Consider the following 55538-nt stretch of genomic DNA (forward strand, 5'->3'; position numbering starts at 1 on the left):
GGCATAGCGCTGGGGCAGGTGCTCCAGCCAGAAGCGGTTGTCGTAATGCAGGTCGAGCAGGGTGCCGTCCATGTCCAGCAGGACGGTATCGATGGCAGACCAGGGAATAACAGGCATGGGAAACTCTCGATCAGTCGGCAAGCCACGGTATAGTAACCCGTTCACGCCAAGGAGCCGCCCCATGCGCCAGAAACCCACCGTCCTCAGCCGCGAAATCGTCGCCAGCAGCCGTCTGTTTCGCGTCGAAGCCGTGCAATTGCGCTTCAGCAATGGCACTGAGCGTACCTACGAGCGCCTGGTGGGCCGGGGTAACGGCTACGGCGCAGTGATGATCGTGGCCATGCTCGACGCCGAGCACGCCGTGCTGGTGGAGGAATACTGTGGTGGCACCGACGAATACGAGCTGTCGTTGCCCAAGGGCCTGATCGAGCCGGGCGAAGACGTGCTGGCGGCAGCCGACCGGGAGCTCAAGGAAGAAGCCGGTTTTGGCGCACGCCAGCTGGAGCACCTGACCGAGCTGTCGCTGTCGCCGGGCTACATGAGCCAGAAGATCCAGGTGGTACTGGCTACCGACTTGTACGAAGAGCGCCTGGAAGGCGATGAGCCAGAACCGATGCGGGTCGACAAGGTCAACCTGCGCGAGCTGTCGGCATTGGCCATGCATCCGCAGTTCACCGAGGGACGTGCCCTGGCGGCGCTTTACCTGACACGTGACTTGCTGATTCAGCGGGGGCTGCTGGAGCTATGAACGACCTGCAACTGATGCACGAAGTGGTCAAGCTGGCGTTGTCGGCGGGTGAGGCGATCCTGCCGTTCTGGCGTGCCGATGTGGCCGTGACCAACAAGGCCGACGACTCGCCGGTTACCGCCGCCGACCTGGCGGCGCACCGGGTGATTGCCGATGGCCTGCTGGCGCTGGCGCCGCATATTCCGGTGCTGTCCGAGGAGGACTGCAACATTGCGCTGGCCGAGCGTCAGGGTTGGAGCCGCTGGTGGCTGGTCGACCCGCTGGACGGCACCAAGGAGTTCATTGCCGGCAGCGAAGAGTTCACGGTCAACATCGCCCTGGTCGAAAACGGCGAGGTGGTGTTTGGCGTGGTGTCGATGCCCACCAATGGGCGCTGCTATTTTGGTGGGCGCGGCATGGGGGCCTGGCGTGCAGATGCCGGTGAGGCAGCCCAGCTGATTCAGGTACGCAACGCACCTGCACAGGGCGAGCGTTTTACCGTGGTGGCCAGCCGTCGACACTCCAGCCCGGAGCAGGAAGCGTTGTTGGCCGGCCTTGGGGCCGCTGTGGGAGAGCTGGAGCTGGCCAATATTGGCAGCTCGTTGAAGTTCTGCCTGTTGGCTGAGGGCAGTGCCGATTGTTATCCGCGCCTGGCGCCGACTTCGCAGTGGGACACTGCAGCGGCGCAGGGTGTGGTGGAAGGGGCCGGCGGCGAGGTGATCGGGCTGGATGGCTTGCCGTTCCGGTATCCGCCGCGCGAGTCGCTGCTTAACCCGTATTTTTTGGCATTGCCGGCCAATGCTGCATGGCGCCAGGCCTTCCTGAACCTGATCTGACGGATTTCACCGCTCCCACAGGGATTGCGCCAGTCTTTGGGTTGTGTGCCAGGCAGTTGCTTCAAGCGGCTGTCGGGCTAGCGGTGCAGAACGTACTGGCCGCTGAATTTCACGGCAGGCTCGTCACGCCCGGCATTGCTCACGGTGGTTTCCAACGTCAACCGCGCCCGCCCACGGCGCTGGTACATGGCTATGAATCGTTCCCAGGTTTTTTCGTCGGGCGCTGCACAACGCGCCACCGCCGCTCCGGTAACCGGCAACGGATAACTGATCTGCCCTTCCTGGATGACGATATGCCCGTCATCGATCCCCAGCTCACGCAGTCGCAGGTGCAGCCAGCCCCAGCCCACCAGCACGGCCGCGCAGTACAGGCTGCCGCCGAACATGGTGCTCTTGTGGTTGACGTTGGCCGCCAGCGGCAGTTGCAGGCGCAGGGTGTGCTGTTGCCAATCGACTACTTCCAGGCCCATTTCCCGGGTCAGGGGGATATCGCTGTGCAGTACGGATTGCAGGTACTGGCTATCGGTGTTCATCAACGGTGATCCTCTTGATCGTCGTGCCCGCCGCCGGCGCCGTCAAAGCTCAAACCGTGCTTGCGTAGCTTGTCGTGCAGGGTCTTGCGGGGGATGCCCAGGGCCTCGGCCAGGCTGCGCATGGAGCCATGTGGCTGGGCCAGTTCGGCAGCGATCAGCGAGCGTTCGAAGTGCTCGACCTGTTCGCTGAGGTTGCCACTCGGCATTGGCGCTGCAAGTGCCGTCGCCGGCGGCGTCTGGCCGTCCAGGGCCAGTTCCAGGCCAAGGGCGAAACGCTCGGCGGCGTTCTGCAACTCGCGCACATTGCCTGGCCAGGCGTGACGTAGCAGCACGGCGCGCTGGTGTGGCTGCAGGGTGTGTGGCGGCAGGCCATGGCGCTGGCTGGCGGCGTCGGCGAAGTGCTGGAACAGCACCAGGATGTCATCGCCGCGCTCGCGCAGCGGTGGGATACGCAACGGCGCCACGTTAAGCCGGTAATACAGGTCGGCACGAAAGCGCCCCTGGTCGGCGGACTGGCGCAGGTCTTCCTTGGTTGCGGCAATGATGCGGATATCCAGTGGGATCAGCTGGTTGCCGCCGAGTCGCTCGACCACCCGCTCCTGCAACATGCGTAGCAGTTTTACCTGTACATCCAGGCTCATGCTCTCGATCTCGTCGAGGAATAGCGTGCCGCCATTGGCGAACTCGAATTTGCCGATGCGGCGCTTCTGCGCGCCGGTAAACGCGCCGGGCTCATGGCCGAACAGCTCGCTCTCGACCACCGACTCGGCCAGCGCACCGGCGTTGATCGCCACGAACGGGCCGTCGCGGCGGCTGGACAGGTCGTGCAGGGCGCGCGCCACCACCTCTTTGCCAGCGCCGGTTTCACCCAGGATCAGCACATCGGCGCGGGTGCCGGCCAGGGCGCCAATCTGCTCGCGCAGGCGCAGCATGGATGGCGCATGGCCGACCAGGCGGGTGGCCAGTTGCTGGCGGTCGCTCAGTGCCAGGCGCAGGCTGCGGTTGTCCAGCACCAGGCGGCGCAGGGCCAGGGCGCGGCGCACGCTGTCGAGCAGCGCGTCGGTGGCGAAGGGTTTTTCCAGAAAATCATAAGCCCCGGCGCGCATCGCCTGCACCGCCAGCGGCACATCGCCATGGCCGGTGATCAGCAGCACCGGCAGCTCGCTGTCGCGGCCGTGCAGTTGCTCCAGCAGTTGCAGGCCATCGATGCCGGGCATGCGGATGTCGCTGACCACCACACCGGGCCAGTCGGCCTCGATACGGTCAGCCAGGCCTTGGGCATCGGCCAGGGCGACCACCTTGAGCCCTGCCAGGTCCAGGGTCTGGCTCAGGGCCTGGCGCAGGTGCGGGTCATCGTCGACCAGGATGACCTGGGCTTGGCTGTCGATCAATGTCTCGGTGGTCATGCCGAGGGGTCCTCCGAATTGGGCAAAGTAGCGCCAGGCGCGGCCACACGCAGCTGCAGGGTCAGCAGTGCGCCACCTTCCGGATGGTTGGCCAGCAGCAGCTCACCGCCCAAGGCGCGCATCAGGCTTTCACAGATAGCCAGGCCCAGGCCCAGGCCCTGGGTGCGGGTCTTGGTGGTAAAGAACGGCTCCTTGGCGTGCTCCAGGGCCTGGCGGCTGAAACCTGGGCCGTTGTCGCGGATGTACAGGTAGACGCAGTCATCGCGCTGCTCGGCACTTAGCCACAAGCGGCGTGGGTTGGCCTTTTCGGTCAGGGCGTCGAGGGCATTGGCCAGCAGGTTGCCGAGCACCTGGCGCAGGCGGGTTTCACCGGCCTGTACCCACAAGGTCGCCTCCGGCAGGTCGCGGATCAGCTCCACGGCCATTGCACGGCGGCGTTTGGCAAGCAGTGCCAGGGCATCGTCCAGGGCGGGCTGCAGGGCCACGCTTTCCGGAGCATGCCGGTCGCGGCGGGCGAAGGCGCGCAGGTGGGCGATGATCGAGGCCATGCGCCCGGTCAGCTCGCCGATCAGCTTGAGGTTGCCGCGGGCGTCATCGGTGCGTTGGTGGTCCAGCAGGATCTCGGCGTTTTCCGCGTAACTGCGGATGGCGGCCAGCGGCTGGTTGAGCTCGTGGCTGATGCTGGCCGACATGGTGCCCAATACCGATAGCTTGCCGGCCTGCACCAGTTCATCCTGGGCGCGCACCGCCTCCTGCTGGGCGTTCTCACGTTCCAGCACGGCATTTTTCAGCCGGGTGTTCAGGCCTTCAAGGTCGGCGGTACGTTCGGCCACGCGCTTTTCCAGCTCCTGACGGCCACGGGCTTCGAAGTCGATGCGGTCGATGTAGTGGCGCCGCCGTTGCATGACCAGGCCGGCCAGCAGCATCAGTACCAGCAGGGTGCCGGCACCGATGGCCATCACCGTTTGCACCGAGCGATCGACCAGCATGCGCGGGGCGAGGATGCTGACCTGCCAGCCGGTTTCCTTGATGTCGCGGGTCTGGGTGATCCAGGCGTCCGGGTTGAGCATCAGCGGTTGTGGGGCCTGGGTGGGGTAGGGCTGGATGGCGATGATGGCCTGGCGCTCGGCCTCGGTCAGCGTGCGGGTAGCACGGAAGCGCCAGTCGGGTCGCGACGTCAGGATGACCACGCCATTGTGATCGGTCAGCAACAGCTGCTCGGGGGTGCGGCCCCAAAGGGTCTCGGTGTGGTCGAGGTCGACCTTGACCACCAGCACGCCAACGATCCGCTCGCGGTCCCGTACGGCGGCGGCAAAGAAATAGCCGCGCTTGGCCGAGGTGGTGCCCTGGCCGAAGAAGCGGCCCAGGTGGCCGGCCATAGCTTCGTTGAAGTACGGGCGGAAGGCGAAGTTGCGGCCGACGAAGCTGTCGCGTTTGTCCCAGTTGGACGCGGCCAAGGTGTTGCCGCTGACGTCCATCAGGTACATCACCTCGGCACCGGTCTGCTGCACGATGTCCTTGAGCAGGCGGTTGGCGTTGGTCACCGCTTCCAGGCGGAACGGGTCGGCCAGCACGCCACGCAGCGCCGGCAGGTCGCCGAGGATTTGCGGCAAGGTTTCGTAGCGGTGCAGGGTGCCGAGCAGGTTGGCGACGTACAGGTCGAGGGTCTGGCGGTTCTGCGAGGCCAGCTCTTCCTGGTAATAGCGTTCGGCCAAGTGATGCAGGGGCCACAGCAACGGGGCCAGGCACAGGGCCAGCAAGGCCAGGCTGCGCCAGCGCGGACGGCGTGGGGGCGTGGGTTTTGCAATCATCACGTAAATGCGCCAGAAAAGTCTGGCGCAATTATGCGCTAGTTATGGCAGCAGTTCCGCCTCTGCCAGTGGCAGGCCGACTTTGTCCTTGTCCGACAGCACCGGTGGCTGCTGCAGCCCCCAGTCGATGGCCAGTTGCGGGTCGTCCCAACGGATGCAGCGGTCAGCGCCGGGGTTGTAGTAGTCGGTGGTCTTGTAGAGGAACTCGACCGACTCGCTCACCACCGCAAAACCATGGGCGAAGCCGGGTGGAATCCAGAGTTGGCGGTGGTTGTCGGCCGACAGATGCACGGCGACCCATTGGCCGAAGGTTGGCGAGCTTTTGCGCACGTCCACGGCGACATCGCGGATTTCCCCGTGCACCACCCTTACCAGCTTGCCTTGGGTGTTTTCTACCTGATAGTGCAGGCCGCGCAGCACGCCCTTGTTGGAGCGCGAGTGGTTGTCCTGCACGAACTCGGTGCGCACGCCGGTTTGCCGTGCGAACTCACGTGCGTTGAATGCCTCGAAGAAAAAACCACGGCTGTCACCGTGAACCTTCGGCTCGATGATCAGTACTTCAGGGATTGCGGTAGGGATGATGTTCATAGCGGCTCGCTGGCCCGTTGCTCACGTAATGACCCTAGTCGGCCTTGTCGGAAATTTCCGCGCGTACCTGTAAAAGGATGCATAAGGTGTGGCTTTGGTAGACGGCAGCCCGTTCCATTACCCACACCATTCCACTTATTTACCGATTGTTATCGATTTGAAAGCGCCGAATGGTGTGATTTTATGCATATATTGGGCTTCAAATATCGATATGTATCGGTTATAAATTGCCAAACGCCCCAGCACACTCCGGCTCAGGGCCATCACAGAGGTCACCCATGAAAACCCTCAACTCCACGCCCCGTGCCGATGGTTTCCACATGCCCGCCGAGTGGGCCCCACAAACCCAGGTGTGGATGGTGTGGCCGGAGCGCCCGGACAACTGGCGCCTGGGCGGCAAGCCGGCGCAGGCCGCGCATGTCACCCTGGCCAAGGCCATTGCCCGCTTCGAACCCGTCACCGTCGCCGCCTCCGCTGGCCAGTACGAAAATGCCCGTCGCCAGCTCGACCAGCCAAATATTCGTGTGGTCGAAATCAGCAACGATGACGCTTGGGTGCGTGATACCGGCCCGACCTTCGTCATCAATGACCAGGGTGAAGTACGCGGTGTGGATTGGGGCTTCAATGCCTGGGGCGGCTTCGATGGGGGCCTGTACGCACCCTGGAACCGCGACGAGGAACTGGCCGCCAAGGTGCTGGAAATGGAGCGCTGCCAGCGCTACCAGACCGAAGGCTTTGTGCTTGAGGGTGGTTCGATCCACGTGGACGGTGAAGGCACCGTGATCACCACCGAGGAATGCCTGCTCAACCGTAACCGCAACCCGCACTTGAGCCGCGAGCAGATCGAAGCAGTGCTGCGCGATCAGCTTGCGGTCGACACCGTGGTGTGGCTGCCGGACGGCCTGTACAACGACGAAACCGACGGCCACGTCGACAACTTCTGCTGTTACGTGCGCCCCGGTGAAGTGTTACTGGCCTGGACCGATGATTCCAACGACCCCAATTATGCGCGCTGCCACGCCGCCATGGAGGTATTGAAAAACACCCGCGATGCCAAGGGCCGTGAGTTCATCGTGCACAAGATGCCGATTCCTGGGCCGCTGTTTGCCACCGCTGAAGAGTGCGCCGGTGTCGATCAGGTTGCCGGCAGCCAGGCGCGTGACCCGTCGGTACGCCTGGCCGGTTCGTACGTGAACTTCCTGATCGTCAACGGTGGCATCATTGCGCCGAGCTTTGACGACCCGGCAGATGCTGAAGCCAGAGCGATTCTGGCAAAGATCTTCCCTGACCACGAAGTAGTGATGATCCCTGGCCGCGAGTTGTTGCTGGGTGGCGGCAACATCCACTGCCTGACTCAGCAGCAGCCGGCGCCGGTCAAGCGTTGAACGCGGCTTGAATTAAAAAGGCCCGTCATTTGACGGGCCTTTTTTTCGGGCGACACCCGGCGCCCAGGCTGGCATACGTTTTGTATTGTTTTTCAATTAGATAGCTCGGCCGGGCCGCGCTCTCGGATCTGTAACATTACTTACGTAAATTAGCCGCTCACGGGCCAGGGAGTACGTGTAGACATGAATGCAGCAAGTGAGTCGGCTTTGCGCCCATCGGCAGTGAATCACCAGTCGCTCAAGGTGTTGGCGAAGTGGTTGAAACACCATGGAAGCATCAGGGTCAGGACGACCGACCCACGACGTCTGCTTGCCGGGCGGTACCCTCAAGGGCTGATCAGCGAAGCAGAGATGCAGGCGCTGATGGCGGTGTGGCACTGATCGGATCGGTATTACTTGTACCGGCCTCTTCGCGGGCATGCCCGCGAAGAGGCCAGTACAGTCAACAACGATCAGAAGCTGTAGCTACCCGTAACCACCAGGCTACGCGGGTCCCCCACCTGAATCTGCGCCGCACTGGTCGCCGAGCTGTAGTAGGTCTTGTCGGCAATGTTGCTCAACGCCGCCCGCACATCCCAGTCATGGGTGCGATACCCCGCCAGTGCATCCCAACGGCCATACCCTGGCAATACCGTGGTGTTCTGGTTGTCCGCATAACGCTCGCCCACCAGCGTCAGGCCGGTTTCGGCGTACCAGCCCAGCTCTGGTTTCCAGGTCACGAACAGGCTGGCGTTGCGCTTGGCCACATCATTGATGCGGTTGCCTTCCTGGCCATTGTTGTCCTTGACGATGATCGCATCCTGCAGGCCGATGCCGCCGCGTACATACCAGTTGCCGACGATGTTGCCAGTGGCGGTCAGTTCGATGCCGCGCGAACGCTGCAAGCCACTGAGCAAGATGTTTTCCGGGATGAGCGGGTCGCGGGTACGGCGGTTGTACAGCTCCAGCTCGTAGATGGCCACCGTGGTGCTCAGGCGCTGGTCCAGCCAGTCGCTCTTCACCCCGATTTCCTTCTGGCGCGTTTCCTCCGGCTTGGTGTCGTTGGTGTTGCCCTGCGAACCCGGAGTAATGCCGATGAGGCCGCCGCCCACCGGCGAGAAGGTCTTGCTCCACGAGGCGTAGAACGAATGGTCACGCCACGGTGTGTACACCACGCCCAGGCGTGGGCTGGTGCTGTTGCTGTCCTGCGACTCGGACAGGTTGCGCATGTTGGTGGTTTCAACCTCGAATTGGTCGAAGCGCACCCCGGCAAGGATCTGCCATTGATCGTTCAGGCGGATCTGGTCCTGCAGATAAATGCCGCGGCTATCGACCACCGTGTGGTTGTCACTCGACAGCACCAGGCGGCCGTTGTGCTGCTGGCTACGGTTGGGTTGGCCCAAGCCCGGCAGCGTCTGGCTACCAGCGGTATACAGCACGGGGTCACGCTTCTGGTTGCCAATCTCCAGGCCCAGCAGCAGCTTGTGCTCCAGGCCCAGGGTGTCGAAGTCGCCCTCGGCCTCCAGGTTGTTGAACAGGTTGCGGGTGTTCAGGTCCTGCTGCCAGCGCTGGCGGGTCAAGGTATTGGTGCCGGCGTTGTAGCCCGTGACATAGGTGTTGTCGAACGCGCTGTCGAGCTTGATCAGGCCCAGGGTATGGCGCAGTTGCCAGGTTTCGTTCAGCTGGTAGTTCAGGCGCGAGCGCAGGGACTGCGCGCGATCATCGATGTAGTCGCGCTGGTCGCCGTAGGTGGTGCTGCGGCTGACGTCGGCCGGGCGGCCATTCACCCCGGGGATACCCCGGTCAGGCGTGCGGTTGTAGCGGCTGTATTCGTACTGCACCAGCCAGTTGAGGTCGGGGGTGATCTGCCAGCTGATCGACGGCGCGAACAGCTGGCGGCTGCCGTCGATGCCATCGCGCAAGCTGTTGTTGTCCTGGTTGCCCATGTTCAGGCGCAGGCTGACTGTGTCGCTGGGGTCGGCACTGAGGTCGGCATACAGGCTGCGCAGGTCTTCGCTGCCGGCCTGCGCTTCGAGGGTGGAGCGGCGGCCAGGCTCCGGTGCCTTGCTGACCCTGTTGACAATGCCGCCCTGGCTGCCGCGGCCATACAGCACCGCCGCCGGCCCCTTCAGCACCTCGACCCGCTCGATGTTGTGCAGGTCGCGGATGTACTGGCTGTCGTCGCGAATGCCGTCCAGGTAGAAGTCGTTGCTGGCCTCGAAGCCGCGGATGCGCACGCTGTCGAAGCGGGTGTCGGCGCCGCTGCTGACGTTGGGGATTCCCTCCAGCGCCTTGCCCAAGGTGTTGCTGCCGTAGTCCAGCACATTGGCGGTTTTTACCGTGTCGATGGCCTGCGGCACATAACGCACCGGCGTCGAGGTGCGGGTGGCGGTGCTCACCTCCTTGACGCGCGGGTTGTCCTTTTCGCGCTCGCTGTCGGCGGTAACCGACGACTCTGGCAGCGTGGTGGTGGCAGCAGTGGCCAGGCTGGCGCTGAACAAGAGCGACAGGCCAAGCGTAAAGGGGGAAAGGCGGCAGGGTACAAGCATGGACACATCCGGACCGGGCAGGTGAAAAATAAGGCGCGAATGGTAATGCTTGCTATTTGCCTTTGCTTGGGTATTTGTAAAGCCTTGTCTTTACATATGTGTCTGTTTGTAACAACCTCTGCGGCCGCGTGTTTGGCTGCTCAGGGGAACCTGTCCGTTCGATCAAAGGCAATTTCCTACACAAGATAAATTGCCCGCTGATAGCCCAACACTGCATGGAAATGCACTAGAGCTGCTGATAATTTTGGTTATATCAACCTGCATTTCACGACTTTTTGACATTTGTAATCGCACACGGCTAGGATTCGGCCAACGCCTGCTGGCCATGATCTTGGCCATGCTGCTGCCGAGGGCTGCCGTGCACTTACCGGCTGGCCCACCAGGCTGGATCCGCATAGCGTCGAACCTACGAAGGGGCGTTGGTTCCTGGCGTCATAGTGCAGAGCGTTTTTGATTAAGAAATAAGGAAAACAACATGTTGAAAACCAGGATCAGCCTGGTCGCCTTGGCGATGATCGCCGCGACCCAGGCACAGGCCAATGACCAGGCCGACAGCAAGGGCTTCATCGAGGACAGCCACGCCAACGTCCTTCTGCGCAACGCCTACATCAACCGTGACAAGAAGCACGGCACCGACGACCAGATTGAATGGGGCCAGGCGTTCATCGCCAACTTCTCCTCCGGCTTCACCCAAGGCACCGTCGGCGTTGGCGTCGACGCATTCGGCCTGTACGCCGTGCGCCTTGATGGCGGCAAAGGCCACAACGGTGGCGGCGGCGTCGACTTCTTCAAGCCGCACGAAACCACCAATGCCGAAGGCAACGCCAGCTCGCCGCACAACCTGGCCCGTGGTGGCGCTGCTGTGAAATTCCGCATCTCCAACACCGTGCTGAAGTACGGTGACCAGATGCCAGCACTGCCAGTGCTGCAGTACGACGACGCGCGTCTGCTGCCAGAAAGCTTCACCGGTACCCTGATCACCTCGAAAGAGATCGAGGGCCTGGAACTGAACGCCGGCCGCTTCACCCAGGAAGCGCGCAAAAGCGCCGAGCGCCGCGACGGTGGTGGCCTGAAGTCGATCAACGTCTTCGGTGGCAGCTACAAGTTCACCGACAATTTCACCGCTTCGCTGTACACCGCCGACAACGAAGACGTGATGAAAAAGCACTACCTGGGCTTGAACTACGTCTTCCCGATCGCCAGCGACCAGTCCCTGACCCTGGACTTCAACGGCTACAAGTCGGACATCGACAACAAGTACGTACAAGCCGCTGGCCTGAACGGTGACTCCAACACCATCTGGAGCCTGGCAGCCACTTACGCGTACGGTGCGCACTCGTTCACCATCGCCCACCAGCGCAGCACCGGCAGCACTGGCTACAACTACGGCTTCTACCAGAACGCCGGTGGCGTGGGTGACGGTGGTTCGACCATCTACCTGGCCAACTCGTACTGGTCCGACTTCAATGCCGAAGACGAGCGCTCCTGGCAGCTGGGCTACGGCCTGGACTTCGGTGCCTACGGCATTCCGGGCCTGACCTACAAGCTGGCCTACGTGGTGGGTGACAACATCAACACCCGTAACGTCGCCAACCCACAGGGCTTTGGCGAAGGTAAAGAGCGCGAGATCTTCAACCAGATCCGTTACGTGGTGCAGGACGGCCCGGCCAAGGACCTGTCCATCAAACTGCGTAGCTCGTTCCTGCGTACCAACAATGCCGTGCAGCAGAACGGTTACAACGACGACGGCAACGAAGTCCGCGTATTCGTCGAGTACCCGATCAGCATCTTCTGATCCTGATCTGAAGCATCGAACAGCCCTGGCTTATGCCGGGGCTGTTTCTTTTCGGCGCACGGTTTTTGCTGCAACGGGCATCAGTTCTCCTGTCTCCGGCGCAAAACTGTCGCTACGTGCCATCTGCCACATCCGCGCATAAAACTCGCTTTCAATCGAGCCACTGAGCAATTCGCCTGGCTTGAGGAACGTGTGCAGGTCCGAAAACAACCCGATTTCGCTGGGGCTGACGCGCCGGGCCAGGTGCTTGGGCTTAAGCTCCGAAGGGTGCTCCAGGCCTGCCGCCGCCAGCATTTCGGCCAGTGCGTGCAGCGTGTTGCGATGGAAGCTGGCCACCCGTTCGGCTTTGTCTGGCACCACCAGGGCGCGCTGGCGCAGTGGGTCTTGCGTGGCCACGCCGGTCGGGCATTTGTTGGTGTGGCAGCTTTGCGACTGGATGCAGCCAATGGCAAACATGAACCCGCGTGCCGAGTTGACCCAGTCAGCGCCGATGGCCAGCACGCTGGCAATGTCGAAAGCACTGACGATCTTGCCCGCAGCGCCAATGCGAATGCTGGAGCGCAGGTTCAGGCCAACCAACGTGTTATGCACGAACATCAGGCCTTCGCGCATGGGCACGCCCATGTTGTCGCTGAATTCGCGTGGTGCCGCGCCGGTACCGCCTTCCTTGCCATCCACAACGATGAAGTCCGGCGTGATGCCGGTGGCCAGCATGGCTTTGGCAATGCCCATGAACTCCCACGGGTGGCCCAGGCAGAACTTGAAACCCACAGGCTTGCCGCCCGACAGCTCGCGCAGGCTGGCCACAAATTGCAGTAACTCGACCGGTGTGCGGAAGGCGCTGTGCGCCGCCGGTGAGATGCAGTCCTCACCTACGCGCACGCCACGGGTTTCGGCGATTTCAGGGCTGACCTTGTGCCCCGGCAAGATGCCGCCGTGGCCCGGCTTGGCGCCCTGGCTGAGTTTGATCTCGATCATCTTCACCTGTGGCGAGCGGGCCTGTTCGGCAAAACGGTGCGGGTCGAAACGACCGTCCGCCGTACGGCAGCCGAAGTAGCCGCTGCCGATTTCCCAGATCAGGTCGCCGCCGTGCTCACGGTGGTACGGGCTGATGCTGCCTTCGCCCGTGTCGTGGGCAAACCGGCCCATGCGCGCGCCGCGGTTGAGGGCCGCGATAGCGTTGGCGCTGAGCGCGCCAAAGCTCATGGCCGATATATTGAAGATCGAGGCCGAGTAGGGTTGGCGGCATTGTGGCCCGCCAATGGCGATGCGAAACGATGCCGGGTCAGGCGTGGCCACTGGCAGCATCGAATGGCTAATGAATTCGAACCCGGGCTTGTAGGCATCGTTGAGCGTGCCGAAGGCTTTCTCGGCGCTTTCGTTCTTGGCGCGGGCATAGACCAGCGAGCGCTGCGAACGGGAGAACGGCAGCTTGTCGTCGTCACCCTCGATCAGGTACTGGCGGATTTCCGGGCGGATGGTTTCGATCAGGTAGCGGATATTGCCGAGGATCGGGTAGTTGCGGCGCACCGCATGGTGGCTCTGGCGCAGGTCGTTGAGCCCGACCAGGCTGAGCAGGGCAGTAATCAGTGTGATTGGCCAGAGCCAGGCATGTTGGGGCAGCAGCGGCAGGCTGGCGAAGGTGAGCAACAGGCAGATGGCGAGGCAGGCGTAGCGGCTGGGCAGAGAGTGATTCATGGGTCCATCGCAGGCAGGATGACCGGGCATAGGATAGGCAAAGGCGGGGGAGGGAAAACCTGGGTAATCGGTAAAAGACTGTTACCTGATTGCGCAGTCCCATGTTGTGGGAGCGGCCTTGTGTCGCGATGGGCTGCGCAGCAGCCCCAGGTATTGGTGTCACGGCACAAACCGCCGGGGCTGCTGCGCAGCCCATCGCGACACAAGGCCGCTCCCACAGAAAAATAGCGTTAGCCAGGCAGCAGTATGCTGACCCGCAACCCACCGCCCTCGCGGTTCGACACCCTCAGCTCACCACCATGGCTGGCGGCAATCCGCTGGGCAATGCTCAACCCCAGCCCATACCCGCCGGATGCCTGGTTGCGCGACCCTTCACCACGCACGAACGGATCGGTAATGGTTGCCAGTAGCTCCGGCGCGACCCCGGCCCCGCGGTCGTCGATATGGATGAACACTCCACTTACCGCCCGTTCCAGCGTGACCGAAACATGCTTGGCGTAGCGCAACGCATTCACCAGCAAGTTTTGCAGGCAGCGCTGCAACAGCGAGGCATCTACCCGCAAACTGCCCACCTGGCCGTGCACCGGAAGGGGTTCTTCGGCAGTGGCCAGGTCCGCACACTGGCGCGCAACCAAGCGGTCCAGGTCCACCTGCTGCAAATTCTGCTGCTCCCCCGCGCGCAGGTAGTCCAGAACCTGGCCGATCATGTCGTCCATCTGCGTGATGTTCTGCCGCAGGCGCTGGCGGTGTTCGTCGTCTGGCAGCCGCTCCAGGCGCAGGCGCATGCGGGTCAGCGGGGTGCGCAGGTCATGAGACACGGCGGCCAGGAAGTAGGCCTTGTCATTGACCATGGCAATCAGCCGCTGCTGCATGGCGTTGAACGCCTGCGCCGCCTGGCGCACTTCTTCCGGGCCATCCAGCGCCAGGGGAGGCTGCTCGAGGTTGCCGCCCAGGCCGCGCGCTGCGTCGGCCAGGCGTCGCAACGGGCGCAGGCACAGGCGCACGGCAATCAGGCACACCAGCAATACCGCGACAATCCGCAGCGCATACACCCGCAACAGGTAGTCGCTGATCAGCACCCAGGCCGATTCGCCACTCCAGCCCTGCAGTTCCTGGCCCTCAATGGTCAGCCAGTGGCCATCGGCCAACGGCACTGCAAACTGGATATGCGCCTGGGCCGTGCGCAGGCCGAACAGGCTGCGCCAGACAATCGGCTGACCGAGTTCATCGGTCAGCCGCACCTTCAGCAGGCGCACGTCCTGGGCATGCCCCAGTTCGTACCTGAGGGCCTGCTGCAGCAACAGCTCGATGCGCCTGCGCCCGCGACGCTCGTCATGCTCCGCCGTGGGCAGGTGCTCGGCGCAGCGCAGCTGGTAATGGGCTGGCGCCTGCAACGTGCCACCGTGGCAGTCGGCCTGGGCAATCAGCGGTGCACTGCGTGCAGCGATCAGCCTCACCGGGGCTTCGAGCACCTGGGCAAAGCGCACATCAAACCAGATGCTGCTCGACATCAACTGGATCAACAGCGTGCCGCTGACCATGATCAGCAGCAACTGGCCAAACAAGGTGCGCGGCCACAGCCGGCGAAGCCAGCGCATGTCAGGCATCGGCCGCGAGGTTGGCGATACTCAGCAGATAGCCTTCATTGCGGATGGTGAGAATTTGCGCGGCCCCCGCCGGCGCGCGGCGCAGTTGCTGGCGCAGGCGGCTGACGCACATGTCCACCGAACGGTCGTCGGGCAGGTGGTCGCGGCCAAACGCGCTGCGGGTCAGCTGGTCGCGGGACACTACCCGGTTGTTGGCGTCCAGCAGTTCGCGCAGCACGCGGTAGTCGGAGCGCGGCAGGGTAAGGGTTTCGCCATCCGGGCGGGTGAGCAGACGCTTGACGTGTTCAAGGCGAAAGCCTGCGAACTGCTGGGCATCCACCACGGCGGGCTCGTCGGCGGGGGGATCCAGGCGTTGCGGGCGACGCAGCACGGCCTTGATCCGGGCGATCAGCTCGCGTGGCTCGAAAGGCTTGGCCAGGTAGTCGTCGGCACCCACTTCCAGGCCGATGATGCGGTCCAGCGTGCTGCCCTTGGCCGACAGCATGATTACGGCCAGACCACGCGTGGCTTGCAACTGGCGGCACAGGCTAAGGCCATCTTCACCCGGCAGCATCAGGTCGAGCACCACCAGGTCCACCTTGTGCCGGGCCAGCTGTTCGCGCATCTGTTCACCCTCGGCTGCCGCTAGCACGTTGTAGCCGGCATCGGTCAGGTAATCACAAAGAAGTTCGCGGATCTCGTCGTCATCGTCGACAACCAGCAAGGTCGTGCTCATGCGGAAAAACACCTGTTCGGTGAGGGCCGGTGGCGCTCGTTACGTTCAATTACATCCCCGTACATGTCGGGTCTGGAGCCGGGAGGGCCGATCCCTAGAATCCTAACAAAAAATCATCTGCAAATACGAAGCCTTCCCAAATGAATCCCAAGCGCATCCCGAAAGTGTTCACCCCCATCAGCCAAAGTGGCAGTCGCCTCAAGCCGCTGGCGTTCTTCGTGGCCGTCGCCATCAGTGGCGGGGCCGCAGCTGCCGACGGCAAACCCCTGGAGCTGGACGCCACGCAGATCGAAGACAGCGCTCTGCTGCCGGCCGACGATGCTGGCCAGCTAGGCTATACGGTCGAGAGCACCCGCAGCTCCACAGGCCTGGCGCTGACGCCACGCCAGACGCCGCAATCGGTCACCACCATTACCCGCCAGCAGATGGATGACCGCGACATCCACACCATCGAGCAGGCGCTGGAAACCACGCCGGGGGTAACGGCCAACAAATCCGAGGTGGGTGGGCGTACCGACTACCGTGCCCGTGGTTACTCGATCAGCAACTGGAAGGTCGACGGCCTGCAGACCCAGGGCGGGTCCGATTTCAGTGGCAGCGGCAATGCGTTGAACATGGACCTGTACGAACGCATCGACATCGTGCGCGGCGCCAACGGCCTGCTGGGCGGCACCGGCGACCCCTCTGCCACCGTCAACCTGATCCGCAAGGCACCGACCAAGACGTTCGGCGGCAGCGCCTACGCCACTTACGGCAGCTGGGACAAACGTCGCCTGGGTGCTGACCTGAATCTGCCCCTGTCCGCGGATGGCCGCCTGCGTTCGCGCTTCGTGATGACCCAGCAGGACGCCAACTCGTTCCGCGACAACCAGTCCGAGCGCTCCCGCGCCGCGTTGGCCAATTTCGCGTTCGACCTGGACGACGCCACCACACTGGGCGCCGGTTACCAGTATGAATACAACAAGGTTGTCGGCGGCGGCTGGGGTGCGAACATCCCGATCTGGTACCGCGACGGCAGCAAGACCGACTTGCCGCGCAGCACCAACGTGGTGCCCAGCTGGAGCTTTGGCGAGTACACCACCCGTACGGCGTTCGGCTCGCTCGAGCACCGCTTCGACAACGACTGGACGTTGGACCTGAAAGCCGCCCAGGCGACTACCGAAGCCTTGAACCACCGGGGCCTTGCCAAGGTGAACTCGGCTGGGCGCGGCAGCTACGGCGGCTATTGGGACCAGGACGGCAGCGGCGCGGTGCTGAACGGTTTGCACAGCTCCAGCGACACCACCCAGCAGTCGGCGCAGATCGACCTGTCCGGCCCGTTCCAGCTGTTCGGCCGCACGCACCAGGCCATGGTCGGCTACAACGACAGCCGCACCGTCGGCTGGTCGCCCCAGTACACCTGCACCATGGTCGGCGATGGCATGGCCAGCGCGCCTGCACTGGGTTGCCAGTTCCGCGCCAACAACGGCTTCCCGGTCACCGACTGGCGCAATGGCGTGGATGACGACTACGACATCATCGCCTCGCGCACCGGCCTTCACAGCAAGACCACCACTCGCCTGCAGGGCATGTACGCCGCCACCCGCCTGAGCATCACCGACCCGCTGTCGGTGATCGTTGGCGTGCGCACCAGCAACTATTCCTCTGTGACCCGCAGCGTGGCTGGCGAGCGCAGCAGCCAGGAAGAAAACGGCATCGTCACCCCCTACCTGGGCGCGGTGTACGACCTCAACGACAACTACTCGGTATACGCCAGCTACACCGACATCTTTACCCCGCAAACCTCTGAAACCAGCAGTGGCAGCAAGGTCGAGCCGATTCGTGGGCAAAGCTACGAAACAGGTATCAAGGGTGAGTGGTTCGATGGCCGTCTGAACGCCTCGGCGGCGTACTTCCGCACCAAGCAGGAAAACAAAGCCGTGCTCGACGGCGACCTGACCACACCGACCGGGGCCAGCGCCTACAAGGCGGGCTCTGGCGTGGAAACCGACGGTATCGACCTGGAAGTGGCAGGCGCGCTGACGCCCAATTGGAACGTGTATGCCGGCTACACCTACCTGCACTTCCGTCGCGTCGACAGCGACGGCCGCAGCGACCCGTCGCACTTGTTCAAGGCTTCGACCACCTACCGCCTCAGCGGCCCGCTCGACCGCCTGACCGTGGGTGCCGGCGTGACCGCGCAAACCAACATCCGCGCCATTTCCAGCCCGGCTGGCCAGCCCACCAATGGTGTGAGCAATGGTGCCACTGATGTGAACTGGTCCGGTTATGCCATCTGGAATGCCATGGCCAAGTACCAGCTGACCGATGAGACCAGCGTCAGCCTCAACGCCAACAACCTGTTCGACAAGCATTACTACACCCAGTACGGGTTCTATGCCGGGGCCATCTACGGCGACCCGCGTAACTTGTCGGTGACGGTAAGCACCGCGTTCTGACCAACCGTTCCCACAGGTCTGCGCGCGGTCCCTGTGGGAGCGGGCTTGCCCCGCGAACACGGGCGAAGCCCGTGCCATCCAACACGGTGTCGGTTTGGGGGGAAGCCCGCTCCCAACCGGCCCTCTCTCAGCTGGGCTTTGCCGCGTGCCCTGTATCAACCGGCTTCTCCAAATGGCCCTCGAAGCTATCCCAATCTTCGCCAAACAGCTCCACCGGATGCATGGTCCGGTCTGCGCCATTGCCACAGGCTAGCGCCTTGGCAGGGCAGTACAGGTCGCAACCCCAGCAGATACGCTCGGGGTGGCGAGGGTTTGTGGGGAATCTCTTGGCCATGCTCATCCTCCCTCAGGGCTACCTGGTTTGAACGTAAACCCCTGGCCAAGCTTATGGCTTGATCGGCATCAATCTCGCCCCATGCAATGGCCCCATGTGCTTGCTGATGGTGGCACGCGCAGCGACCTCAATCCGTTCGATGGCATCAATGATCAGCAGCAACAAGCGCCGGTCACAATCGTATAGCGTTGTGAGCTCACGCAACCGCATGCCAGGCCTGAAGGTTTGGCTGGCATCATTCGGTATCTGAAATGGGCGCATGTGGGGTGTCGGCAGAAGAAGCTGATTGCTTCAAGAAAAAAGTCAGTCGCTGGTGAGTAGACGTTCTGCCAATACACTGAGGTGAATGTTTTACAATCTTGCGAGCCCCGCCGTGGTGGGCTATCGCAGGGTCGATGATGCACCTTGCTGTATCGCAAAGGGAGTTGCTTTGGAGCACCATTCAACCGGCAAGCGCGGCGTGAGCTACGATCCACCGCAGCGGCGGCAACGCACGCACATCCCTTCCATCATGCGCCGGGTGACGCTGGGCGTTGTGGTCGTCTGGTTGGCACTCGTGGCAAGCCTGGGCGGGTGGATAGCGCAGCGCCTTACAGCACAAGAGCTCGACAACCTGTCGGCAGGCGCCGAATACGAGGCCCAGATTACGGGGCGTGTGGTAGACCGCCTGTTCACCGAGATGGCCAGCGTGGCCAACATGGTGGCCCGTCAAAGCGAGGTGATCCAACTCGCCGCCCGATACCGCCATGACCCACCCGGCTTCGCGGCCCTCACGCGGGAGGAGCGCGCTGCGAATTTCACCCGTGACCCGCTGGTGCGAAGCGTCGGTGATTTCATGGATAGATTGGCCAGCGATCTGCACTATGCCCGTATCTACATGAACAACCTCTCAGACGATACGGTGACGGCCAGCAACTGGGCGGAGTCATTCAGCATCGTTGGCCAGATCTATACGGGCAGGGCCTACCTGCTCGATGCATTGCGCACCGGCAGTGGTGAAATGTTCGGCATCGCCCGCCTGAACAAAACCCCCTCCTATTTCGTTGCCAGCCGCATCGACGATGCCGACGGCAAGCCACTTGGCTCTGTCACGGTCAAGTTCGATGCCCCGGACATAGCCCTGTACCTGACAGGGCGTCACATAGCCTTGATAGTGAACCGTCAGGGGCGCGTGACCACCGCGTCCAGCGATCCTTTCATGCTGCGTAACGTGGCGGCACTGCTGCCGCCCGATATTCGCCGGCCTCTGGATGGCGACGAAGAGCTGGGCGAGCCCATGGATATCCGCGCTGTGGCAGACGCGGGTCAGGCCAATCAATGGCTCATTGACGGGCACCCTTATCTGGTGCATCGCCAGCCTCTGAACGACGCGCAATATCAGCTGCTGACGCTGGCAAAGCTTGATCACCTGCAGCCGATGCGTCAGCAGTATTACTGGACCGGTGCCTCTGTAGCAGCGCTCGGGTTGATCTTGATCTTGCTCTCCAGCCGTGTGGCCGGGCAGATGCTGTTGCGCCGCCAGGAAGAACGCTATGCGGCAAACTATGACGCGCTGACCGGGTTGAAGAATCGGCGTGCAATCCTGGCTGCCTTGCATCGGCATTTCGCGTTGGCGAAGCGAACGGGGCAGGGGGTGCTGGTGGCGTTTATCGACCTCGATGAATTCAAGGCGATCAACGACACGTACGGGCACGAGGTGGGGGACAAGTTCCTGATCGAAAGCAGCCGGCGCCTGCAGGGTGGATTGCGGGCGTCGGATGAACTTGGGCGCTGGGGCGGCGACGAGTTCGTTGTGATCGGCTTGACCGCTTCTGTCCACCCGGACGAAATGGCCAAAACTGCAGCAGCGATGCGCAGACGGCTGGTGCCGCTGCTGATTGGTAGCTACGAGTTTGACGACTGCCGGTTCGATTATGCGGGTGCGAGTTTTGGTATTACGAGTGTTGATCCCGCTGCGACTTCGCTGCAGGCCGCGCTTAAAGCGGCGGATCAGTTGATGTATGCCGATAAAGAGGTGCGGCGAGGGTTGCGGAGGGTTTGAGAGGGGTGAGGGTGAGGGGGCATAACGACACTGAAAACAAAAAAGGCCCACCTTTCGGTGAGCCTTTTTTGATACTGCGTATGGTGCCGGCACCAGGAATCGAACCCGGGACCTACTGATTACAAGTCAGTTGCTCTACCATCTGAGCTATACCGGCAATGGGGCGTCATTATAACGATCGTTTGGCGCCTGTAAACCACTTCCTTGCGAATGTTCGCAAAAGACCTAAGTCACCGGCCTAAAAGGAGAATTTTCCTACCAGCCGCGGTGGATGGTGTTGACGCTTGGCTCGCTTTTGCCGGGGTTGAAGAACAGCTTGTCGTTGTCGCAGCCGCGCTTGCGGCAGGGGCTTTCGGTGCGCAGGGGCAGGCCGTTGTCGCCGCCCAGTTGCATGCCGGGGTGGTTCCAGCCCAAGTTGCTGTTGTGGTGAGGCGAGGGGCCGCTGGCGCAGCCGGTGATGGCCAGGGCAAGGGTCAACAAAGCGAAGGATTTGGCTCGGGTCACGATGGTCGGGTCCGTTGGTCCATTGTCGGTTCTGGCGCAACGCCAGACGGCCGCGGGGCTGGCGGGCAGCGCGCGACGTCACTTTTTAATGATTTGGGGGCGGATGATACACCGTTACGGCGGGTGAGCATTAGCCTTGTGTTGCCTGGTATGGCCTCTTCGCGGGTGAACCCGCTCCCACAGGGGGCCGTGTAAGCGCGGCTATCTGTGTAAGGCAATTCTGAACCATGGGGCTAAAAGCTTCAGAATCTGGATGCTTCGGAAGTATCCTACGCGCGCCGCCGAAGTATCGCTGTTGTCGGGGAAGTGGCTCACAGATACCGTTTTCGGGTCGCTCAGGCGACCGGGTGTGAGAGCCCGACTTTGAATAAGCGCTACCTGTCATGGTGGCCGTACGTGGGCAGACCTCGGTCTGGCCGGGCTTCCTTATTCACTCGGTTTCTCACCCCGCGTACGGCTGCCGCCCCAAATCCGTGAGAAAGATTTTTGGCAGCCTCCTTTTTCGTGAATGAGGATTTGCCATGAAACAAGATGAGCCAGTCACCACCGCAGGCGTGGAAACCTTCCTTGCAGCCGGTAACCCATCCCTAAATCTGCTTCGCGTTCAACCCGGCGTTCCGGTGGACGCTGCCTACGAGCATGTCTCGATCCTGATGGGCTACATCAAGCACCTAGTGCGCGAGGGGGATATGGAGGACGACCATAAATTCCTGGGGGCTGCCGATTACCTGTGCGACATGGCCAAGGCGCTGATAAACGATATCGAGATCGCCAAAGGTAAGGCGCACTGAGACTTTGAGAGGAGCTGCTTTGCAGCCCTTTCGCGGCACAAGGCCGCTTCCACAAAAGCCGCTTGCGCCAACCATAAGAAATGTTTATGCACAAGTGGCATTGGCGGCTTGCGCGAAAGGCATGCCGCATCGCTACGCCGCTGGTCTTTGCGCAAATGCCTGTTTTTACTGGCCTGCAGCTGCGACCAGGAATAAGCCAAACCCTTGAAATAGCGCTTGGATCCAACAGGTAATCAAAAGCTTGTTCACAGACTTATCCACAGGTTGTGCTGCGGCTAAAGGTCACGTTCCGCGAGTATCAGCAGGTTGCGCGGGGTCAGCGGGTAATCGCAGAACAGGCCCAGGCGTACCTCATAGCCTTGTTCTTCGAGGAACAGGGCGCGATCAAGCACCAGCCACAATTCCAGCGGCCGGCGGAACAGGTTACGTACGCGCTCCAGGTTGCGTACCTCGGCCAGTCGTTGCCACCCGGCTGCTTCCAGGGCGGCCCAGTCCGGGTTGCCGTTCAAGGGCAGTTGTTTGAGATCGGCCAGGTCGCGGCAGTACTGCTCGTAGGGCTTTTCCAGCCAGGCGACCGGCAGCGACGGCGTTGGCAGGTATTCGCCGGTCTGGCGCTGCTGGCGTTGCAGCAGGTCGAAGCCCAGGCGGCGGGCCATCGAGGTGTCGCGCTGGCGCCGCACGCGGGCGCCGGCAGTGACGGTTTCGCTCAGGGGCAGGCCCAGGTCGTCCACCGACAGCTGCAGGCTCGATGCTTTCGCGGCTGTGGATAACGCCTGGTAGTGCGGCGCCGCGATGCGGTTGTAGCAGCAGGGGGCTACGGCGAGTTGCCGGCAGCCTTGCTGGCTGGCCAGTTGCATCAGGCGGACGTGCAGGTCGCCACAGGCATGCAGGGCGACCACGCTTTTGTCGCCAGCGAGGTGGCGGTTGCTGTCGCTGGCCATCACATCCTGTTGTACGTGCTGCGCTGGCAAGTGATGGTGGGCGCTCAGTACCTGGCCGGCGGCGACCAGTTCGGCGTCGTATTCCAGGCAGGTCAACTGCTGGCCGGGTTGCAGCAGGCGACGGCCGAGGTGGCCTTTGCCGGAGCACCAGTCCAGCCAGTGGTGGGGTGGGTCGCGGAAGGCCAGGTGGCTGGCGAAGGCTTCGATCTGCTGCCATTTGCGGCCGGGGACGGCGACGTCCAGGCGGTGAGCGGCAGGTGGCAAGTCGGTTTGCGGGAGGCTGCCGAGGGCGGCGAGCTGTCGGGCCTGCTCGGACAGTTGCGGGAATGGGGCTGGCAAGCGGTCAGCGGCGCTGTCGGCTTCGGCGTCTGCCAGGGAACATTGGCGCAGGTGTGCGGCAAGCTGGGGGTGGGTGGTTTCCCAGGCCAGTTGCAGGGTGGTGAAGGGGCGGGGTTTCCACAGCTGTTGGTGCTCGATCAGGAACTGGTCGAGGGCCTTGAAGCGGGTGCTTAGGTGGTGGCTATGGAGGTGGCTGGGCATGGGTAGATGTGTGTTGGGTTTGAAGGCCTCTTCGCGGGTGAACCCGCTCCCACAGGATTAGCACAGGTTTCAAGGCCTGTGATGTACCTGTGGGAGCGGGTTCACCCGCGAAATGGCCAGTAAGGTCTCAGCGACCCTGGCAGGCATCCACGCGCAGCCAGCGCTCCAGCAGCTTGAAGCCCTGCACCAGCAAGAACGAGATCACCAGGTAGAACACGCCTGCGGCAAAGAAGATTTCTACCGGCAGGTAGGTACGGGCAATGATGGTACGGGCCATGCCGGTCAGTTCCAGCAGGGTCACGGTACTGGCCAGGGCACTGGCCTTGAGCATCAGGATCACTTCGTTGCTGTACGCCGGCAGGCCGATGCGCGCAGCACGGGGCAGCATGATGTAGAACAGCGCCTTGCCCCGCGACATGCCCAGCGCCCGCGCCGCTTCGATCTCACCTTTGGGGATCGATTGCAGCGCGCCACGCAGGATCTCGGCAATGTACGCGGCGGTGTGCAGGGTCATGGTCAGCACCGTGCACCAGAACGGATCGCGCAGGTACGGCCACAGCGAGCTCGAGCGCACTGCATCGAACTGCGCCAGGCCGTAATAGACCAGAAACAACTGCACCAGCAGCGGCGTACCACGGAAGAAGAAGATGTAGCTGAACGGCACGGCGCGCACGTACCAGTGGCGCGAGGAGCGGGCGATGCCCAGCGGGATGGCCAGGATCAAACCGGCAACCACGGCAATGGCTACCAGCTCCAGGGTCAGGACCGCACCCTCGGCCAGGCGCGGCAGCCATTTGAAGATGACTTCCCAATTCATTATTCAGCCCTCGCAAAGCCGCGAGCGGCGCGTTTTTCCATGAAGTACATGCCGGTCATGGCAATGACGGTCAGGCCCAGGTAGATGCAGGCTGCGACCATGTAGAAAGTGAACGGCTCCTTGGTCACGGTCACGCCGATTTGCGAGTGACGCATGATTTCTTCCAGGCCGATCACCGACACCAGGGCGGTGTCCTTCATCAGGATCATGAACAGGTTGCCAAGGCCGGGCAGGGCGATGCGCCACATCTGCGGCAGGATGATCCGCGACAGGATGCGGCCCTTGGACAGGCCCAGCGCCAGGCCCGCTTCACGGTGGCCCTTGGGGATCGCCAGGATGGCGCCACGGAACACTTCGGTGGCGTAGGCGCCAAAGCACAGGCCCAGGGCGATTACACCCGCCGCGAAGGCGCTAAGCTCCAGGCCCGGCATGTTCAGGGCTTCGCCGAGGCTGTTCATCAGCCCGACGGTACCGAAATAGATAAGCAGTACCCACAGCAGTTCGGGCACGCCGCGAACCAGGGTCGAGTAGAAGCCGCCAAGCCATTGCAGGGGCTTGAGTGGTGAGGTTTTGGCCAGGGCGCCGAGCAGGCCCAGCACCAGCCCCAGCAGCAAGGCGCAAAGCGCCAGTTTTACGGTCATCAAGGTGCCGGCCATCATGGCCGGACCGAATCCGTGCAGGTCGATATTCATGGGCAGGTCATTTTAGGGACTGGCGCGCCACGGGGGCGCGCCGGTCAGGGCGGGTCATTCGATGCTGAACGGGAAGTACTTGTCGTTGATTTTCTTGTACGTGCCGTCGGCCTTGATTTCGGCCAGGGCTTTGTTCAGGTCGTCGCGCAGCTTGGTGTCACCTTTGCGCACGGCAATGCCGATCTTGTCGCTGTCCATCACCGGCTCGCCCTTGAACTCGAAGTTGGAGCCGTCTTTGCTTTTCAGCCACTCGTACTGCACGTACTTGTCGGCCAGGATGCCGTCGATGCGGCCGGACACCAGGTCCAGGTAGGCGTTTTCCTGGGTGTCGTACAGCTTCACGTCCACGCCCTTGAAGTTGTCTTCAAGGTAGGTGCCGGCCAGGGTTGCACGCTGGGTGCCGATGACCTTGCCCTTCAGCGACTCTTTGTCAGTCTTGAAGTCGACGTTTTTCGGCGCGATGAACTGCAGCTTGTTGGAGTAGTACGGCTCGGTGAAGTCCACAGCCTGCTTGCGCTCGTCGGTGATCGACAGCGAAGACACCAGGAAGTCGAACTTCTTGGCGTTCAGGGCCGGGATGATGCCGTCCCAGTCGGAGGTAACGACCGAGCACTCGACTTTCATCTTGGCGCACAGGGCATCGCCGATGTCTTTATCGAAGCCAACCACGTTACCGCTGGCATCCTTGTTGTTGAACGGTGGGTAGGCGGCTTCGATGCCCATGCGCAGTTTTTCTGCGGCCATGGCGTTTGCCGACATCACCAGCGTGGCAGCAGCTGCCAGGAGAAACTTCTTGTAGGTGTGCATGTATTGCTCCGTTAGCGGTGGCTTGACATGAATTGCTTGCAACGCGCCGAGTTCGGGTTCTCGAAGACCTGCTGCGGCGATCCCTGCTCTTCGACCAAGCCCTGGTGCAGGAAGACGACTTCACTGGACACATGGCGGGCAAAGCTCATCTCGTGCGTTACCAACAGCATGGTACGGCCTTCTTCGGCCAATGCGCGGATAACGTTAAGCACTTCCTGGACCATTTCCGGATCGAGGGCCGAAGTGGGCTCGTCGAACAGGATCACTTTAGGCTTCATGGCCAGGGTACGGGCAATGGCGGCACGCTGTTGCTGGCCACCGGAAAGCTGGGCGGGGTAGCTGTGGCGTTTGTCGTAGATGCCCACCTTGTTCAGCAGCGCTTCGGCGGCTTCGATGGCCTCGGCCTTGCTTTGGCCGAGCACGCGGCGTGGCGCCTCGATGATGTTGTCGAGGATCGACATGTGCGGCCACAGGTTGAAGTTCTGGAAGACAAAGCCGATTTCGCTGCGCAGGCGGTTGATCTGGCGGTTGTCGGCAGCGACCAGGTCGCCGTTTTTGGCTGCCTTGAGCTTGAGGGCTTCGCCAGCAACCAGGATTTCGCCCTGGTGCGGGTTCTCGAGCAGGTTGATGCAACGCAGCAGGGTGGACTTGCCGGAGCCGGACGACCCCAGGATGGAGATCACGTCACCGTCGCGCGCGGTCAGCGAAATGCCCTTGAGAATTTCCTGCTCGCCGTAGCGTTTATGCAGATTGCGGATTTCCAGCGCGGGCGTGGCCTGAGCCATGTGCGGTCCTCATGTGTTCGGGTGCGTTCCCAGCTATTGGCGGCCTTCCTGGCGTGCGCCAAGCTAGCATAGCGGCATTATGGCGGCCAACAGGGTTGCCAGGGACTGTGGGCACTGGTGGGGCAGTTTGTCGCATCGCTACAGCGTAACGTCGCGCAGATGTCCGCGAAGGTGTCGCCCAGCACCAGAGCCTTGATGAAAAAAGGCGCGATGGTGCCAGCTTTAGCTCGCTCATGGAAGCGGTTTTGGCCCATTCGAGGGGTAAATCCGACCTTTAGGTCAAAGGTGTTCTCAGGGGGCAGCGTTATCTGTGGACGCGCCAACAGGCTAAAAGGTTGTACCTCAGGGTTGCACTTTCTGGCATTGCGGTGGTGCACGGGTGTTACCGAGGAGCACCTTTGGTGCGTTTGTAAGTGGGTATTTCAGTAATCCGATGATTTGGCGTCCTTTCGGTCAAGCAGTGGCCGAAAGCCCTCCAAACCGCGTGCTAAAAGGCCCGTGAAATTTTCTGACGAATGCATTCAGCAGATGGCGCGCTTATTGCCAGTAGGAAACCGCCGATTGCAGCGACGCCTAGGTCAACCCTGGGCGCGCTCCGTACCCGCAGTCGGAGTGGTCCACTCCTTACAAAGGTAGTTTTATGAGCGGTAACAATTCCAATGACCTCGCTCAGGGGCTCAAACAACGGCATGTGACCATGCTGTCCATCGCTGGTGTCATCGGTGCCGGCCTGTTCGTAGGCTCCGGCCACGCCATCGCAGCTGCCGGCCCGGCCGTGCTGCTGGCATACGCCGCCGCCGGTACGCTGGTCGTGCTGGTGATGCGCATGTTGGGTGAAATGGCGGTCGCCTCGCCTGACACCGGTTCGTTCTCTACCTATGCCGACCGCGCCATCGGGCGCTGGGCCGGTTTTACCATTGGCTGGCTGTACTGGTGGTTCTGGGTGCTGGTGATTCCGCTGGAGGCCAACGCTGCCGCGGCCATTCTGCATGCCTGGTTCCCTGCGGTGGATCTGTGGGCGTTCTCCCTCATCATTACCCTGGCGCTGACCCTGACCAACCTGTGCAGTGTGAAGAACTACGGTGAGTTCGAGTTCTGGTTCGCCCTGCTCAAGGTGCTGGCGATCATCGGTTTCATCGCCGTGGGCTGTGCGGCCATGTTCGGCTTTGTGCCGAGCAGCCAGGTGAGCGGTGCCAGCCACCTGTTCGATACCCAAGGCTTCATGCCTAACGGCCTGGGCGCAGTGCTGGCAGCCATGCTGACTACCATGTTCTCGTTCATGGGTACCGAAATCGTCACCATTGCTGCTGCCGAGTCGAAGGACCCGGGCAAGCAGATCAGCCGCGCCACCAACTCGGTCATCTGGCGTATCTGCCTGTTCTACCTGGTGTCGATCTTCCTGGTCGTTGCCCTGGTGCCGTGGAACGACCCGGCCCTGGCCGAAACCGGTTCCTACCAGACTGTGCTGAGCCGCATCGGCGTGCCGAATGCCAAGCTGATCGTCGACATCGTCGTGCTGATCGCCGTGACCAGCTGCCTGAACTCGGCGCTGTATACCTCTTCGCGCATGCTGTTCTCGCTGAGCAAGCGTGGCGACGCCCCGGCGATCGCCCAGCGCACCACCAAGGCGGCAACCCCGCATGTGGCGGTTTTGCTGTCCACTGCAGCGGCTTTCCTTTGCGTGTTCGCCAACTTCGTGGCCCCGGCCCAGGTGTTCGAATTCCTGCTGGCCAGCTCTGGCGCCATTGCCTTGCTGGTGTACCTGGTGATTGCCGTGTCGCAACTGCGCATGCGCGGCCAGCGTGAGGCCCGTGGCGAGAAGATCACCTTCAAGATGTGGCTGTTCCCGGGCCTGACTTGGGCGACCATTGCCTTCATCGTCGCCATTCTGGTGGTCATGGCACTGCGTGAGGATCACCGTGCGGAGATCATCGCGACTGCGTTGCTGAGCATTGGTGTGGTAGCGGCTGGATTGCTGGTACACCGCAAGCGCGAAGCTGCCGGGCGGGTGGCGCTGGATAACTGATCCGCGCTGGCTGTAATGAAAAGGCCGCGCCCTGTAGAGGGTGCGGCCTTTTTTGTTGCCTGTACCGGCCCTATCGCCGGCAAGCCAGCGCCTACAGGAATCTTGCTGCACTCAGGCCTGTCATGACCCTGTGGGAGCTGGCTGCCGGCGATAGGGCCCTTGCAGGTTAAATGGCCCTGTCAGCCAAACTGCTTCTGCTGTTGCTGCTGCTTGGCCACCAGTTCGGATGCGGTGATGTAGGCAGCCTGGAACTCGTCGCTTTCCAGCCAGGCCATGGTGGCCTCTTCGTCGGCGCCGTCCAGCCATTTGCGGTAGGCGTTGAACACCAGCACGATGTAGTCGGTGGCGTGCTCTTCCTTGTGCCCCTTGAGCACCAGGGCCAGCAGTGGGTCTACCAGGAACACCGAGATCATCGGCACCAGGCCGCCTTCCTGGGCTTCCTTCATCTTCTCGAACATCGCATCGTAGCTGCCCGACTCCATCGCCTTGTTGTATACCTGCTCGACGCTGGCGCTGTCGCCGGCACTGGGCTTGACCGCCTGGCCGCTACGCACCATGCGGTTCTGCTTGGCCTTGCTGGCGGCGCGCTTGGCGCGTTTCTGTTGCTTGGTAGGGGTGGCCATGGGGGCTTGAGTCCTTGGGTGGTGCTGGAAAAGTGCGTATTGAATCGCAGATGGCAGTGAAACCCAAGCGGCATTGGCGGGTCTGACTCAGGCTGCCCGGACATTCGGCATTCGCTCAAAGGACATTCACGGATGAAAGCACCCGTCATGCTCGGCCTGCTGGCCGCCGCTCTTGCCGGCTGCGGCAACATTGCCGCAGTCAAATCTTTCAATACCCCCTACGGCTCGCCCAGTGGCGGTGACACCGCACGCCTGCGGGTAATCGCCGACGGTATGGTACGTGCGGTACCGGAAAAGGACTGTGTGGACTGGTACAGCCCCGGTGCCGGAGTGATTGCGGTACCCACCAAAGGCTTCGCCGACCGCAATGGCGAAACCTTGGGCATGCCGGCCAGTGTATCTGCCCGGGCGGGTGACGCAGTCAGCGAAGTGCTGGTGCCTGCCGGTAAGCCGTTTACCCTGCACTTTCTCGATGGGGGGCGCTCGGCCGGCTATGACACGGTGCAGAACTGCCTGGGCATGTTCTCGTTCGTGCCGCAAAAAGGCGCCGACTACGAGCTGGTGGTGCACGGCTACAGCGCCTGCGGCGGCACGCTCAAGCGCCTGGACAAAGCCGAGGACGTGGCCCGGCGCAAAGCTGATTATTGCAGTGCCATGGCCAACTTCTAGGCGCTTCAGGCTGGTTGGGCGACCAGCTCGTCTTCTTCGAAGCCGCGAGCGGCCTTGCCGACCAGCAGCGCATCCGGGGCGTGGGCCACGCTGTGGTCCTTGCCTGGGTAGTCCAGCGAATGCAGGAAGTGGCGGATGCAGTTGATCCGCGCGCGCTTCTTGTCATCGGACTTGATCACCGTCCACGGCGCATCGGCGGTGTCGGTGTGGAAGAACATCGCTTCCTTGGCCGCGGTGTAGTCTTCCCACTTGTCCAGCGACTTGATGTCGATGGGTGACAGCTTCCAGTGTTTGAGCGGGTCGTCCCGGCGTGAAATGAAGCGTCGCAGTTGCTCTTCGCGGTTCACCGAAAACCAGTACTTGAACAGCAGGATGCCGCTGTTGCACAGCATTCGCTCCAGGTCCGGTGTCTGGCGCATGAACTCCAGGTACTGCAGCGGTGTGCAGAACTCCATCACCTTCTCGACGCCCGCGCGGTTGTACCAGGAGCGGTCGAAGAACACCATTTCACCCGCTGTGGGCAGGTGCTGGATGTAGCGCTGGAAATACCACTGGCCCTGTTCCTGCTCGGACGGCTTCTCCAGTGCGACGATGCGTGCGCCACGTGGGTTGAGGTGCTCCATGAAGCGCTTGATGGTGCCGCCCTTGCCTGCGGCATCGCGCCCCTCGAACAGGATCACCACACGCTGGCCGGTTTCCTTCACCCAGCTTTGTACCTTCAACAGCTCGATCTGCAGCGCGTGCTTGGCCTTTTCGTAGTCCTGGCGTCGCAGGCGTGTGCGGTAGGGGTAGCTGGCCGGCAGGTGGGCCGAGGTGCTGTCTTCGTTGCTGCCCTTCGGGGCGGTGGCAACTTCCAGTGCAGCGGGTTGCTGGCTGATACGGGTGATCGTCGGTTCCGGCTTGCGCTGGCGTGGGCGGCGCGTGCGGACTGGAGTGATGGGGGGTTCGCTGGGGGCGGGGAGCAGGAGGGGGGATTCTTCGCTCATGGAGGTCCTTGCTGGTCGATACGGGTATCCGTCTTCGATTATGAAGGTGAGCGAGTGATGGCTATTTGATGCTGGTCAATGAGCAAATATTACAGACAACAAAAAACCCGCACTAGGCGGGTTTCTTGTTGTCGCTTCGGGTAACTTTGCAACCACCAGAAGCTTGAAGGTGGTGCCCAGAGACGGAGTCGAACCGCCGACACGAGGATTTTCAATCCTCTGCTCTACCGACTGAGCTATCTGGGCGACGAGGTGAATTAAATAGATTTCCGGACCGCTCGTCAACGACTTTTTGAAAAAATTTTAAATTAATTCCGTCGCTTACGATTTTTGGGGTCATTCGGCCGGTGGAACGTAGCCTTCCGCCTGTGCGTATTCTTCGCCGGCGAAAAACTTGTCCATCTCTGCCTGGAGGAATTTGCGGTCCTCGGCATTCATCATGTTCAGGCGTTTTTCGTTGATCAGCATGGTCTGGTGCTTCTGCCAGTCGGCCCAGGCTTGCTGCGAGATGTGTTCGAAGATGTCCTGGCCCTTGGCGCCGGGGTAGGGCGGGCGCTCCAGGCCTGGCAGTTCTTCTTTGTATTTGCGGCACATCACGGTGCGTGTCATCGGGCGTCTCCTGCAATCAGTTCGTCGGCCGCGCGTTCAAGCAGTTTTTTCACCGGGGCGGCAAGGCCCAGGCGCGGCGGGGTGGCGAGGTTATACCAGAGCCAGTCGGCCTCGGCCACGTGCTCGCCGACCAAGTCGACGTGCACCAGCCAGGGCTCGATTGCCAGCTGGAAGTGGCTGAAGGTATGGGTCAGGCCTTCCATGGCCTGGCTGCCTGCCAGGCGCAAGCCGTGCTGATAGGCCAGGTCGTCAAGCTGTGCGAGGTCGTCCAGCTCCGGCAGGCTCCACAAACCACCCCAAAGCCCGCTGGAGGGGCGGCGATAAAGCAGGATGGCGCCTTCGTGGTTGGCCAGCAGTGGCATCAGCGTGCGCCGTTGCGGCAGCGCCTTGCGCGGTTTGGGCTCTGGGTAGCGGGTTTCTTCGCCGTGCAGGTGTGCCTCGCAGCCGCGCTGCAATGGGCAGATCAGGCAACTGGGCTTGCTGCGGGTACACAGCGTGGCGCCCATGTCCATCATGGCCTGGGTATAGTGATTGGCGCGTTGCAGCGGGGTAAAACGCTCGGCCGTGGCCCACAGCTGGTTGGCTACCTTGGGCTCGCCTGGGTAGCCGGCCTGGGCGGTGTAGCGCGCCAGCACACGCTTGACGTTACCGTCCAGGATCGGCGCGCGAATGCCCATGCTGATGCTGGCGATGGCGCCGGCGGTGGAGCGGCCGATGCCGGGCAGCTCGGTGAGCTGCTCGACACTGCGCGGGAATTCGCCGCCATGTTGCTCGACCACGATCTTTGCCGCTTTTTGCAGGTTGCGTGCGCGGGTGTAGTAGCCCAGCCCCGTCCACAGGTGCAGCACTTCGTCCTCCGGCGCTTCGGCCAGGGCCTGCACGGTCGGCAGGGCCTGCATGAACCGGTCGAAGTAGTTGAGCACGGTGCTGACCTGGGTCTGCTGCAGCATGATTTCCGACACCCACACCCGGTACGGGGTGATGCCCTGTTGCCAGGGCAGGTCGTGCCGGCCGTGCTCGTCGTACCAGTCCAGCACAGCGCTGGAGAACTGCTCGGGGCTCATCGCTTGAACAGCCCCTTGAGTGCGTCTTTTAATTCCGGGCTCACTTTGTCTCCAAGTTTCTCTTCGAGCTTTTCATCAATCTTGTCTTTGAGGCGGTTGCCGGCCAGCTTGGCGGCAACCTTGCCCATGCCGCCCTGGTCCAGGCGGCAGGCCTTGGCGCCTAGCTCCAGCGGGCCACGGCAGCGCAGGGGCACTTCAACGCCCACGTAGCGTTCGTTGACCTGGCAGGCCGGGTCCGGCATGGCGCGCTGATCGCCTTCGACAATCACACCGACGTTGTAGTCCATGCCCAGCACACGCAGGTCGAGGTCGCCATGGCCGTTGACGGTCAGGCCCGGAATTCGCGCCTTGAGGTCCGGGTTGCTGGCAACGCCGTTGCGCACCACCAGGCTGCCGCGCAGTTCCTGGAACGGGGTGTCTTTGCCGCGTGGCTCGCCGCTCAGGGTCTTGCGGTTGAGCGTGGCGATGGCCTGGCACAGCTGCTGTTCCAGGTTGGCGTTGACCAGCACACCATCATTGATGGTGAAGTTGGCACTGCCGTTGAGGGTGTCGACCAGGGCTTTCTGGCTGTTGCCGGTGGCGGTCAGGTCGCTGGTCAGGGTCAGCAGGCCTTTGACCGGTGGAACCTGGTCCTTGCCTTCGGCCTTGATGAAGTGCTGTACCGGCACGCGCTGGATGTTGGTGTTCACACCCAGTTGCGGTACGGCAGGGCGCACATCGACTGTGCCTTTGGCTTCGAAGGTGCCGTTGTACAGCTCGCCACGCAGGGTTTGCAGGGTCAGCAGGCCGCCCTGGCCGATGGCCTTGAGCTGGGCGTCTTTGATCGGCAGCTTGTCCAGGGTCAGCGAGCCAAAGGCCAGGTCGGCTTGCAGGTCGAGGGCGCGCAGGCGGTCGACCGGCAGCAGCTTGTCGTCGCTCCACGCTACTTGAGTCGGGGCGTTGGGCAGCGGTGTGGTGCCGGCACCGGCCACGGCGCTGGCTTCTTGCTGCTTGACCTCGGCCTGGCGCGCGGCAGTGGCGCCCTTGGCTTCTTCGCTCTTGGCTGGCAGGTAGCGGTCAGCGTCGAAGGTATCGCCCTTGAGCTGCAGGCGCATGGCCTGCTTGGCGAAGTCTTCCACGGCCACACGCCCACTGAAGGTGCTGTCGTCCAGCTTCACGGCCAGGTCTTCCAGGGCCAGGCTGTTTGCTGTGCCTTGCAGGCGGGTGACCAGCTCCAGTTTGGCGAAGGCTGCCGGGTCGTTGGTGGCCGGCAGTGGGCGGCCAATGCTGTCGAGGAACGTGCGCAGGTTGAACTGGGCGATGGACAGGCCACCGCTTAGCTGTGGGGCCTTGTCCAGGTCACGCACGTTCAGCTCGCCCAGGGCGCGCAGCTGGTTGGCCGAGACTTTCAGGCCGCTCCACGAGGCGACATTGGCGGCCAGGTCGACCAGCAGCTGGCCCTGGGCGGCGAAGGTCACGGTTTTGCCGCCGGTTGGCTCACCCGAGGTTTCGCCCGACAGGCGCATGTCTTCGAAGTTGTAGCGCTTGAGCTTGCGGTCGAAGCGCAGTTCGCCGGCCAGCTCGGTGCGGGCCTTGATGTTCGGCTGACTGGCGCTGAGGAAGGCACTGGCCTTGAGTGGAATGTTCGCACCTTCATGAACCGGGCCAGTGCTCAACTGGATGCTCTCGGCGCTGTAGCTCTGGCCGGTCTTGGCATCGGTGTATTGCACGCGGGCGTTGTTCACGGTCAGGCTGTCGATGTCCAGCTTGACGGCGCGGTCGTTGCTGTCGGCTGTCGCAGGCTTCTGCTCGGCAGATGCCTGGGCAGGTGCCTCGGCGTTTGCACCGTTCTGCGCAGGCAGCGGTTTGCCGATGTCTTCCCAGTTGCCATGGCCCTGCTCGTCGCGCGCCAGGGTCAGGTTCAGGCCTTCGACGCGCACGTCGCTCATCTGCACTTCGCGGCGCAGCAACGGCAGCACGCGCACGGAAAGGCCGAGCATCTGCAGGTCGGCGAACGGCTCCTTGGGTTTGGCCAGCGTGGCGATGCTTGCGTCGTGCAACTCCAGGCCCAGCCACGGGAACAGGCTCCAGCCGATGTCGCCGTTGAGGGTCAGCTCGACGTGAGCCTTGTCCCGTGCCAGCTGGCGAATCTCGTCTTTGTAGTCGTTGGGATCAAAGAGGTGGGTCAGGGCGAAGCCCAGCGCCACGATGATCAGCAGCAACCCGAGAAGCCCCAGCCCCAGGATTTTGCCGAACGCTTTCATGGGCGAGTCCTTGTAGTCCGTTAGTGAATTCAGGCGGCAGAGTATAACGCCGCAGTGGTTGTGCCTGCTTATACGACTAGAGATACAGGCCATTTCCTACGGTTGCAGCAGATGGTACGGCTTTCGACAGGCAGGATTTTGTCAGTTCCGTATGTATCGCCTGTACCGGCCCTATCGCCGGCAAGCCAGCTCCCACAGGTATGGCACCGGCCTGGAAGACGGTGAGATCCCTGTGGGAGCTGGCTTGCCGGCGATAGGGCCGGTGCAGCGGACATGACCGTTTCAGCCGAGCAAAAAATCACGATATCAGATTGCTTTCACGCCACTTGGCTCTGCTAATCTTGCGCCGCTTTGCGAGCACCCACCATAAGAAGGATCAGATCCATGACCAGTACCGTCGCGGCGGGGGCCTCGGCCAGTGTGCCAGGCTTCCTGTCGAAGGAGCGCATCATCGCCCGCCCGGGCTTCAACCGCTGGCTGGTTCCCCCGGCTGCCCTGGCCATCCACCTGTGCATTGGTATGGCCTACGGCTTTTCGGTGTTCTGGCTGCCTTTGTCGCAAGCCCTTGGTATTACCGCCCCCATTGCCTGTGCGGCAGACATGAGCTTCATGGCCCGGATGTTCAGCGCCGAATGCGACTGGCCGATCTCGATGCTGAGCTGGATCTACACCCTGTTCTTTGTCTTCCTCGGTTGCTCGGCGGCAGTATTGGGCGGTTGGCTGGAGCACGCCGGGCCGCGCAAGGCCGGCCTGGTGTCGGCACTGTGCTGGTGCGGCGGCATGCTGATCTCGGCCATTGGTGTAAAAACCCACCAACTGTGGCTGATGTGGCTGGGCTCCGGGGTAATCGGCGGTATCGGCCTGGGGCTGGGCTATATCTCCCCTGTGTCCACGCTGATCAAGTGGTTCCCGGACAAGCGCGGCATGGCCACCGGCATGGCGATCATGGGCTTCGGTGGCGGGGCCATGGTGGGTGCACCGCTGGCCACCGCGCTGATGGGGCATTTTGGCAACGAGCACGAAGTGGGCGTATGGCAAAGCTTCGTCGCCATGGCGGCAATCTACTTCGTGTTCATGACTGCCGGCGCGCTGGCTTACCGCGTGCCGCCGACCGGCTGGAAGCCCGAAGGCTGGACCGCCCCGGCGAAAAAAGCCGGTAACACCATGGTGACCGACCGCCATGTACACGTCAGCGTCGCCTGGAAAACCCCGCAGTTCGCACTGATCTGGCTGGTGCTGTGCCTGAACGTGTCGGCGGGCATCGGCATTCTGGGCATGGCGTCGCCCCTGCTGCAGGAAGTATTCGCCGGCAAATTATTGGGCAACGAACTGACCTTCAGCCAGCTGAATGCGGCCCAGCTGGCCCAAATTGCCGCGATCGCCGCCGGCTTCACCGGCCTGCTGAGCCTGTTCAACATTGGCGGGCGGTTCTTCTGGGCGTCGTTCTCCGACTACATCGGCCGCAAGAACACCTACTTCGCCTTCTTTGCCTTGGGTGTTGGCCTTTACAGCCTGGTGCCGAACATGGGGCACCTGGGTAACGTGGCGCTGTTCGTGGCCGCGTTCTGCATCATCCTGTCGATGTATGGCGGCGGTTTCGCGACCGTGCCCGCGTACCTGGCGGACCTGTTCGGCACACAGATGGTCGGCGCCATTCATGGCCGCCTGCTGACTGCCTGGGCTGCGGCGGGCGTGCTGGGGCCGGTGTTGATCACTTACCTGCGCGAGTCTCAGTTGGCCGCGGGGGTGGAGCGGGCAGCGGCTTACGACATGACCTTGTACATACTCGCTGGCCTGCTGGTGCTGGGCTTTATCTGCAACATGCTGGTGCGCCCGGTGGCCGACAAGCACTTTATGAGCGACGCCGAACTGGCGGCCGAACGCGCGCTGAGCCATGACAAGGGCGCCGATGGGGCGCGGTCGCTGGAGTGGAAGGCGGCGCCGGGGAGCCTGGCGCTGGTGCTGCTGGCCTGGGCGGTGGTGGTCGTGCCGCTGGCCTGGGGGGTGTGGGTTACCTTGCAGAAGACTGCGGTGCTGTTCCATTGATGTAATGCTGGGCAGGCTCAAGGGGCGCTTTGCGCCCCATTCGCGGCACAAGGCCGCTCCCACAGAGAGCACATGCCGCGATTACCCGGTTGTATAGACCTGTAGCGGCATCCCGCCCCCGTAATTGCTTGCTTTGCCATATGTCATCCGCGTTTCAAGCTGGCGCGTTCTGGGCCTATAATGGAGCCCTTTTCGCCCAATGATTTTGCGGAGCTGGTGATGGTCGAACGTAAGGCTTCCGTCGAGCGCAATACCCTGGAAACCCAGGTCAAGTGCTCGATCAACCTCGATGGCAGCGGCAAGGCCCGATTCGATATCGGTGTGCCTTTCCTTGAACACATGCTGGACCAGATCGCCCGCCATGGGCTGATCGATCTGGATATCGAGTGCAAGGGTGACCTGCATATCGACGATCACCATACCGTCGAGGACGTCGGTATTACCCTGGGCATGGCATTTGCCCAGGCCATCGGTGACAAGAAGGGTATCTTCCGTTACGGGCACGCCTACGTGCCGCTGGACGAAGCGCTGTCGCGCGTGGTCATCGACTTCTCCGGCCGCCCAGGCCTGCAGATGCATGTGCCGTATACCCGTGCCAGCGTTGGCGGCTTTGATGTCGACCTGTTCCAGGAGTTCTTCCAAGGCTTCGTCAACCACGCGCTGGTAACCCTGCACATCGACAACCTGCGTGGCCACAACACTCACCACCAGATCGAAACGGTGTTCAAGGCATTCGGCCGCGCGCTGCGCATGGCTGTCACCCTCGATGAGCGCATGGCCGGGCAGATGCCGTCGACCAAAGGGTGCCTGTAAATGCAGACGGTAGCCGTAATCGACTATGGCATGGGCAACCTGCACTCGGTAGCCAAGGCGCTTGAGCACGTAGGTGCCGGTAAAGTGCTGGTCACCAGTGATGCCGCGGTCATTCGCGAGGCCGACCGTGTGGTGTTCCCGGGTGTGGGCGCGATTCGCGACTGCATGGCCGAAATCCGTCGCCTGGGCTTCGATAGCCTGGTGCGCGAAGTCAGCCAGGACCGCCCGTTCCTCGGCATCTGCGTAGGCATGCAGGCGCTGCTCGAACACAGCGAGGAAAACACCGGCGTCGACTGCATTGGCCTGTTCCCCGGCCAGGTGCGCTTCTTCGGCAAAGACCTGCAAGAAGACGGTGAGCACCTGAAGGTGCCGCACATGGGCTGGAACGAAGTCAGCCAGACCATCGACCACCCGCTGTGGCACGACATCCCTGATCGCGCACGTTTCTATTTCGTACACAGCTACTACATCAATGCCGGCAAGCCGGGTCAGGTTGTCGGCCGCGGCCACTACGGTGTCGACTTCGCCGCTGCGCTGGCTGATGGCTCGCGCTTTGCCGTGCAGTTCCACCCGGAGAAGAGCCATACCCATGGCCTGCAGTTGCTGCAGAACTTCGTCGCCTGGGACGGGCGCTGGTAAATGAGCAGGTCGAAAGCCAAGGCCTCGGTCATGACGTTGGCCCCCGAGCAGGAGCGCGATGCGCTCGACACGCTCAAGCGCTTTCTCGAAGACCGTTTCGAGCTGGAGCTGGGGTCGTTCGAGGTGGCCGAGGTGCTTGAGCTGTTCAGCAAAGAAATTGCACCCCTTTACTACAACAGGGCGATTGCCGATGTTCAACTGCACCTCAAGGAGCGGTTCGAAAGCATCGAAAGCGATCTGTGGGCGCTCGAAAAGCCCTGAAACCCTAAGAACAGACAGGTTCCCAAGATGCTGATTATCCCCGCTATCGATCTGAAGGACGGTGCCTGCGTGCGCCTGCGCCAAGGCCGCATGGAAGACTCCACGGTCTTTTCCGACGACCCGGTGAGCATGGCCGCCAAGTGGGTCGAGGGTGGCTGCCGCCGCCTGCACCTGGTCGACCTCAATGGCGCCTTCGAAGGCCAGCCAGTCAACGGCGAAGTGGTGACTGCCATCGCCAAGCGCTACCCAACCCTGCCGATCCAGATCGGCGGTGGCATCCGCTCGCTGGAAACCATCGAGCACTACGTCAAGGCTGGCGTCAGCTACGTGATCATCGGCACCAAGGCGGTGAAGCAGCCGGAGTTCGTGGCCGAAGCGTGCAAGGCCTTCCCAGGCAAGGTCATCGTTGGCCTGGATGCCAAGGACGGCTTCGTCGCCACCGACGGCTGGGCCGAAGTCAGCACCGTGCAGGTCATCGACCTGGCCAAGCGTTTCGAGGCCGATGGCGTCTCGGCGATCGTCTACACCGACATCGCCAAGGACGGCATGATGCAGGGCTGCAACGTGCCTTTCACCAAGGCACTGGCTGAAGCCACCCGTATTCCGGTGATCGCCTCGGGCGGCATCCACAACCTGGGCGACATCAAGGCCCTGCTGGACGCCAAGGCACCCGGCATCATCGGCGCCATCACCGGCCGTGCCATCTACGAAGGCACCCTCGATGTCGCCGAGGCCCAGGCCTTCTGCGACAACTACCAAGGCTGAGGACTGAACCATGGCACTGGCCAAGCGCATCATCCCTTGCCTGGACGTGGACAACGGCCGGGTGGTCAAGGGCGTCAAGTTCGAGAACATCCGTGATGCCGGCGACCCGGTGGAAATTGCCCGTCGCTACAACGAGCAGGGTGCCGACGAAATCACCTTCCTCGACATCACCGCCAGCGTCGATGGCCGCGATACCACTTTGCATACCGTCGAGCGCATGGCCAGCCAGGTGTTCATCCCGCTGACCGTGGGTGGTGGCGTGCGTACCGTGCAGGACATCCGCAACCTGCTCAATGCCGGTGCCGACAAGGTTTCGATCAACACGGCTGCGGTGTTCAACCCGGAGTTTGTGGGCGAGGCAGCGGACCGTTTCGGTTCGCAGTGCATCGTTGTCGCCATCGATGCCAAGAAGGTGTCCGGGCCAGGTGAAACGCCGCGCTGGGAAATCTTCACCCACGGTGGGCGCAAGCCGACCGGGCTGGATGCGGTCGAATGGGCGAAGAAGATGGAAGGCCTGGGTGCAGGCGAGATCCTGCTGACCAGCATGGACCAGGACGGGATGAAGAACGGCTTCGACCTGGGTGTTACCCGCGCCATCAGTGATGCGCTGGGCATTCCGGTCATTGCTTCGGGTGGTGTGGGTAACCTGCAGCACCTGGCTGACGGCATTCTGGAAGGGCATGCCAGCGCGGTGCTGGCGGCCAGTATCTTCCACTTTGGCGAGTACACGGTGCCGGAGGCCAAGGCCTACATGGCTTCGCGCGGGATCGTCGTTCGCTGATCCATTGATTGGGGCTGCTTTGCAGCCCTTCGCGGGCACGCCCGCTCCCACAGGGATCTCTCCAAACCTGTGGGAGCGGGCGTGCACGCGAAGGGCCGCAACGCGGCCCCAATTGCCTCAACCGTGGTTCTTGCCGAGCAACGCGTGATACAGCTCGGTATCCCCAAGAATCCCCACCACCCTGTCGTTATCCTGCAGCACCAGCTTGTTGCCGGTTTGATAACGAATCTGCAGCGCCTCGCGCATGCCGATGTCGGCGTGCACCACGGTCGGCCTGCGCTGCAGCAGCTCCACATCCTGCCCTGGTGCCCAGTTCTGCATGTCCAGCCCGTTCTGGCCCTGGCGTGCACGCTTGAGCGCGCCACCTTCGCCCAGGTCCAGCCATGAATCGATACCTGGGTCCAGGCATACCGAGCCATTGACCCGCTTGCAGTTGTCCAGGCTACGCATCAGGCTGCGGCCGCACAGCACGTTCAGCGGGTTGGTGTGGGCGACGAAGGTACGCACGTACTCGTCGGCCGGGTTGAGCACGATCTCCTCTGGCTTGCTGTACTGGATGATCCGCCCGTCCTTCATGATTGCAATGCGGGTACCCAGCTTCAGTGCCTCGTCCAGGTCGTGGCTGACGAACACGATGGTCTTGCTGAGCTTGGCCTGCAGGCCCAGCAGTTCGTCTTGCAGGCCCTGGCGGATCAGCGGGTCGAGGGCCGAGAACGGTTCGTCCATCAGCAGAATGTCGGCATCCATCGCCAGCGCCCGGGCCAGGCCCACGCGTTGCTGCATGCCGCCAGACAGCTCGTCCGGCTTTTTGTTGCGCCACTGGGTCAGGCCCACCAGCTCAAGCTTCTCGTCGACCAGCTTGCGCCGTTCCTTTTCAGGGCGGCCCTGCATTTCCAGGCCAAAGCTGATGTTCTCGCGCACCGTCAGCCAGGGCATCAGGGCGAACTTCTGGAACACCATGGCAATGCGCTTGGTGCGCATCATTTTCAGCTCGGCCGGGCTGCAGTGGGCAATGTCGATGTGCTTGCCTTCGTGCTCGACAAACAGCTTGCCGCGGCTGACGGTGTTGAGGCCGTTGATGCAGCGCAGCAGGCTCGATTTGCCCGAGCCGGACAAGCCCATCAGCACGCAGATCTCGCCCTTGTTGATATCAAGGTTGGCCTTTTCGACGCCGACCACCAGGCCGGTCTGCTTGAGGATCTGTTCGCGGGTCTTGCCCTGGTCCAGCAGCGACAGTGCTTCACGCGGCTTGTTGGAGAAAATGACGTCGACGTCTTCGAAACGAATGATGCTCATGCCTCACCCCTTACCGGCAGTTCCGGTTGCTTGCAGATACGGTCGAGCATGATTGCCAGCAGCACGATCGCCAGGCCCGCTTCGAAGCCCAGGGAGATATCAGCGGTGTTCAGTGCGTTGACCACAGGTTTGCCCAGGCCGTCGGCGCCCACCAGGGCGGCGATCACCACCATCGACAACGACAGCATGATGCACTGGGTGACGCCGGCGGCGATGCTTGGCATCGCATGCGGCAGTTCGATACGGGTGAGCAGTTGGCGCCGCGAGCAGCCAAACGCCTTGCCGGCGTCCATCAGCTCTTGCGGGACGTCACAGATGCCCAGGTAGGTGAGGCGGATTGGCGCTGCGATGGCGAACACCACGGTAGAGATCAGCCCCGGTACCACACCCAGGCCGAACAGGGTCAGGGTAGGGATCAGGTAGACGAAGGTGGGCACCGTCTGCATCAGGTCGAGCACCGGGCGCATGGCGGTATAGAACATCGGTTTGTGAGCGGCAAGGATGCCCAGCGGCACGCCGATCACCACACATACCACCGTGGCGAAGGTCACCTGCGCCAGGGTTTCCATGGTTTCCTGCCAGTAACCCAGGTTGAAGATCAGCAGGAATGAAAGGGCAACGAATGCGGTCAGCCCCCACTTGCGCTGGATCAGGTGCGCCAGGCCGGCGAACAGGGCGATGAGGACGAACGGGTTGAACCAGGTCAGGGCACTGGTGACCCCATGGATCATGAATTCCAGGCCTTGCGCGATGGCGTCGAAGTAATTCGCGCCGTTCTGGGTCAGCCACTCGACGAACGACGCGATGTACTGGCCCAGGGGTATTTTCTGATCGATAAGCATGATAGCGAGCTTCCACCTGCATAGATTGAAATCAACCCGGGGCAGGCACGGTCCTGCCCCGAGGTAGCGCTACTGCGTGGTTCGTTATTGCGCGAGCTTGGCCTTGGCCGCCTCAAGGCCGGGTTTGCCATCAACAGTGGTAACGCCGGCAAGCCAGGTGTCCAGCTTGCCGGGGTTGTCTTTAAGCCACTTCTTGGCGGCTGCTTCGGGTTTCATCTTGTCGTCCAGGACATAGCCCATCATGGTGCTTTCATCCTTGAGCTCGAACGACAGGTTCTTGAGCAGTTGGCCAACGTTGCTGCATTCCTGCGTGTAGCCTTTGCGGGTATTGGTCAATACGGTTGCCTTGCCGAAATCGGGGCCGAAGAAGTCGTCCCCGCCGGTGAGGTACTGCATCTTGAAACGGGTGTTCATCGGGTGCGGTTCCCAGCCCAGGAATACCAGCGCCTCGCCGCGTTTCTGCGCGCGGTCGACCTGCGACAGCATGCCGGCCTCGCTCGATTGCACAATCTTGAAACCGGCGTCTTTCAGGCCGAAGGCGTTCTTGTCGATCATGCTCTGGATGGTGCGGTTGCCATCGTTGCCGGGCTCGATGCCGTAGATCTTGCTGTCCAGTTCCTTCTTGAACTTGGGAATGTCGGCGAAATCTTTCAGGCCCTTGTCGTACAGCGCCTGGGGCACGGCCAAGGTGTACTTGGCGTTTTCCAGGTTGGCGCGCACCGTTTCCACGGTGCCGGCGTCGCGGTACTGCTTGATGTCGTTCTCCATGGTCGGCATCCAGTTGCCGAGAAACACGTCCAGGTCCTTGCCGGTGGCCAGCGACTTGTAGGTCACCGGTACCGAGATCATGGTGGTGTGGGTTTTGTAACCCAGGGCTTCGAGCACAACGCTGGTGGTCGCGGTGGTGACTGTGATGTCGGTCCAGCCGACGTCGGAGAAACGTACCGTCTGACACTGCTCGGGTTCGGCGGCCTGGGCCAGCAAGGGCGTGGACAGCAACGCAACCAGCAACAGCGAGGGTGAACCTTTCATGGATGGACTCCTGAGGTATTGTCTTCGGGTTCGCGTGGGTCGCCGGGCTTTCTGAGGGTCCGGTCGACCAGGCCTGCAGAGGGCAGGATGCGTGGCCGTGCTTTACGAGTCGCTTTCGATAATCCTCCAGCGCCGGGCAATCGCCTACTGGTAGGGTCGTATCCAGTACGGAACGGGTCGTATCCAGTAAGGGCGATGTCGCTTATAGGTTTATCCACCCCCTCGGCCGCATTTTTGCGTCACCTGGCCGCCGGAAAGCGGCGTGGTGAGGGCCGCTCCTTGAGCAAAAACAGCGCGGCGCGGCTGGACAAAAGTACGTCGGTTGCAGACGGCGAGGGGTGCGGTAAAAGCCCGATGATGCTGGCATTCAAGGCGGCCCGCTGTTTGAGCCTAGCAGCTGCCCCGCCCTGCGCATGGCGCGCAGAGACAAGCCCAGCAAGAGGTGATTCGACAATGGCCATCAGCGTGTTCGACCTGTTCAAGATCGGTGTCGGGCCCTCCAGCTCCCACACCGTCGGCCCCATGCGTGCTGGCGCCCTGTTCGTTCAGGGCCTGCGCGAACGCGGCGAGCTGGACCGTGTAAAACGGATCGAAGTGCGCCTGTATGGCTCGCTGTCGGCCACCGGCATCGGTCACGGCACCGACAACGCCACCATCATGGGCCTGATGGGCGAGTGGCCTGACGCCATTGATCCCACCTGCATCGTCCCGCGCATCGCCGACCTGCGCGAAACCAACACCCTGCAGCTGGATAGCCGCCTGCCCATCGAGTTCATCTGGGCCCGCGACATGCTGCTGCTGGACGAAAACCTGCCGTACCACCCCAACGCCATGACCCTGGTTGCCGAAGGCGAGCAGGGCGAGTTGCACCGCGACACTTACTACTCGGTGGGGGGCGGCTTTGTGGTCGATGCCGCCCAGGCCGCCAGCGGTGTGCTGGATGCCGACCAGACGGTGTTGCCGTACGATTTCAACAGCGCTGCCGAACTGCTGCGCCTGTGCAAGCAAAACGACCTCAGCGTGTCGCAATTGATGATGGCCAACGAGAAGGTCTGGCGCAGCGAGGAAGAGATCCGCGCCGGCCTGCACAAGCTCTGGGAAGCCATGCAGGAATGCGTCAACAATGGGCTTAAAGCCGAGGGTACGCTGCCCGGCGGGCTGAACGTGCGCCGCCGTGCCGCCAAGCTGCACCGCAGCCTGCAGGAGATCGGCAAGCCCAACGTGATCGGCTCGACGATGAGTGCCATGGAGTGGGTCAACCTGTTCGCCCTGGCAGTCAACGAAGAGAACGCCGCCGGTGGCCGCATGGTTACCGCGCCTACCAATGGCGCGGCTGGCATCATCCCGGCAGTGCTGCACTACTACATGCGCTTTAGCGATGAGGTGAACGAGTGCAGCGTTGTCGATTACTTCCTGGCTGCGGCTGCCGTTGGCATCCTGTGCAAGAAGAACGCGTCGATTTCCGGTGCCGAAGTGGGCTGCCAGGGTGAAGTCGGCTCAGCCTGCGCCATGGCGGCGGCAGGGCTTGCCGAAGTGCTGGGCGCTACCCCGCCACAGTTGGAGAACGCGGCCGAAATCGCCTTGGAACACAACCTCGGCCTGACTTGCGACCCGGTCGGCGGTTTGGTGCAGGTGCCGTGCATCGAGCGCAACGCGATTGCTGCGGTAAAAGCCATCAACGCGGTGCAAATGGCGCTGCGCGGTGACGGCGAACACTTCATCTCCCTCGATCAGGTGATCCGTACCATGCGTGACACCGGGGCCGACATGCACGACAAGTACAAAGAGACCTCGCGCGGTGGCCTGGCGGTCAGCGTTATCGAGTGCTGATCACTACCAGGTTTGCTGGCCACTTCGCGGGTGAACCCGCTTCCACAGGAATTGTGCAGTACCTGTGGGAGCGGGTTCACCCGCGAAGCGGCCTTTGAAGGTTGATGCAGGTGCAACATAACCACCAATGCCTCCTTATGGTGCGCCCGGCGCCTACCGATCGTCGGGTGTCGCTATCAGTGTGGGCATTGTCGGTGACACTCAAGAGTGTCGTTTCTGGGCAACTTGCAGTGCACGTGTCACCGAATTGCTCAGCCGTTACACGCACGGCGCCTAGCACGCCTGTTTTGCGACTGTCTGCCAACTCGGCCGAAGCCCCTGATTTGCCTGATGAAGGTGTCGTTTTCAGGTTTTTTTGGATAGCCGTTCAATTTCAGGCACGGCCTTTGCGTTGATATTGGCAAACATGCCCCCGGAAAATGACCGAGGGGTCATAACAAGAAATCAGTGTCCGCCTGAGGCACACCCTGCATTTGTGTGAGGAGAAATCGCGATGACGTCGTACACCTCCGGGACCCCAACCCAGAACCGCACAGCACCCCAGTCCATCGGGTTTCTTCTACTGGACAATTTCACCCTGATTTCCCTGGCATCGGCTGTCGAGCCGCTGCGTATGGCCAACCAGCTGTCCGGCCGCGAGCTGTATCGCTGGCACACCCTGACGGTCGACGGCGGCCAGGTCTGGGCCAGCGACGGCCTGCAGATCACCCCGGATGCCGCCATGCACAGCGCGCCGCCCATCGATACCGTGATCGTCTGCGGTGGGGTAGGTATCCAGCGCACCGTTACCCGTGAGCATGTCACCTGGCTGCAAGCCCAGGCCCGCCAGTCGCGCCGCCTGGGCGCGGTGTGCACTGGCAGCTGGGCCCTGGCCTGTGCCGGGCTGCTCGACGGTTTCGATTGCAGTGTGCACTGGGAGTGTCTGGCGGCCATGCAGGAGGCCTACCCGCGGGTGAACATGAGCACCCGGCTGTTCACCCTCGACCGCAATCGCTTCACCAGCTCTGGCGGCACTGCACCGCTGGACATGATGTTGCACCTGATCAGCCGCGACCATGGCCGCGAGCTGTCGGCGGCCATTTCCGAGATGTTCGTGTACGAGCGCATCCGCAACGAGCAGGACCACCAACGCGTGCCGCTCAAGCACATGCTGGGTACCAACCAGCCAAAGCTGCAGGAAATCGTGGCGCTGATGGAGGCCAACCTCGAAGAGCCGATCGACCTCGACGAACTGGCGGTGTACGTGTCGGTGTCGCGTCGCCAGCTTGAGCGGCTGTTCCAGAAGTACCTGCACTGCTCGCCATCGCGTTACTACCTGAAACTGCGCCTGATTCGTGCGCGGCAGTTGCTCAAGCAGACGCCGATGTCGATCATCGAAGTGGCGTCGGTGTGCGGCTTTGTGTCCACACCGCACTTCTCCAAGTGCTACCGCGAGTACTTCGGCATTCCGCCGCGTGACGAGCGCGTGGGGTCCAACACTGCGCAGCAGGTGGCCATGATGCCGATTCCGCAGGCCATGACCCTGTCGCCGCACAGTGGGCCAATGGCGGCCCTGAGCCAGGCGCGCAACGAGTCGACCTTTGCCAGTGTAAGGCTCTGATATCGAGTCGACTCTTATGCGGGGCAAGCCCGGCCCCACGAGTCGACCGCTGAAGCTGAACCAGCGGTGGCCTGCTCCCACAGGCCATCTGCTGAGTGTGAACCGGCGTTGAGCCTGTGGGAGCGGGCTTGTTCCGCGAAGGGGCCGGTCCTGGATGAATGAGTTACGCGCGTTTGTTGAACGCCGCCAACGCCGGCAACAACTGCTTGTCGATCGCCTGGCGCACTGCCGGCAAAATCGTCGCGCTGCCGGTATACATCTGCTCGACCATCCCTTTCAGTGCCCGCGCATTGGGCTCGGTCAGCCCGCATACCACCGCCTCGCAGGCCTGCTCGGCAGTGGCCCCGGCGGGGATGTCGAAACCGCGCGCGCGCAGGTGGCCTGCCAGGTCGTCCTGATCAATCAAATCCGCATGCATCATGGCTGTTGTCCCTTTTATCGCGAAGAGAGTGCTGCTGTGATTTACGACCGATTCTGTGTCTGCAGCGACAGGCCCGCAAGGGCTGAATGTCGCAATGGCTGGTTTGGCTAAGAACAGGTCGTTCCCGGCTAATTGCCGCTTCCGGGAAGCCAGCAGACTGCAGTCATTCACGGTCCACGAGGGTTTGGTCACCCTCACTCATGCACAGTGGATGTTGCTCGCTCTTGACCCCGGATGCTCACGGCTTTCCGGGGTTATTTTTTTGAGCGCTCAGTGGGGTAATTGCAGGACGCGGCCGATGAATTGCGCAGCAGGCAAGTCGCGCTGGCTATCTGCGAGGTTTTGCAGCAATTGCGCACTCTGTTCACTAAAAGGTGCTGACTTCGGCCCCGCCAGGTCTACATGCAACAGCATCTGCTCACTTGCAGCCAGCACCTCGTCGAACCCGGCCCGGTGCAGGCTGTGGTAGACGTGCAGGCGCTTGCGGTCGAACCCGATGATCTGCGTCTGCACCCACACCTCGGCCCCCAGCTTCACCTCATGCAGGTAGTTGATGTGCGCCTCCAGGGTAAACAGGGAATTTCCGCTTTGCCCACGGCTGTCGGCGTCCAGGCCGATGCGCTCCATCAGCGCATCGGTGGCGTAGCTGAAAATCAGCAGGTAGAAGGCATCGCGCAGATGCCCGTTGTAATCGACCCAGTCCTCCTGGACTGGGGTGCGGTAGGTCACAAGTGCGGGCATTGCTTACTCCTCAATCGCCAAAGGCCATGCCGTGTGTGGCCTTGCTGGTCTTCACAGCCTCCAGCACCGCCAGCAGGGTGTCATCACGATAGCGCTCCAGCGCGGCGATGCTGCGCTCGCCCAGTTGCTCCGAGGTGCCGTCCACCACATCGTCGATCAGCTTGTCGGTCAGCTCTGGTGCCGGCAGGTACGTCCAGGGCAGCTTGAGGGCCGGGCCGAACTGCGACATGAAGTGGCGCATGCCGGCATCGCCACCGGCCAGGGTGTAGGTGAGGAAAGTGCCCATGAACGACCACCGCAGGCCTGCGCCAAAGCGGATGGCATCGTCGATCTCACCGGTGGTCGCCACGCCATCGTTGACCAGGTGCAGCGCCTCGCGCCACAGCGCTTCGAGCAGGCGGTCGGCAATGAAACCGGGCACTTCCTTGCGTACATGCAACGGGCGCATGCCCAGCGCGGTGTAGATGGTCTTTGCCGCCTCGATGGCTTCAGGCGCGGTACGCTTGCCGCCGACGATTTCGACCAACGGTAGCAGGTAAACCGGGTTGAACGGGTGGCCGACCACGCAGCGTTCGGGGTGGGTAGCCGACTCGTAGAACTCGCTGGGCAGCAGGCCTGAAGTGCTGGAACCGATGATGGCCTCGGGCTTGGCGGCGGCGCTGATTTTTGCGTGCAGGTCGAGCTTGAGGTCCAGCCGCTCGGGTGCGCTTTCCTGGATGAAATCGGCGTCGCGTACGCATTCTTCGAGGGTGCTGACGACTTTCAGCCGACCCTGTGATGCACCTTGGGCCAGGCCCTGTTTTTCAAGCGCCGGCCACGCGTTGGCGATGCGCTTGCGCAGTGCTTGCTCGGCACCGGGCGCCGGGTCCCAGGCGACCACGTCCAGGCCGTGGGCAAGGGCGCGGGCAACCCAGCCGCTGCCGATTACGCCGCTACCCAGCGCGGCGAAGGTCTTGATCTCGGTGATGAAGGGCATATCAGTCTCCTGAAGTGATCAGCGGCGTTTGAGGTTCATCTTTTCCCGGCCTTCTGCCGGGGTCAGCACGCGGGCACCGAGGCGCGAAATGATCTCCACCGCCCGCTCGACCAACTGGCCGTTGCTGGCCAGCACCCCGCGGTCCAGGTACAGGTTGTCTTCCAGGCCTACCCGCACATTGCCGCCGAGTAACACAGCTTGCGCGGCCATCGGCATCTGCATGCGTCCGATGCCGAAGCCAGCCCAGGTGACATTGGCGGGCAGGTTGTCGACCATCGCCTTCATGGTGGTGGTGTCGGCCGGTGCGCCCCAGGGAATGCCCAGGCACAGCTGGAACAGCGGGTCTTCGAGCAGCCCTTCCTTGATCATCTGCTTGGCGAACCACAGGTGGCCGGTGTCGAAAATTTCCAGTTCAGCTTTCACGCCCAGTTCGGTGATGCGTTTGGCGCCGGCGCGCAGTTGCGCCGGGGTGGAGACGTAGATCGAATTGCCGTCGCCGAAGTTGAGCGTGCCGCAGTCGAGGGTGCAGATTTCCGGCAACAGGGCCTCGACATGGGCCAGGCGCTCCAGCGGGCCGATCAGGTCGGTGCCCGGGCCGAACTCCAGGGGCGTTTCGCCTGGGCCGATTTCCAGGTCGCCACCCATGCCGGCGGTGAGGTTGACGATGATGTCCACATCGGCCTCGCGGATGCGTTCCATGACTTCGCGGTAAAGGTTTACGTCGCGGCTGAAACGGCCGGTTTGCGGGTCGCGGACATGGCAGTGGACCACGGTGGCGCCGGCTTTGGCGGCTTCGACGGCGGATTCGGCGATCTGCTTGGGGGTGACCGGGACCAAGTGGCTTTTCGAGGCGGTGTCACCGGCGCCGGTGAGGGCGCAGGTGATGATGACGTCGTGGTTCATGGCGGTTCCTTGTAGTGTCTGTGATGGCCCTTTCGCGGGGCGAGCCCGCTCCCACAGGATCAGCGAGATCCTGAGTTTTACGCTGTACCTGTGGGAGCGGGCTTGCCCCGCGAAGAGGCCGGATCAGTTGGCGGTGAGCTTGAGGTTCTCGGCCGCAGGCTTGCCGTCGAAGGTGGTGACCCCTTCGAGCCAGCGGGCCTTGTCGTCGGGGTGGTCGTTGAGCCACTGGCGGGCCGATTCCAGTGCGTCCTTGTGGTCGAGCAGCGGCTGCATCATGCGGCTCTCGTCCTCGGCGCTGAAGTTCAGGTTGGCCAGCAGGCGGTGGGCGTTGGGGCAGCGTTCGGCGTAGTCCGGCGCAGTTACCGTCCATACCGTGGCGCGGCCTTCGTCAGGGCCCAAGGCATCCTGGCTGTCACCCAGGTAGGCCATGTCGATGTTCACGTTCATCGGGTGCGGCGCCCAGCCGAAGAACACCACGGCCTCCTTGCGGCGCACGGCGCGGTCGACGGCAGCGAGCATGCCGGCCTCGCTGGACTCGACCAGCTGGAACTTGCCCAGGCCGAACTGGTTCTTGGTGATCATGGCCTTGATCTGGGTGTTGGCGCCCGAGCCTGGCTCGATGCCATAAATCTTGCCGCCCAGCTCTTTCTCGAACTTGTGAATGTCGGCGAAGGTCTTCAGGCCTTTGTCATACAGGTACTTCGGCACTGCCAGGGTCGCCCGCGCATCTTCCAGGCTGGGCTTTTCCAGTACCTTTACCTGCTGGGCATCGATGAACGGTGTGATGGTCTGGGTCATGATCGGGTTCCAGTAACCCAGGAACATGTCCAGGCGCTTGTCGCGGATGCCGGCGAAAATGATCTGCTGCGAAGCGCTGGTCTGTTTGGTCTGGTAGCCCAGGCCATCAAGCAGCACCTGGGCCATGGCGCTGGTGGCGATGACATCGGTCCAGTTGACCACGCCCAGGCGCACGTTCTTGCAGGCCGCGGGCTCTGCGGCGTAAAGCGGGGAAGTGGCGATGCTACTCAGGGCAAGGGTCAACAGGCTGCGGCGGATCAAGCTGTGCATGGTGGCTCTCCATCGGCAGTGCATATTGTTATGGGGTTCGGTCTCTCTGGACCGTGTGAACACGCTACGCTGCTGGCAGGGTGAAAAATCGCACCCTGGCGACCAACACTTGCACGGAGGCGACCACCTTTGCCGTGGAGCATGCAATGCTGCAAACCATTCATTTTCTGCTGTTGCCCGGGTTCTCGGCCATGGGCTTCATCAGTGCCCTGGAGCCGCTGCGGGTAGCCAACCGGTTCAAGGGCCCGTCGTACCGCTGGCAGGTGCTGAGCCTGGATGGCGGGGCGGTGCAGGCCAGCAACGGCATGTCGGTGAACGCCGATGCGGCGTTGGCCGCGGGCGAGCCTGCGGGCATTTTGCTGATCGTGGCCGGTTTCGATCCCCTGGCCTGTTACGGGCCGGGCCTGCAGCAGGCGCTACGCCGCCTGGACCACGACGGGGTGATCCTGGGCGGTATCGATACTGGCGCCGTTGTACTGGCCGAGTCCGGCCTGCTCGACGGCCACCGCGCCACCGTGCACTGGGAGGCGCTGGAGGCGTTCAAGGAGAACTACCCGAGCCTGCAGGCGACCCAGGAGTTGTTCGAGATCGACCGCCGGCGTATCACCTGCGCTGGCGGTACGGCGTCCATTGACCTGATGCTCGACCTGATTGCACAGGCCCATGGCAGCGAGTTGGCGGTGCAGGTGTCGGAGCAATTCGTGCTCGGGCGTATCCGCCAGCGACAAGACCATCAGCGCATGCAGATCGCCAGCCGCTATGGCATCAGCAACAAGAAGCTGGTGAAGGTGATTGGCGAAATGGAGCGCAATACCGAGCAGCCACTCAATACCCAGGTGCTGGCAGAAGCGGTGCAGGTGACCCGGCGGCAGCTGGAACGGCTGTTTCGTGTGCACCTGGACGACACGCCCAGTGGTTTCTATTTGCGACTGCGGCTGGATAAGGCCAGGCAGTTGTTGCGCCAGACCGACATGAGTGTGCTGGAGGTGGGCGTGGCGTGTGGGTTTGAGTCGGCTTCGTATTTTACCCGCTGTTATAGGGCCCGGTATCATCGTTGCCCGCGGGAGGACAGGTTGGCCAGGGCGGTTTGATGTTTGTCAGTGCTGGCCTCTTCGCGGGACAAGCCCGCTCCCACAGGGACCCCACATCTCTCAGGCTCTATTGAGTCCTGGGCCACAGGACCATGGCAGTCCTCAGTGGCTGAGGTGATCCTGTGGGAGCGGGCTTGTCCCGCGAAGAGGCCGGTGCAGGTTTACTGCTGGCCAATGGACTGCAAATACTCCGACCGGTCATCACTGCGCTGGGCCACGCAGGTATCCCAGGCCGCCTGGAATGCCTTGCTCCCCGCCTTTTCGGCATAGGTCTCGACCTTGCAATCAGCATCGCGCAGTTGCATCCACAGCTTCTCTGCCGCGTCCATGCGCCCGATCAGGGCAGTGGCCTGGTCGCCTTCGTCGGCATATTGATCGCGAATGCGCTGGATCAAGTCATCGTAAGCCGACTTCAGTTCCCGCTCTGCCGTCTGCTTGTTGAACGCCGCGCAGGCGTAGGTCTGCTGGTCGGTCTCGACGTTGTCGCACGGGGTGCTTTCTTCCTCGCCGGCGTGGGCGCCCGATACGACGGCCAGCAATACCAGCCATGCCAATGATTTCATCCCTTTTCTCCTCAACAGGCTGACGAATCGCAGGATTCTCGCTCAGACGACGGCGCTGTGGTAGCCACCTGTCCAAATGTTCATAAAGCCGCCAGAAAGGTCGTTATCGAGACTGTCTCTCATCGCCAGACGGCGTGCCAGAGGGCGTGTTGTCGCGCATTGACGCTTTCGGCAAACCCCCTGTCGTTTTTGCATCGGGGCGTCATTGGGCACAGGCATATGCTGGCCCCAAAGCGCCGGCACAAGGTTTGGCGCCAACCATTCAATAAAAGGGGACAGCCTGATGAGCCCAGCCGAACTTCACGCCGACAGCATCGTCATCGACGGCCTGATCATTGCCAAATGGAACCGCGAGCTGTTCGAGGACATGCGCAAAGGCGGGCTGACTGCGGCCAACTGCACGGTGTCGGTCTGGGAAGGGTTCAAGGCTACCGTCGACAACATTGCCTCCAGCCAGAAGCTGATCCGTGACAACAGCGACCTGGTGATGCCGGTGCGCACCACCGCCGACATCCGCAAGGCCAAGGAGCTGGGCAAGACTGGCATCCTGTTCGGCTTCCAGAACGCCCATGCGTTCGAAGACCAGATCGCTTACGTTGACGTGTTCAAGCAGCTGGGCGTAGGCATCGTGCAGATGTGCTACAACACCCAGAACCTGGTGGGCACCGGCTGCTACGAGCGTGACGGCGGGCTGTCGGGCTTCGGCCGCGAGATCGTCGCGGAAATGAACCGCGTCGGCATCATGTGCGACCTGTCCCACGTCGGCTCCAAGACTTCCGAAGAGGTCATCCTCGAATCGAAAAAGCCGGTGTGCTACTCGCACTGCCTGCCATCGGGCCTGAAAGAGCACCCGCGCAACAAGTCGGATGAAGAGCTGAAGTTCATCGCCGACCACGGCGGCTTCGTCGGCGTGACCATGTTCGCGCCGTTCCTGGCCAAAGGCATCGACTCCACCATCGACGACTACGCCGAAGCCATTGAGTACACCATGAACATTGTCGGTGAAGACGCCATCGGTATCGGTACCGACTTCACCCAGGGCCACGGCCAGGACTTCTTCGAGTACCTGACCCACGACAAGGGCTACGCCCGCCGCCTCACCAACTTCGGCAAGATCATCAACCCGCTGGGCATCCGCACCGTGGGCGAATTCCCCAACCTCACCGAAACCTTGCTCAAGCGCGGCCATTCCGAGCGTGTGGTGCGCAAGATCATGGGCGAGAACTGGGTCAACGTCCTCAAGGACGTCTGGGGCGAGTAAGCCGCTCTCCAAGCCTGAAAGCCCCTGCCAGCAACGCCGGGGCACCCACATAAAAATTTTATGGAGTTGAGTTTCCATGGCCAAGATCGCCCCGCAATTGCCAATCGAAGTCGACAGCGAAACCGGTGTCTGGACCAGCGACGCCTTGCCGATGCTGTACGTGCCGCGCCACTTCTTCGTCAACAACCACATGGGCATCGAGGAAGTGCTGGGCGCCGACGCCTATGCCGAGATCCTCTACAAGGCCGGCTACAAGTCCGCCTGGCACTGGTGTGAAAAAGAAGCCGAGTGCCATGGCCTTGAAGGCGTAGCGGTGTTCGAGCACTACATGAAGCGCCTGAGCCAGCGTGGCTGGGGCCTGTTCGAGATCCAGGACATCGACCTGGACAAAGGCACCTGCAGCGTCAAGCTCAAGCACTCGGCGTTCGTGTACGTGTACGGCAAGTGTGGCCGCAAGGTCGACTACATGTTCACCGGCTGGTTCGCCGGCGCAATGGACCAGATTCTCGCTGCCCGCGGCAGCTCGATCCGCACCGTGGCCGAACAGGTCTACGGCGGGTCGGAAGAAGGCCGCGAAGATGGCCTGTTCGTTACAAAGCCGTTGTAAGCCGGAGATAGCGTCATGGCATTCGAAGCAATGTTCCAGCCGATCCAGATCGGCAAACTGACCATCCGCAACCGCGTGCTCAGCACCGCGCACGCCGAGGTTTACGCCACTGACGGCGGCATGACCACCGACCGCTATGTGAAGTACTACGAAGAGAAGGCCAAGGGCGGCATCGGCCTGGCGATCTGCGGCGGGTCGTCCGTTGTTGCCATCGACAGCCCGCAGGAATGGTGGGCGTCGGTCAACCTGTCCACCGACCGTATCATCCCGCACTTCCAGAACCTGGCTGACGCCATGCACAAGCATGGCGCCAAGATCATGATCCAGATTACCCACATGGGCCGTCGCTCGCGCTGGGACGGCTTCAACTGGCCGACCCTGATGTCGCCGTCGGGTATCCGTGAACCTGTGCACCGCGCCACCTGCAAGACCATCGAGGTGGAAGAGATCTGGCGCGTCATCGGCAACTACGCGCAGGCCGCGCGGCGTGCCAAAGAGGGCGGCCTGGACGGCGTGGAACTGTCGGCCGTGCACCAGCACATGATCGACCAGTTCTGGAGCCCGCGGGTCAACAAACGTACCGACGAATGGGGCGGCACGTTTGAAGGCCGCATGAAGTTCGGCCTGGAAGTACTGAAAGCGGTGCGCGCCGAAGTGGGTGACGACTTCTGTGTGGGCATGCGTATCTGTGGCGACGAGTTCCACCCTGATGGCCTCAGCCACGAGGACATGAAACAGATCGCCGCGTATTACGACGGCACCGGCATGCTCGACTTCATTGGCGTGGTCGGCTCGGGTTGCGACACCCACAACACCCTGGCCAACGTCATCCCGAACATGAGCTACCCGCCAGAGCCGTTCCTGCACCTGGCGGCCGGCATCAAGGAAGTGGTCAAGGTCCCGGTACTGCACGCGCAGAACATCAAGGACCCGAACCAGGCCACGCGCATTCTTGAAGGCGGCTACGTGGACATGGTCGGCATGACCCGTGCTCACATGGCTGACCCGCACCTGATCGCCAAGATCAAGATGGGCCAGATTGACCAGATCAAACAGTGCGTCGGCGCCAACTACTGCATCGACCGCCAGTACCAGGGCCTGGATGTACTGTGCATCCAGAACGCCGCCACCTCCCGTGAATACATGGGGGTGCCGCACATCATCGAGAAGACCACCGGCGTCAAGCGCAAGGTGGTGGTGGTTGGCGCAGGCCCGGCCGGCATGGAAGCGGCCCGCGTGGCCGCCGAACGTGGCCACGACGTGACCCTGTTCGAGAAAAAAGACCAGATCGGCGGGCAGATCACCATTGCCGCCAAGGCACCGCAGCGTGACCAGATCGCCGGTATTACCCGCTGGTACCAGCTGGAACTGGCGCGCCTGAAAGTGGACCTGCGCCTGGGGACCGCTGCCAGCGTGGACGCCATCCAGGACCTGCGCCCGGATGTCATCGTGCTGGCGGTGGG

Annotated in this window: 53 protein-coding genes and 2 tRNA genes (2 of these 55 cut by a window edge); 22 read left to right on the plus strand and 33 right to left on the minus strand. The window is 62.4% G+C overall.

Annotated features, from left to right (window positions below):
• On the minus strand, positions 1-117 hold the 5' portion of the coding sequence (gene yrfG / locus CKW35_RS18940; protein ID WP_095116612.1) for a GMP/IMP nucleotidase. It extends 546 nt beyond the left edge of the window; 117 of the gene's 663 nt are visible here — the first part of the coding sequence; its start codon is at positions 115-117; the stop codon falls past the left edge of the window.
• A gap of 64 nt (positions 118-181) precedes the next feature.
• On the opposite strand from yrfG, the gene nudE reads away from it, so the two are divergent.
• The gene (gene nudE / locus CKW35_RS18945; protein WP_016484420.1) at positions 182-748 is read left to right on the plus strand and encodes an ADP compounds hydrolase NudE; all 567 of its coding nucleotides are present in this window, start codon (positions 182-184) and stop codon (positions 746-748) included.
• Positions 745-1563, plus strand: a complete 819-nt coding sequence (cysQ, locus tag CKW35_RS18950) for a 3'(2'),5'-bisphosphate nucleotidase CysQ (protein ID WP_016484421.1) — start codon at positions 745-747, stop codon at positions 1561-1563. The genes nudE and cysQ overlap by 4 nt, the downstream gene beginning before the upstream one ends.
• Positions 1564-1640: 77 nt before the next feature.
• Here cysQ and CKW35_RS18955 read toward each other — a convergent pair whose 3' ends face one another.
• From CKW35_RS18955 to rfbC, 4 genes are read right to left on the minus strand one after another with little or no spacing between them, the layout of a single operon-like run.
• The gene (locus CKW35_RS18955; protein ID WP_016484422.1) at positions 1641-2096 is read right to left on the minus strand and encodes a YiiD C-terminal domain-containing protein; all 456 of its coding nucleotides are present in this window, start codon (positions 2094-2096) and stop codon (positions 1641-1643) included.
• Entirely contained in the window at positions 2096-3502 is a 1407-nt protein-coding gene (locus CKW35_RS18960) for a sigma-54 dependent transcriptional regulator (protein ID WP_016484423.1), read from the minus strand. Before CKW35_RS18960 ends, CKW35_RS18955 begins: the two co-directional genes overlap by 1 nt.
• Positions 3499-5313, minus strand: coding sequence for an ATP-binding protein (locus CKW35_RS18965; protein WP_016484424.1), 1815 nt, complete (start codon positions 5311-5313; stop codon positions 3499-3501). Before CKW35_RS18965 ends, CKW35_RS18960 begins: the two co-directional genes overlap by 4 nt.
• Before the next feature lie 42 nt (positions 5314-5355).
• Positions 5356-5901 (minus strand): dTDP-4-dehydrorhamnose 3,5-epimerase, encoded by a 546-nt coding sequence (gene rfbC, locus CKW35_RS18970; RefSeq protein WP_016484425.1) that lies wholly within the window; start codon positions 5899-5901, stop codon positions 5356-5358.
• Between the two features lie 278 nt (positions 5902-6179).
• Here rfbC and aguA point away from each other — a divergent pair, with 278 nt between their 5' ends.
• Positions 6180-7286: an agmatine deiminase gene (aguA, locus tag CKW35_RS18975; protein WP_095116614.1), complete on the plus strand. Its 1107-nt coding sequence runs from the start codon at positions 6180-6182 to the stop codon at positions 7284-7286.
• Between the two features lie 183 nt (positions 7287-7469).
• Entirely contained in the window at positions 7470-7667 is a 198-nt protein-coding gene (locus tag CKW35_RS18980) for a hypothetical protein (protein ID WP_016484427.1), read from the plus strand.
• Between the two features lie 71 nt (positions 7668-7738).
• Here the strand turns inward: CKW35_RS18980 and CKW35_RS18985 are convergent, their stop codons facing one another.
• Positions 7739-9814 (minus strand): TonB-dependent siderophore receptor, encoded by a 2076-nt coding sequence (locus CKW35_RS18985; RefSeq protein WP_016484428.1) that lies wholly within the window; start codon positions 9812-9814, stop codon positions 7739-7741.
• 475 nt (positions 9815-10289) lie between these two features.
• On the opposite strand from CKW35_RS18985, the gene CKW35_RS18990 reads away from it, so the two are divergent.
• Entirely contained in the window at positions 10290-11609 is a 1320-nt protein-coding gene (locus tag CKW35_RS18990; protein ID WP_016484429.1) for an OprD family porin, read from the plus strand.
• Between the two features lie 30 nt (positions 11610-11639).
• Here the strand turns inward: CKW35_RS18990 and CKW35_RS18995 are convergent, their stop codons facing one another.
• The 3 genes from CKW35_RS18995 to CKW35_RS19005 all read right to left on the minus strand — a co-directional run bounded on the left by CKW35_RS18995 (position 11640) and on the right by CKW35_RS19005 (position 15629).
• Entirely contained in the window at positions 11640-13307 is a 1668-nt protein-coding gene (locus CKW35_RS18995; protein WP_060518066.1) for an FMN-binding glutamate synthase family protein, read from the minus strand.
• 230 nt (positions 13308-13537) lie between these two features.
• The gene (locus CKW35_RS19000; RefSeq protein ID WP_095116705.1) at positions 13538-14905 is read right to left on the minus strand and encodes an ATP-binding protein; all 1368 of its coding nucleotides are present in this window, start codon (positions 14903-14905) and stop codon (positions 13538-13540) included.
• A gap of 1 nt (position 14906) precedes the next feature.
• Positions 14907-15629: a response regulator gene (locus tag CKW35_RS19005; protein WP_016484432.1), complete on the minus strand. Its 723-nt coding sequence runs from the start codon at positions 15627-15629 to the stop codon at positions 14907-14909.
• A 140-nt stretch (positions 15630-15769) separates the two neighbouring features.
• On the opposite strand from CKW35_RS19005, the gene CKW35_RS19010 reads away from it, so the two are divergent.
• Positions 15770-18067, plus strand: coding sequence for a TonB-dependent siderophore receptor (locus CKW35_RS19010; RefSeq protein ID WP_095116616.1), 2298 nt, complete (start codon positions 15770-15772; stop codon positions 18065-18067).
• A gap of 127 nt (positions 18068-18194) precedes the next feature.
• Here CKW35_RS19010 and CKW35_RS19015 read toward each other — a convergent pair whose 3' ends face one another.
• Both CKW35_RS19015 and CKW35_RS19020 read right to left on the minus strand, forming a co-directional pair.
• Positions 18195-18401: a DUF3079 domain-containing protein gene (locus CKW35_RS19015; RefSeq protein ID WP_024717587.1), complete on the minus strand. Its 207-nt coding sequence runs from the start codon at positions 18399-18401 to the stop codon at positions 18195-18197.
• Positions 18402-18452: 51 nt separating this feature from the next.
• Positions 18453-18662 (minus strand): Abi family protein, encoded by a 210-nt coding sequence (locus CKW35_RS19020; RefSeq protein WP_060518062.1) that lies wholly within the window; start codon positions 18660-18662, stop codon positions 18453-18455.
• A 169-nt stretch (positions 18663-18831) separates the two neighbouring features.
• On the opposite strand from CKW35_RS19020, the gene CKW35_RS19025 reads away from it, so the two are divergent.
• On the plus strand, positions 18832-20442 hold the full coding sequence (locus CKW35_RS19025) for a diguanylate cyclase (RefSeq protein ID WP_095116618.1): 1611 nt from the start codon (positions 18832-18834) through the stop codon (positions 20440-20442).
• Between the two features lie 81 nt (positions 20443-20523).
• Here CKW35_RS19025 and CKW35_RS19030 read toward each other — a convergent pair.
• Positions 20524-20599: transfer RNA gene (locus CKW35_RS19030), tRNA-Thr, on the minus strand.
• Positions 20600-20697: 98 nt separating this feature from the next.
• Complete coding sequence (locus CKW35_RS19035) at positions 20698-20946, minus strand: hypothetical protein (protein ID WP_023047075.1); 249 nt, start codon at positions 20944-20946, stop codon at positions 20698-20700.
• Positions 20947-21467: 521 nt separating this feature from the next.
• Here CKW35_RS19035 and CKW35_RS19040 point away from each other — a divergent pair.
• Positions 21468-21737 (plus strand): DUF3077 domain-containing protein, encoded by a 270-nt coding sequence (locus tag CKW35_RS19040; RefSeq protein WP_023047076.1) that lies wholly within the window; start codon positions 21468-21470, stop codon positions 21735-21737.
• A gap of 275 nt (positions 21738-22012) precedes the next feature.
• Here the strand turns inward: CKW35_RS19040 and CKW35_RS19045 are convergent, their stop codons facing one another.
• The 5 genes from CKW35_RS19045 to CKW35_RS19065 all read right to left on the minus strand — a co-directional run bounded on the left by CKW35_RS19045 (position 22013) and on the right by CKW35_RS19065 (position 26319).
• Complete coding sequence (locus tag CKW35_RS19045) at positions 22013-23218, minus strand: methyltransferase (protein ID WP_095116620.1); 1206 nt, start codon at positions 23216-23218, stop codon at positions 22013-22015.
• Positions 23219-23345: 127 nt separating this feature from the next.
• Positions 23346-24035, minus strand: coding sequence for an ABC transporter permease (locus CKW35_RS19050; protein ID WP_016497592.1), 690 nt, complete (start codon positions 24033-24035; stop codon positions 23346-23348).
• Entirely contained in the window at positions 24035-24727 is a 693-nt protein-coding gene (locus CKW35_RS19055; protein WP_016497593.1) for an ABC transporter permease, read from the minus strand. Before CKW35_RS19055 ends, CKW35_RS19050 begins: the two co-directional genes overlap by 1 nt.
• A 54-nt stretch (positions 24728-24781) precedes the next feature.
• Complete coding sequence (locus tag CKW35_RS19060; protein ID WP_003255747.1) at positions 24782-25534, minus strand: ABC transporter substrate-binding protein; 753 nt, start codon at positions 25532-25534, stop codon at positions 24782-24784.
• 11 nt (positions 25535-25545) lie between these two features.
• Entirely contained in the window at positions 25546-26319 is a 774-nt protein-coding gene (locus CKW35_RS19065; RefSeq protein WP_016484496.1) for an ABC transporter ATP-binding protein, read from the minus strand.
• Between the two features lie 640 nt (positions 26320-26959).
• On the opposite strand from CKW35_RS19065, the gene gabP reads away from it, so the two are divergent.
• A complete protein-coding gene (gabP, locus tag CKW35_RS19070) occupies positions 26960-28345 on the plus strand; it encodes a GABA permease (protein ID WP_016484497.1) in 1386 nt (461 codons plus the stop codon).
• Between the two features lie 179 nt (positions 28346-28524).
• Here the strand turns inward: gabP and CKW35_RS19075 are convergent, their stop codons facing one another.
• Positions 28525-28968: a hypothetical protein gene (locus tag CKW35_RS19075; RefSeq protein WP_016484498.1), complete on the minus strand. Its 444-nt coding sequence runs from the start codon at positions 28966-28968 to the stop codon at positions 28525-28527.
• A gap of 132 nt (positions 28969-29100) precedes the next feature.
• Between CKW35_RS19075 and CKW35_RS19080 the strand changes: the two genes are divergently transcribed.
• Positions 29101-29637, plus strand: a complete 537-nt coding sequence (locus tag CKW35_RS19080; RefSeq protein ID WP_095116622.1) for a hypothetical protein — start codon at positions 29101-29103, stop codon at positions 29635-29637.
• Positions 29638-29642: 5 nt separating this feature from the next.
• Here the strand turns inward: CKW35_RS19080 and ppk2 are convergent, their stop codons facing one another.
• The 5 genes from ppk2 to CKW35_RS19105 form a co-directional block, all read right to left on the minus strand.
• Entirely contained in the window at positions 29643-30623 is a 981-nt protein-coding gene (gene ppk2 / locus CKW35_RS19085) for a polyphosphate kinase 2 (protein ID WP_060518043.1), read from the minus strand.
• Between the two features lie 170 nt (positions 30624-30793).
• Positions 30794-30869: transfer RNA gene (locus tag CKW35_RS19090), tRNA-Phe, on the minus strand.
• 90 nt (positions 30870-30959) lie between these two features.
• Positions 30960-31232 (minus strand): oxidative damage protection protein, encoded by a 273-nt coding sequence (locus tag CKW35_RS19095; protein WP_016484501.1) that lies wholly within the window; start codon positions 31230-31232, stop codon positions 30960-30962.
• Positions 31229-32296: an A/G-specific adenine glycosylase gene (mutY, locus tag CKW35_RS19100; RefSeq protein WP_016484502.1), complete on the minus strand. Its 1068-nt coding sequence runs from the start codon at positions 32294-32296 to the stop codon at positions 31229-31231. Before mutY ends, CKW35_RS19095 begins: the two co-directional genes overlap by 4 nt.
• Positions 32293-34539, minus strand: coding sequence for an AsmA family protein (locus tag CKW35_RS19105; RefSeq protein ID WP_095116624.1), 2247 nt, complete (start codon positions 34537-34539; stop codon positions 32293-32295). The genes mutY and CKW35_RS19105 overlap by 4 nt, the downstream gene beginning before the upstream one ends.
• A gap of 384 nt (positions 34540-34923) precedes the next feature.
• On the opposite strand from CKW35_RS19105, the gene CKW35_RS19110 reads away from it, so the two are divergent.
• The 6 genes from CKW35_RS19110 (at position 34924) to hisF (ending at position 39844) form a co-directional block, all read left to right on the plus strand.
• The gene (locus CKW35_RS19110; protein WP_095116626.1) at positions 34924-36585 is read left to right on the plus strand and encodes an OFA family MFS transporter; all 1662 of its coding nucleotides are present in this window, start codon (positions 34924-34926) and stop codon (positions 36583-36585) included.
• Positions 36586-36804: 219 nt separating this feature from the next.
• Complete coding sequence (hisB, locus tag CKW35_RS19115; RefSeq protein WP_023532883.1) at positions 36805-37398, plus strand: imidazoleglycerol-phosphate dehydratase HisB; 594 nt, start codon at positions 36805-36807, stop codon at positions 37396-37398.
• Entirely contained in the window at positions 37399-38037 is a 639-nt protein-coding gene (hisH, locus tag CKW35_RS19120) for an imidazole glycerol phosphate synthase subunit HisH (RefSeq protein WP_016484506.1), read from the plus strand.
• The gene (locus tag CKW35_RS19125) at positions 38038-38298 is read left to right on the plus strand and encodes a DUF2164 domain-containing protein (protein ID WP_023047079.1); all 261 of its coding nucleotides are present in this window, start codon (positions 38038-38040) and stop codon (positions 38296-38298) included.
• Positions 38299-38325: 27 nt separating this feature from the next.
• A complete protein-coding gene (gene hisA, locus CKW35_RS19130; RefSeq protein ID WP_016484508.1) occupies positions 38326-39063 on the plus strand; it encodes a 1-(5-phosphoribosyl)-5-[(5-phosphoribosylamino)methylideneamino]imidazole-4-carboxamide isomerase in 738 nt (245 codons plus the stop codon).
• Between the two features lie 10 nt (positions 39064-39073).
• Positions 39074-39844, plus strand: a complete 771-nt coding sequence (hisF, locus tag CKW35_RS19135) for an imidazole glycerol phosphate synthase subunit HisF (protein ID WP_008091498.1) — start codon at positions 39074-39076, stop codon at positions 39842-39844.
• Between the two features lie 117 nt (positions 39845-39961).
• Here hisF and choV read toward each other — a convergent pair whose 3' ends face one another.
• From choV to CKW35_RS19150, 3 genes are all read right to left on the minus strand, one after another.
• The gene (gene choV / locus CKW35_RS19140; protein ID WP_016484509.1) at positions 39962-41140 is read right to left on the minus strand and encodes a choline ABC transporter ATP-binding protein; all 1179 of its coding nucleotides are present in this window, start codon (positions 41138-41140) and stop codon (positions 39962-39964) included.
• Positions 41137-41985 (minus strand): choline ABC transporter permease subunit, encoded by an 849-nt coding sequence (gene choW / locus CKW35_RS19145; protein ID WP_169725175.1) that lies wholly within the window; start codon positions 41983-41985, stop codon positions 41137-41139. The genes choV and choW overlap by 4 nt, the downstream gene beginning before the upstream one ends.
• A gap of 81 nt (positions 41986-42066) precedes the next feature.
• Entirely contained in the window at positions 42067-43014 is a 948-nt protein-coding gene (locus CKW35_RS19150) for a choline ABC transporter substrate-binding protein (RefSeq protein WP_016484511.1), read from the minus strand.
• 453 nt (positions 43015-43467) lie between these two features.
• Here CKW35_RS19150 and CKW35_RS19155 point away from each other — a divergent pair, with 453 nt between their 5' ends.
• Entirely contained in the window at positions 43468-44844 is a 1377-nt protein-coding gene (locus CKW35_RS19155) for an L-serine ammonia-lyase (protein ID WP_016484512.1), read from the plus strand.
• Positions 44845-45337: 493 nt separating this feature from the next.
• Positions 45338-46444, plus strand: a complete 1107-nt coding sequence (locus CKW35_RS19160; protein WP_016484513.1) for a GlxA family transcriptional regulator — start codon at positions 45338-45340, stop codon at positions 46442-46444.
• A gap of 163 nt (positions 46445-46607) precedes the next feature.
• Here the strand turns inward: CKW35_RS19160 and CKW35_RS19165 are convergent, their stop codons facing one another.
• The 5 genes from CKW35_RS19165 to choX form a co-directional block, all read right to left on the minus strand.
• Positions 46608-46865 (minus strand): hypothetical protein, encoded by a 258-nt coding sequence (locus CKW35_RS19165; protein ID WP_016484514.1) that lies wholly within the window; start codon positions 46863-46865, stop codon positions 46608-46610.
• Positions 46866-47135: 270 nt separating this feature from the next.
• Positions 47136-47606 carry a thioesterase family protein gene (locus tag CKW35_RS19170; RefSeq protein WP_016484515.1) on the minus strand — a complete coding sequence of 157 codons (471 nt, stop codon included), beginning with the start codon at positions 47604-47606 and terminating at the stop codon, positions 47136-47138.
• Between the two features lie 10 nt (positions 47607-47616).
• Complete coding sequence (locus CKW35_RS19175; RefSeq protein WP_016484516.1) at positions 47617-48582, minus strand: L-carnitine dehydrogenase; 966 nt, start codon at positions 48580-48582, stop codon at positions 47617-47619.
• A gap of 18 nt (positions 48583-48600) precedes the next feature.
• Complete coding sequence (locus tag CKW35_RS19180) at positions 48601-49485, minus strand: 3-keto-5-aminohexanoate cleavage protein (protein WP_016484517.1); 885 nt, start codon at positions 49483-49485, stop codon at positions 48601-48603.
• A 123-nt stretch (positions 49486-49608) separates the two neighbouring features.
• Entirely contained in the window at positions 49609-50553 is a 945-nt protein-coding gene (gene choX / locus CKW35_RS19185) for a choline ABC transporter substrate-binding protein (RefSeq protein ID WP_016484518.1), read from the minus strand.
• A gap of 146 nt (positions 50554-50699) precedes the next feature.
• On the opposite strand from choX, the gene CKW35_RS19190 reads away from it, so the two are divergent.
• A complete protein-coding gene (locus CKW35_RS19190; RefSeq protein ID WP_016484519.1) occupies positions 50700-51644 on the plus strand; it encodes a GlxA family transcriptional regulator in 945 nt (314 codons plus the stop codon).
• Between the two features lie 161 nt (positions 51645-51805).
• Here the strand turns inward: CKW35_RS19190 and CKW35_RS19195 are convergent, their stop codons facing one another.
• Positions 51806-52207 carry a lysozyme inhibitor LprI family protein gene (locus CKW35_RS19195; protein WP_060518030.1) on the minus strand — a complete coding sequence of 134 codons (402 nt, stop codon included), beginning with the start codon at positions 52205-52207 and terminating at the stop codon, positions 51806-51808.
• Positions 52208-52490: 283 nt separating this feature from the next.
• On the opposite strand from CKW35_RS19195, the gene CKW35_RS19200 reads away from it, so the two are divergent.
• The 3 genes from CKW35_RS19200 to dgcA all read left to right on the plus strand — a co-directional run.
• A complete protein-coding gene (locus CKW35_RS19200; protein WP_003255700.1) occupies positions 52491-53468 on the plus strand; it encodes a dipeptidase in 978 nt (325 codons plus the stop codon).
• A gap of 76 nt (positions 53469-53544) precedes the next feature.
• Complete coding sequence (locus tag CKW35_RS19205) at positions 53545-54075, plus strand: DUF5943 domain-containing protein (RefSeq protein WP_095116628.1); 531 nt, start codon at positions 53545-53547, stop codon at positions 54073-54075.
• A 15-nt stretch (positions 54076-54090) separates the two neighbouring features.
• Positions 54091-55538 carry the 5' portion of a dimethylglycine demethylation protein DgcA gene (dgcA, locus tag CKW35_RS19210; protein ID WP_016484521.1) on the plus strand. 613 nt of this gene lie beyond the right edge of the window, so only the first 1448 of its 2061 coding nucleotides appear in the window; it begins with the start codon at positions 54091-54093; its stop codon lies off the right edge, out of view.

The organism is Pseudomonas sp. Irchel 3F3 (assembly GCF_900187545.1).
In the GTDB taxonomy this organism is placed as follows: Bacteria; Pseudomonadota; Gammaproteobacteria; order Pseudomonadales; family Pseudomonadaceae; genus Aquipseudomonas; species Aquipseudomonas fortuita.

Excerpts from the sequence above, each read along its gene's own strand:
- ppk2 (WP_060518043.1), bottom strand. The coding sequence starts at position 30,623 with ATGAGCGAAGAATCCCCCCTCCTGCTCCCCGCCCCCAGCGAACCCCCC.
- CKW35_RS18955 (WP_016484422.1), bottom strand. The coding sequence starts at position 2,096 with ATGAACACCGATAGCCAGTACCTGCAATCCGTACTGCACAGCGATATC.
- CKW35_RS19095 (WP_016484501.1), bottom strand. The coding sequence starts at position 31,232 with ATGACACGCACCGTGATGTGCCGCAAATACAAAGAAGAACTGCCAGGC.
- CKW35_RS19005 (WP_016484432.1), bottom strand. The coding sequence starts at position 15,629 with ATGAGCACGACCTTGCTGGTTGTCGACGATGACGACGAGATCCGCGAA.
- choX (WP_016484518.1), bottom strand. The coding sequence starts at position 50,553 with ATGCACAGCTTGATCCGCCGCAGCCTGTTGACCCTTGCCCTGAGTAGC.
- CKW35_RS19020 (WP_060518062.1), bottom strand. The coding sequence starts at position 18,662 with ATGCGCCCATTTCAGATACCGAATGATGCCAGCCAAACCTTCAGGCCT.
- CKW35_RS18985 (WP_016484428.1), bottom strand. The coding sequence starts at position 9,814 with ATGCTTGTACCCTGCCGCCTTTCCCCCTTTACGCTTGGCCTGTCGCTC.
- CKW35_RS18965 (WP_016484424.1), bottom strand. The coding sequence starts at position 5,313 with ATGATTGCAAAACCCACGCCCCCACGCCGTCCGCGCTGGCGCAGCCTG.
- mutY (WP_016484502.1), bottom strand. The coding sequence starts at position 32,296 with ATGAGCCCCGAGCAGTTCTCCAGCGCTGTGCTGGACTGGTACGACGAG.
- CKW35_RS19195 (WP_060518030.1), bottom strand. The coding sequence starts at position 52,207 with ATGAAATCATTGGCATGGCTGGTATTGCTGGCCGTCGTATCGGGCGCC.
- nudE (WP_016484420.1), top strand. The coding sequence starts at position 182 with ATGCGCCAGAAACCCACCGTCCTCAGCCGCGAAATCGTCGCCAGCAGC.
- cysQ (WP_016484421.1), top strand. The coding sequence starts at position 745 with ATGAACGACCTGCAACTGATGCACGAAGTGGTCAAGCTGGCGTTGTCG.
- CKW35_RS19190 (WP_016484519.1), top strand. The coding sequence starts at position 50,700 with ATGCTGCAAACCATTCATTTTCTGCTGTTGCCCGGGTTCTCGGCCATG.
- CKW35_RS18990 (WP_016484429.1), top strand. The coding sequence starts at position 10,290 with ATGTTGAAAACCAGGATCAGCCTGGTCGCCTTGGCGATGATCGCCGCG.
- CKW35_RS19125 (WP_023047079.1), top strand. The coding sequence starts at position 38,038 with ATGAGCAGGTCGAAAGCCAAGGCCTCGGTCATGACGTTGGCCCCCGAG.
- CKW35_RS19010 (WP_095116616.1), top strand. The coding sequence starts at position 15,770 with ATGAATCCCAAGCGCATCCCGAAAGTGTTCACCCCCATCAGCCAAAGT.
- CKW35_RS19205 (WP_095116628.1), top strand. The coding sequence starts at position 53,545 with ATGGCCAAGATCGCCCCGCAATTGCCAATCGAAGTCGACAGCGAAACC.
- CKW35_RS19080 (WP_095116622.1), top strand. The coding sequence starts at position 29,101 with ATGAAAGCACCCGTCATGCTCGGCCTGCTGGCCGCCGCTCTTGCCGGC.
- CKW35_RS19180 (WP_016484517.1), bottom strand. The coding sequence starts at position 49,485 with ATGAACCACGACGTCATCATCACCTGCGCCCTCACCGGCGCCGGTGAC.
- rfbC (WP_016484425.1), bottom strand. The coding sequence starts at position 5,901 with ATGAACATCATCCCTACCGCAATCCCTGAAGTACTGATCATCGAGCCG.
- CKW35_RS18980 (WP_016484427.1), top strand. The coding sequence starts at position 7,470 with ATGAATGCAGCAAGTGAGTCGGCTTTGCGCCCATCGGCAGTGAATCAC.
- CKW35_RS19160 (WP_016484513.1), top strand. The coding sequence starts at position 45,338 with ATGACGTCGTACACCTCCGGGACCCCAACCCAGAACCGCACAGCACCC.
- CKW35_RS19040 (WP_023047076.1), top strand. The coding sequence starts at position 21,468 with ATGAAACAAGATGAGCCAGTCACCACCGCAGGCGTGGAAACCTTCCTT.
- CKW35_RS18995 (WP_060518066.1), bottom strand. The coding sequence starts at position 13,307 with ATGAATCACTCTCTGCCCAGCCGCTACGCCTGCCTCGCCATCTGCCTG.
- CKW35_RS19000 (WP_095116705.1), bottom strand. The coding sequence starts at position 14,905 with ATGCGCTGGCTTCGCCGGCTGTGGCCGCGCACCTTGTTTGGCCAGTTG.
- CKW35_RS19060 (WP_003255747.1), bottom strand. The coding sequence starts at position 25,534 with ATGCACACCTACAAGAAGTTTCTCCTGGCAGCTGCTGCCACGCTGGTG.
- aguA (WP_095116614.1), top strand. The coding sequence starts at position 6,180 with ATGAAAACCCTCAACTCCACGCCCCGTGCCGATGGTTTCCACATGCCC.
- CKW35_RS19165 (WP_016484514.1), bottom strand. The coding sequence starts at position 46,865 with ATGATGCATGCGGATTTGATTGATCAGGACGACCTGGCAGGCCACCTG.
- CKW35_RS19170 (WP_016484515.1), bottom strand. The coding sequence starts at position 47,606 with ATGCCCGCACTTGTGACCTACCGCACCCCAGTCCAGGAGGACTGGGTC.
- CKW35_RS19155 (WP_016484512.1), top strand. The coding sequence starts at position 43,468 with ATGGCCATCAGCGTGTTCGACCTGTTCAAGATCGGTGTCGGGCCCTCC.
- choV (WP_016484509.1), bottom strand. The coding sequence starts at position 41,140 with ATGAGCATCATTCGTTTCGAAGACGTCGACGTCATTTTCTCCAACAAG.
- CKW35_RS19055 (WP_016497593.1), bottom strand. The coding sequence starts at position 24,727 with ATGAATATCGACCTGCACGGATTCGGTCCGGCCATGATGGCCGGCACC.
- hisF (WP_008091498.1), top strand. The coding sequence starts at position 39,074 with ATGGCACTGGCCAAGCGCATCATCCCTTGCCTGGACGTGGACAACGGC.
- gabP (WP_016484497.1), top strand. The coding sequence starts at position 26,960 with ATGAGCGGTAACAATTCCAATGACCTCGCTCAGGGGCTCAAACAACGG.
- CKW35_RS19105 (WP_095116624.1), bottom strand. The coding sequence starts at position 34,539 with ATGAAAGCGTTCGGCAAAATCCTGGGGCTGGGGCTTCTCGGGTTGCTG.
- CKW35_RS19045 (WP_095116620.1), bottom strand. The coding sequence starts at position 23,218 with ATGCCCAGCCACCTCCATAGCCACCACCTAAGCACCCGCTTCAAGGCC.
- CKW35_RS18960 (WP_016484423.1), bottom strand. The coding sequence starts at position 3,502 with ATGACCACCGAGACATTGATCGACAGCCAAGCCCAGGTCATCCTGGTC.
- CKW35_RS19175 (WP_016484516.1), bottom strand. The coding sequence starts at position 48,582 with ATGCCCTTCATCACCGAGATCAAGACCTTCGCCGCGCTGGGTAGCGGC.
- CKW35_RS19200 (WP_003255700.1), top strand. The coding sequence starts at position 52,491 with ATGAGCCCAGCCGAACTTCACGCCGACAGCATCGTCATCGACGGCCTG.
- hisH (WP_016484506.1), top strand. The coding sequence starts at position 37,399 with ATGCAGACGGTAGCCGTAATCGACTATGGCATGGGCAACCTGCACTCG.
- CKW35_RS19050 (WP_016497592.1), bottom strand. The coding sequence starts at position 24,035 with ATGAATTGGGAAGTCATCTTCAAATGGCTGCCGCGCCTGGCCGAGGGT.
- CKW35_RS19110 (WP_095116626.1), top strand. The coding sequence starts at position 34,924 with ATGACCAGTACCGTCGCGGCGGGGGCCTCGGCCAGTGTGCCAGGCTTC.
- CKW35_RS19075 (WP_016484498.1), bottom strand. The coding sequence starts at position 28,968 with ATGGCCACCCCTACCAAGCAACAGAAACGCGCCAAGCGCGCCGCCAGC.
- CKW35_RS19065 (WP_016484496.1), bottom strand. The coding sequence starts at position 26,319 with ATGGCTCAGGCCACGCCCGCGCTGGAAATCCGCAATCTGCATAAACGC.
- CKW35_RS19150 (WP_016484511.1), bottom strand. The coding sequence starts at position 43,014 with ATGAAAGGTTCACCCTCGCTGTTGCTGGTTGCGTTGCTGTCCACGCCC.
- hisA (WP_016484508.1), top strand. The coding sequence starts at position 38,326 with ATGCTGATTATCCCCGCTATCGATCTGAAGGACGGTGCCTGCGTGCGC.
- hisB (WP_023532883.1), top strand. The coding sequence starts at position 36,805 with ATGGTCGAACGTAAGGCTTCCGTCGAGCGCAATACCCTGGAAACCCAG.
- CKW35_RS19015 (WP_024717587.1), bottom strand. The coding sequence starts at position 18,401 with ATGGCCAAGAGATTCCCCACAAACCCTCGCCACCCCGAGCGTATCTGC.